Origin of the sequence: Photorhabdus thracensis (assembly GCF_001010285.1) — a bacterium.
GTDB lineage: Bacteria > Pseudomonadota > Gammaproteobacteria > Enterobacterales > Enterobacteriaceae > Photorhabdus > Photorhabdus temperata.
Window position 1 is genome coordinate 2,418,569 of record NZ_CP011104.1, and the last position, 57,671, is coordinate 2,476,239.

Here is a 57,671-nt window from a genome sequence, read left to right on the forward strand (position 1 = left end):
ATGGTGTCAATCGGGTGGTGGGTTAATGTGAAGATCCTGCCCGGCATTAATCGAATACAATTACTGTCCGCCTGCCCTGATTTGCTGTCGGCACGTAAAGCTTCCAGCCGGTATTGGGTAAATGGTACGCCCTCTTTGTCTTTCTGAAAACGCCCGTAACTTTCGAAAATGTGAAATGGCGTGCTGTTCTCTGCTGCAAAATCTGTTGCGTTATGCTGCAAGGCATAATTGGGGTTGTGGTAATTTCGGTCTTTTTGGGTGATAGATTCCGGGCGCATGTGGGAACCCAGAGACCATTTGGAGATAACATTTTCTGCTATTGCGCTGGTGACATCCGGGTTGTAGATCAGCGTATCCGGTGCTCTCATGTGTAAATGGCTGTCGCTCACATGGAGTCCATCATCGGCGAACCAGAAGAAAATCCCCTCTTCCGCCGCCAGGCGGGTAAAGAAATCATAGGAGGATTCCCTTTTCATGGTGATGTATTCCCGCACTGAATGCGGGTCATTAAAACGCATATTGGCCCGGAGTTTCTTCTGTTTCAGTATGCTGCTTAAAATCTCGGGAACGCTGAGTTGGTGATAGATACGGCTGTCCTGATCGAGTGTCAGCAGCCACATTTCTGGTCTGACGGTCAGGTGATACAGAGTTTGATGCCGGTTTGTGGTCCCAACAACCGCACTTTCAACCAGTCCTTTCACTTCACGTTGCGGATTATCGTCACGGGTGACGGTGAACTGTGCGGTTTGGAGCAGAAGGGTATCGGTATCAATATCTGAACGCGGTGCCGCCAATGTCAGAGACAGGGTAAATAATGATGAAAGCGCTTCATCTAACGTAAAATTGACGACCGCAAAAGTCATGGGCACCAGGTTGCCGATAGTGCAGGAAAAGCGGAGTCCGGTTTTCATGATTTTTCCTCAATGACATAATCTTTTGGTGTCCGGGCATTATTGAAAGATGTCCAGTATTCATGACTTTCCAGCCCCGGAGAATATCGGGATCACTCTATTCAGGGATACATGAGGCAAGGTGTGCTTGCCTCTTTTATGATCAAACGTTAATGGGAATTTATATGTTGATTTAATAAATATCAAGATTGATATTTTAAAGATGTGTAAATCTCACTTTATAACAGTCACTGGTTTAAATTTTATCGGTGTTTAAGTAACATAATGATTTAATTTATTTCGAAAAGTTTGGTTTAGGGAAGATTGCTTTAATCAAGTTATGGTACCATGATAGCCCAATGTCATAAGCTGGAATTAATAGTTAATGAATTGTTAAGAAGGTGAAAAATGTGACGTTATGTTGTTTTGGTCGGGGATTTGATGTCGTATGGAAGCAAGGTATTGTTAGGTCAGGATCTCACTTATTTTGTATGGTTAATTTGATTTTAAATAAACCATAAGGAGGCTTGGAAAACACTTTCTCTCTCGATTCGATGTTATTAATCACGAAGTATTGAAAGCACGATTAATCGCATTAAAAATTTTTTAAGTAAAAGATGTTACATGGTTGAAAAAGGTTTTCGAAAAGAGAGATAAATCGTTAAAGAAAGCCAGGAAGCCTTTTGATTAATCGGATTAATAAAGAGAAAAGGATAAAAACGGTTAACGATATTAAAAACGATTAAAGAAATAGGTTTTGATTTTAATATCATTGGTATATCTTTTACTCTCTCTGGTTTTAAACCTAAAAAATCAAATACAGGAAAAGGAAAAAACGTCAGTATCAGTTTAATGGAAATAGGAAAATTTAAATACGAGTCAGAAAATGGAAAAAACGATTGGATTTACAAAAAACGGCACGAAAAATATGAGTTGCTTACCATTAAATATCATCTGGTTCTTTTAAAATCATAACAGAATCAATGATAGCTTTGCGATGTGCCTGTAAGACCGCGGTCAACTTCACTGATATGAGGTACTATCCGTGATACATCAAAGTCATCACTAATAAAACGGATTGTTCTGGTACTTGTAGCTGATTCCTGTATGGAAAACCGAAATCTTTGCTCTATAAATTAATTTATCGTTTGCATAAATTTCACGTATAAGTTAATTTCAACCCAGTTGAAGGAGGTCGAAAGATGTTTGAACTTTTGTATCATCCGGAAGCTGCTGAGGAAGTAGAAGACTTACCGGGTGCGCTTCGGGGTAAGATGGCAAGATTACTGGACCAGTTAGAGCAACGTGGCAACGGGCTACGCTACCCGTTAACAAGACCCGTTCGGGATAGTTTATTTGAATTACGGGCTTCGGGTTCAGACATCGCGAGGACGCTATTTGTGTTCCAAAAGGGGAAGCGGATTTACATCTTACGATGCTTTGTGAAAAAAGGAGATAAAACTCCACCACCTGAAATAGAGTTAGCGCTGAAACGACTGGAGGATATGACACATGGCTAAAGTAACTCCTATCTCACATTCGGAAGTGAGAAAACGTCTTCTTAATACACCGGAAGCTCTGCAAGCCTATGCTGAGGCCACAGAAGAATATGAGTTGCTAGAACAGCTCACTGAATGGCGGGAAAAGGCAGGTCTAAAAAAAGTAGATGTGGCTAAACGGATGGGAATTAACCCGTCCGCAGTTACCCGGATTGAGAAGAATGTAACGAGAGCTAGCTGGCACACACTTAAACGTTATGCTGCTGCATGCGGAGTTGAATTATCTTTGACTACGAAATAATGTTGTAAAATGCGTGTCCTGTTGGTGATAACAGGCAGAGGCACACTTATCTGGTATGCCCTAAAATGGCTTCCAATTAAGGAAGCCATTTTTCTGCGGTATTCCCACCTAGAATCTCGTTTTTTTCAGCGAAAGTAAAAACAACATATTTTTAACGATAAAAGCGCTGATTAAAAACCAGAGGAAAATGAAAAACGCATCAATATAAGTAAGATTAAGGCAAATGAGATAGGCCATTGTAATACCAATAGCAGAATCGAGCTGATCGAATAAAATAAACAGCTGCTTATTTTGCTTCGGATGTTGTCCCGGTGGTGCGCCAAGTCTCCTTTTCAACCAGGAGTTTGGCAATTCGAAAAGAACGTAACCTAAACCCGCCAGGAACCCGGTAAATAAGCAGGATCCAATCGTCCGTGGAATAATGGTGTCCTGTGTTTCGGTACAGAGTATTAACCATAGCGGTGAAAATAGCGCGGTAATAATGGGTACAGCGATAAAACCACGCCAGGTCTTGTTGTAACCAAAATAGCGTTGGTGTACCGGGATAGCCCAGCAGGAAAAATAGTTTTTCGTAACAATCACCATGTGTAAACAACCACCAAGGATAACGGGGATAAGTAAAATCCCCGCGTGATAAAAACTATTGAACATAGAGACTCCAGAAATGAAGACCTGTAAATAAAACAAACCCTGCAAGTGTTGTACTGACGATAGTACTGAGATGTTTGAATTTATAAAATGGGCGATCCCATAACATAGCGATACTGAATGCAAGAAGCGCTAATGTCAGTAAAAGATGGGTCAGCCCCGGCGTTGCCACCAAACCTACCAAAGCGTAACCACTGACAATAAATAAGCTCCAGAATACGGGCATACCAAGATAGGAAAGCCGATCTTCATCCTGAATATTTCCGACTTCATTAAATACCGATAATCGCAGACAACCGCTGATTATCATTAAGATAATAAACAGCGAATACCAGGATTGATAACCGGAAAGGTATAGGATGATGGATGGTGAGATCAGGTAAATAAGTTGATCCATAAATCCATCAAGATAACGGCCAAAAGGGCGGACAATATTTAAGTTCCTGGCCAGAATACCATCGAGCGCGTCGCCAAGCATGGCAAGATACAAGAACGCAATGGCCAGATAATACCAATGCTGTAATGCGGCTGCTACGGAGAGCGCGCTAAATACCGCTCCGCCAATAGTGATATAGTCCGCTCTGTTTAGCTGGATGATGAAATGGTTACTGTTCATAATTTCTCCTTGTATGGAAAGGAGGATAATTGGCCTTTCCTGAGCATATTTATCAGTGCTATGCGGTTTATTTTGCTGTTATGGCGAATGTCGACGGGAATAGGATTGGCATAATAAATCCGGGTGACCAGAGTGAGATCCCGTTCGTCTAAAATGGCGGATAAACCTGTCGGCAGGGTGGTACTTTCCAATATCAGCGCGGCTCCACCCAAAGGATGCAACACGAATGCGCTCCGTGCGACGTTTGACAGTTCATTGATCCTTTTTTCCACCATATAGGGATGGATAATGCGCCCATCATCTAACTGCACTTTGTCTTTTACCCGTCCAAGCAACCAGAGCTGTCCTGTGGTATCCAGGCAGCCAACATCACCAGTACAGTGCCAGATCCCTCCCTGTTTACGCGGGAGTTTGTTTTCTTTCGTTGCTTGAGGATTATCAATATAGTCTTTGAGCACATGAGGCCCGGCAACCAGAATTTCACCGATATCACCGGTAGACAGTGGGGTAATTTGCTGGGGATCAGCGGTTATCTCTCTGATACATATTTCCGCTTGTGAGACGGGTTTCCCAACCAGATAACCATCATGTGTTGCCCAGTGATTTAATTGCGTTGTCATTTCGACCGTACTGATCGGTTCGACCTCGGTAGAGCCATAGACCACCAGACGCAGAGCATGTGGGAAGACTGCCTGGCAGTTTTCAAGCAGTTCCTTATTGGCAGGCGCGCCGCCCACGATGACAGTGCGCACATTAGGGAATGACAAGCTCTTGTTTCTGGCGTAATCAGTGACTTTGCTCATATAGGCGGGTGCACCGCTGAGGCAGGTGATGCCCTTATCTTGCAATTGCCCGACGATTTTTTGCGCATCAACCGTTGCAGGATGGGCAAAGTCAAAATCAGGCAGAATACTGCTGTTGCCGCAGCACAATGAATGCAGCACCATGACGGGGAAACTGTGCAGGTCGATCTCGCTCTTTTCCCCGGGAAAAGTCGCTTTTATGGCATAAAGTTGTGCTAACAGGCTGTCATGTGTACGGTTTGCACCTTTAGGCATACCGGTAGAACCCGAGGTAAAAGTAATTAATCCCGTCGTATCCGGTGGTAAGTCCCGGCAGATAAAGTTATTCATTGATGAATGTTGGCTGGGTGCTTTCAGTACTTTCATGCCCCAGATAGGCTGTTCGATGACAAAACGGCGCAGTCGCCACAGTTCGGGGATCAGAAACCAGAATTTTCCTAACGCAGGTTGGGTGATAACCGCCGATAATTTACTATGCCGTAGCGTCTCTCGGAGTTGTTTTCTGGAAAGTCCCCGCTCAAGCATAACCGGAACCAGCCCCAATCCCAGAATGGCGATAAGCAATGGGTAAAGTACTAAGCCTGGCTGAACGATCACTAACAAGCGATCGCCGGCCACGAACCCGGCTTGGGTTAACAGATGCTGGAAGTGGGATGCATGAGAAAAAAATTCCCGAAAACTTAAACCACTGCCGTGTGGTGCTTGCAGGGCTAAATGCTCAGGGTGTTTTTGGGCCGCATCGACAATTGACTGACAAATATTTGTCATGCGAGCCTCCTGTAATAAAGCGCATATTGGTGTCTGGTGGCAGCGGATGTATTGAAAAGCCGTTCTGCGGTCTTTAATGATTTATTATCTTCACGCATCAGGGCACCCCCCAGGTAGGGATGAATGCGGCTGGCACTTTGCTGATATGAGTGATATAGCGCGTGATATAGCCGACTTCCCCGGTATTGCGGCGCAACTGCTACGGTTTTCAACAAGCCTATAGCGGGCTGACCTTTTTGGCTCACGGATAAGCTAAGAATTAACCCGGCAATCTCACCACTGTCGGTTTTAGCCAGAAATGACGCAGGGTAGTGACAAAAAGGTTTAATAAACTCCTCACCGCAATACTGTTGAAATGTTGTCCATGACGGTGTGGTGTAAGCGAAATTCTCGCCGAAGACCGAATCGATAAAGGAATATAATCTAACCTGTTCCTGTATCCATAATTCCGGTGTTAGAGGCAGTAATGTCGCCTGAGCCTCAGGGAGCTTTTGCCCGCGCTGATAGTCCAGCCGAAAGTTGTTTGCTACTGCCTGAGTATCGTCGAATATTGAGGTGTAACGGTAACGAGTATCGAACCCTAATCCTTCTAATAATAGGGAGTAATAAGGCGGGTTGTAAGGTTCATGCTCAAAGGGGGGGACATCAAAATGATCAAGCCGGACGCGGTAATGCCCGAAGGTCGAAAAGTTAATCGGCCCGTAGAGATTGTGTGCGCCATTTTTCTTGGCCCATTGTTCCAGAGCGCCAAACAGCATGGTGTTGCTTGCCATATCATTATCGGTTTCCCAAAAACCGAAAAACGCGGCGGATTGACCATCAACGGCATGGGGCACTAAAAAACTGGCAAGACGGGTTTTCCCCGGAATACAGCCAATCCAGGCTTTGCTGTGATTAAACCAGGGATTTTCCAGACTGAACTGTTGTTGTACCTTCTCCCGGTCTTCGCCAGGCCAGAGCGGCCAGTCACGGTAGATTGTTGCCGGAAGATCGAGAAAACTTTCAGGCAGTGGGTTGGCCGGGGACCATTCGCCCATGAAGATGTCAGACATGTTCGCTCCTTGCAGGTAATTCTTCTGTAGTGGTGTCGTGCAAGCGGATAACACTCCCGGTTGCACCATCCATACGTACCCGATCGCCATCTTTTAAAATTTGGGTGATCGCTGGAATGCCGACAATGGCGGGGATCCCCAGTTCACGAGCGACAACGGCAGAATGCGAGAGGGTGGAACCGCGTTCGATCAATAACCCACCTGCGGTAGGGAATAGTGGCGCCCAACCGGGATCGGTACGGACGGTACAAAGGATTTGCCCTGCCAATGACATCTCATCCTGTGGGTTTTTAATTAAGCGGATAGTCGTTTCAACTACCCCAGGATAACAGCCTATACCCTGTAGCATCCCGCTATCGGTTGGCGTCTGTTGTTCCTGATAGGGATAGCTGTAATCTTGCTGTTGATACAGTGAGCCTCTGATGAAGAAGTGGTGAGCAGGCTCATCCTCTGTTTCGTAGCTGGCGTATTCTTGTTTGCGTATAGCGACTAAAGGCTTAAGCTGGGTTTGTACTGCTGTTCCTTCGTAACCGCTGTAGATTTCTTCTAATGTCAGATAGAAAATATCGCGGGGTTCTGCGAGGAGTCCTTCTAATGCATATGCCTGGCCGAGCTGTATGAAAATATCCCGGTATAGCCCAAACATACGGGTTCGGGTAAAGCGCATATTTTCCCGGTGGCGTATCGCCTGACGTAATTTACGCAGATTTCTTTTGAAGGCTTCCATACGCCTGGCACCAAGTTGCTCGCGTATTTGCTGAAATGCCGTGTTTTCAGCCTGAGTACGCAACTTTCTTTCCCGGCTGGACAGGGTTTCTGGCGTAAGGGTATCGATCGCAAGGTAGTTTTTTATTATCAGAAATAGAAAACTGGGATCTTGTTTTAGCGTAATGGTTTCCAGCTTGAGCTCACCCATAGTGCGATCGCCATATTTTTCAATATAATCAATGCACTGCTGGTGGAAAGACGCATCAAGTTTGCGTACCTGAGTTAACAGGGTACGTGCATCGCCGTGTGTCAGCAGGGTGCATAATTCTGAATTCTGGCGTGCGTACTGGCATATTTTCAACAACACTTTAGTCGGCTGGGTGCTTTCTATATCTTCATCGCCAGAGAGAAGATCGCCTAATAATGCGGACGAGTTTTCAATACCCGCAGCGGTCAGCCCCCGGTGTACCCGGCCATTGAACATCATCACGTAGAAGTCATTCAGGATAGGCGTTGTCCAGCGTTGTAGCAGATGTTCATCCAGATATTTTAATTTCTCGATCAGTTGGCTGCTGTTGCAGGTGTGCAATTCAGTTCGTCTTATGGCGGCAGCATGTTGTTTAAACTGTTCTAAGAAGAGTTCTACCCGCTGATCCATCGTTCTGAAAGCATATAGCAAGCGCAGGAGTGCCCACCCCATTTTGGGAAGTTTCTTTATTTTATCGCCCAGTGAAGGCGTTTTATCTTCAATAAAATCAACCGGGTCTTCCAGCCCCATCATTCTTTCCATATCTTTTTTATTGGTTTGGAAAGAGGGCAGTAATAATAGCCCTTTGTACCAATTGTTGATGTTGTAATAGATTCTGCCTTTAATTAAACCGAGCATGTTTTCCAACATGGAACGATGCTGATTAACTTGTTTATCCGAACAACCTAAGGCACGTATTGTCTGTTCATAAACGGTGGCATAACCTGCGCGGGCAAAAGAGAAAGTCAGCGGCGTTGTTATTCCACAATAAGATTCCTGAATATTGGAATTATCGAAAATAATATGGCGTTCGCTTTTATCATCCTGACGGGGCAACCGGGTAATTGGCCGGGTCTGTAGAATAAAGATTTGGTGGTTTTGAATTGTCCATTCAATATCTTGTGGACATCCCCGTGCCGCGGCGATTTTTTTGCCAATATCCCGTAATGCATAGATCTCGCTATCGGGTAAAGTCGGTTCCCACTGTTTTTCTTCCTCGACGGGCATCGTTACCGTACCGCCGCCGCGGGTGGTATCGAAAACACTGGTTGTCCCTTTTTGCGTAATATGGCGTTCGATTTCAGGTGTGGTGAGATGAACGGAAAATTCATCGGTATCACATTCGCCGGAAACCACACCTTCTCCTGTGCCCCAGGCGGATGAGATGAGGCAATGTTGTCTGCTGCCGGTCACTGGATGAGCAGTAAACATGACGCCAGAAACCTCACCGGCAACCATGTTCTGAATGATGACAGCGCTACGGATATTGCCCATCGGCAGCTGTTTGTGTAAACGATATTGTAACGCGCGGGTATTAAAGGCTGAGGCCATCACGGCGCGTAAGCTGTGGGCAAGGGCGGATTTGCCACGTTGAAACAGATAGCTGTCCATCTGTCCTGCGAAGGAGGCGTTGGCTGCATCTTCACCAATAGCTGATGAGCGAACAGCAAAAAACGCATCCGGGTAATTCTCTGACAAGAGAGATAATTCTTCTTCTAACTCAGCAGGCAACGGAATCGATTGTAGCCATTGGCGCAGAGGGGCGGCGATAGCGTCGAGTTTTTCCTGGCTAATATCATGTGGCACGGCGGCTAATTGTTCCACAATGTTAATCGCAAACGTATCGTTGATTAATAAATTGTTCAGCACCTCGCTGCTGATGACCCAATAATCAGGTACAGGGAAACCGTTTTGCGTAAGCCATAATAAATTAGCCGCTTTACCGCCTAAGGAATGTTCTGCTAATTCAATAGCGCTATCTTGAGTATAGAGATATTTCATGTTGTTCCACCAATGCAGCAATAGTACACCTTGCCTACATCATGGCCCTATCTGCGCGTAATAATATTGGCGTAGGTCAATCAATAAGACTCGAATGTATTACAAACTATTGCTGCACCCTTTATTTTAGAGGAAGAGTCAGTTAAATAATTTATTTGAGTTACTATTAGTTCCGCGTTAATGAAATAAGCCAGCGGATAGTTTTCATTGTGCGTTCCATAAATGGATAGCCAACGACATTATGCGCCATCATATAAAGCGGTATTCTTCTCATCCATAAATCACGTAATGCGAGCTCATAGCCACGTTGCCAACTGATTGGATCGAGAGAAATTCCCGATTTTTGTTCAAGTTCGACCCGGTGCAGTTCAATATAATAGGCCACACTGTCCGCATCGCTATGCTGGTCTAAACTAAAGGCCAGTAATTCAGCAAGGTCGCGCTGTGGCAGATGCAAAGTAGACAATTCCCAATCCCAGGCGCATAAACGCAATCCTTCTTCCTGTTGCCGGAAGGCAATATTCCGTGGGTTGAAATCACCGTGGATCAACGTCCTGGGCATTTGTTCGATTTCTTGCCACCAAGTGGCGGCGTTATCTACCCAGTGCTGAAAGTCTTGTTGTTCTTCGGCGGTGAACAACTCAGGGAATGCCTGGTGAATAAAATTGCCTAGTTTTTGCCACAGGGGCTTCATTTGTGAAACTGTATCGGCGTCAGGAATTTGCAGTTGTGGGAATTTCCACATAAGCTCTCCTTCCCGCCCTAACCAGATGGAGTGAATATCGGCTACCCCTCTGATGGCGGTTTCAAGATGGTGCTGTTTCCACGGTGTTTCCAGGTTAATATTGTTCATTAGCACCATATCCTGGAGTAATTCTTCAATCAGGGCATAAGTTCCGGTTGACTCATTTTCAATCACACCATAGATAACGGGGATATAGCGCATCAACTGTGGATTTTGCTGATTCATAATAGCCAGCTCACGGCTATGACTTTGGTGAAATTCAAGCTGGTGGGCAAAATCCTGGAAAACAGCAAATAATTCAGGGGAACAGTGCTTGGCAATATCCAGGACCATTTTAACGATCTCACTCCCCAAAGGTTTCAGTTTCAGCATCACTGGCAGAGTACGTTGTGCGGATGTCGTCATCGCAAAGGGAAATAAACCAATTAAACGTTCCGCATAATTCGAACTCAGATGTGTCAGCAGGCTGTGCTCATCATTGCCAGAAAATTCAGGTTTGATCGTGGTCAGGTGAGTTCCCTGTAACACAGGATTAAAGTTTGCTTGCTGGAAAAATGATAGATCAAGCTCCTGTAGGGTGCGCGGAATAATACCGCTAGTGTGCGGTGGGCGGTTGCGGCCAAGTCTTTCATGTGATTGAGCAAACTCATCCGCCGCAATCGCTGACAGTGTTGAAATATCAAGAGCCAGGCAATAACTGGCGATGATTTCAGCCAGGCGGGCAGTGCCGTTTTCATCGGTGCAGCCCAGCATGTTCAGACATTCACGTTGGTGTGGTAAATAGGTTCCGCCACCGACTGTTCCTACGATTAGCGAGGGCAGTGTGACACTGCAATAGACTCGGTTATCGGCAGTTAATGTCATGTGTAAATGTGCGACTGATGATTCATGCACACAGGCGATGTCTTGACCGAGCGCGGTAAACATACCGGCGATAACATTTGCTGCATTAATATTTACGCCGACCATCCCTGAGGCGATAGCCCCCTCGCAGATATGATGATAAGCCGTGACAAGTTGTTGCGGAGTGACTCTCAGGATTTGCTGGCAGGATTCAGCACTAAGATAAACCTCGGCGACGACACGTGTCCCACGTCCTTCAATAAACGTTTTATAAGAGACTTTTTTATCGCCGGAAGTATTACCATCTATCATAAAGTGGCGCAGTGGTATAAACGCCATCTTGGCGAGTTGTTGTTGGATCCATTGGCATGCATACCAGGTGCAGACGGTAGTCATATTTTGGCCTGCTGCTGCTGCTGTATTGTAGATGAACTGCAAATGGACGCTGCGCCCAATGATTTGCGGTTTTATTTCCTGTAATCGTGCATGTTTGGAGTGGAGGCCAATTTCATGTCGTATTTCGCTGAGATGCTCGTTAATCCAATCACTGAACATGACGCTGTGTGCTACGCTATGAAATTCAAAACGGGGGGCTCGTATCATGCGTTGGCCGAGCACACGGGTAGTAGTGCCGCCTGATTGCATAATGGCGAAGGAGCCACGGGATATCGATGCAATTAAAGCACCTTCTGTGGTGGCGAGTGGTGCATAATATACCCCTTGAGCGTATTGTCCCTTTACCAAGAGAGGGCCAGCGATCCCCACAGGGATTTCTATTGAACCAATAAATCCCTCAATGGTTTTTGTTAGTTTCGTCGCATCCAGATGGGTAGCGGCTACGTGTTCCAGTGGATGCCCAGTATGTTTTGCCAGATAATCCAGGCGCTTTTGCCGGGCTTCCTCGGTATATGTATAGAGGTGGCGGCGGGGCAATAATTCTGCTTGGGTTGCTTCTGTGCGGACGGCAGATGCTTCTTGGTGTTTAATGCTGAATATGTCACGTGATAATTCGAGAATAGAATCTCGCGCACAGTTTTTTATGTGAGCAGTGGTATTATCTGAGACATCAAATACGCATGATTGGATTTCTTTTTGCAACATAACTCTATTTCCTTTAATACCTAAGCAAACCCAAGCTTTATTAAGATGCTGGCAGTGCAAACTGAGTAACCCAGTACCATAAATATTCCCACTACAGCCTCATCGCGTTTGCGATTCTGGATAGTGGGGCGATGAAGGAATTTGCCTAATTGCCATAGACATAATGCATAACAAACGACCAAGATAATTAACGCCCATAACGCTATACCATCAGTGGTGATATTGATTAGCCAAATCTGTAACGCCAACATTACGGTGAGTAATGATGCGATAATAGCGACGGCTATTTTTCTGCCGAAAATAGATGAATAAGTCGGTATTTCCAGACGCTCTTCATCCGGACCTTTACATTTGCGTGTAATTTCGAAACTGAATCCAGAGAAAAAGCACAATCCCATTAAAACCCATATTGGGAAAGTGAGTGCGACGTTAGGGCTGGCAATATTGCCCAACCACCAGATAATGAGTGGCATTACCAGCATATGGGAAATGGCGTACCAAGTGAGGTGTTGGTTTAACCATTCACTGATAAAGAACTCTTTCCCCATAAGGCAAGTCCAGATAAAGACTAATAGCCAGGCAAAAGTGACCGAGCCAACGCCTCGATCTAAAAATAGGCTTCCACCCAATTGCAATGCGATACAGCAGATACCGAGTACCCGTAGATTTTTCAGCGTAATAATACCGCGCTGTAAGATCCGCTGTGGGTGGTGTTCACAATCCAGTTGATAATCCTTATGCTCATCGAATATCCGTAATAGTAAAAAATAGGAGAAGGCCATCAGGCAACCGAGCAGGATTTCCCATGACAAAACAGGCTTTTCCCCTATTGAATAAAAAGCTACGGAATAGCTGATGATATAAAAAATAAAGAAAAGCGGTGCATTTTGTAGCGGGAAACGCTCATCCATCCATAGCTTTATCCTCTTACCAATGAATTTTGAATAGATCTCTTGGCCTTCCATACGTCATTCCTATTTATTGTATAAAGATTAAACTAATATACGTTTGTAACAATCCAATCCAAGGATAATAAATCCAAAAGTAAATCTTAATAAAGTCTATACGTGCTTTTTAGCCGGTAGTCGTAAGAAATACGTGTCGACCAGCGCCATACGTTAAGCCAAAAATTTGCAATCCGCTATAATCAGGATGTGTAAATTTAAATATCAGTATGCAACTTATGTTTACATTTTCTTTCATAACTGTATGTTTGTCTGATGTTTTTGATTGAAAGGTAATGGGCCTTGATGTCATGTGTCGGTCCGATATAAATGACATCCACCCCGTTATCTACAGCAACTATGCTCCACATAAATAAGCTTTTTGTGGGGCAAGTCTGTTCTATATGAAATACTGGAATAAAGTAATAATAATTAACAATTGTAATTAACTTAATAGTGAGATGTTTTGATTTAGAGCAGTTTATAGGCGGATATTACCTCAATAGTTGAAAGGTACAATTTACAACTGGTTCTGTATTGGATTCTTGATGTAGGATCGGCGAAATACCGATATATTCTGGTTGAATAGCTATGCTACTTTATCAAGTAAGGAGTTTGAGCTGTGTTAGGAAAAATCCGCGATCTTAATTTGCGCTGGTTTACTACTGTCCGTGATAATCATTTAGCAAAAACCGCCGTAAACCCTTGCCCAGTGCGGGCGGGGATATAAGGCGAAAAGCCCAAAGGGCTTTAAGGCGGGCTACTGCGACGTATCCTGACTGAATTGATATCTGCCGGTAAAACAGGCTAAAATGAATGCACTTTATCAATGAGTGTTGAATATGTTAAGAGCGACCAAAGTCCGCCTCTACCCCACACCCGAACAGGCCGAGTATCTTAACGGCCAGTTCGGTGCGGTCCGTTTTGCGTACAACAAGGCGCTGTACATCAAAAAGCATACTTACAAACGTCACGGCGTAAGTTTAAATCCGCGCAAAGACCTCAAACCGTTACTGGCAGTCGCGAAGAAATCCCGCAAGTATGCCTGGCTCAAGACATATGACGCCATCGCGTTACAGCAGGCGGTGATCAATCTGCATACCGCATTTGATAATTTCTTCAATCCGAAGTTGCGCGCCCAATTTCCCACGTTCAAACGCAAACAGGGCAAGCAATCGAGCTATCACTGTGTTGGGGTGAAAGTGCTGGAGGGTGCGGTGAAGCTCCCGAAATTGTCACCGATAAAAGCGCGCATACACCGAGAAATTGAAGGGGAAGTGAAGAGCATTACGCTGTCCCGAACCGCCACGGGAAAGTATTTCGCCGCTATCCTGTGTGACGATGGAAAAGATGCGCGGGAAAAGCCGGGCGTTATCACCCGCGTGACCGGTTGCGATATGGGTTTGTCCCACTATCTTATTGAGTCGAACGGGGAGAAGGTCAATAACCCGCGTCACCTTATCAATGCCACCCGTAACCTGCGTCGAAAGCAGAAATCGCTGTCCCGCAAACAAAAGGGCAGTGCTAACCGCGGCAAGGCCCGATTACGTCTGGCGGCAGTCCATGAGCGGGTAGCCAATGCCCGCACCGATTTTCAACACAAACTCTCTCGGACAATGGTTGACGAAAACCAAGCGCTCATTGTTGAGACACTAAAATCGGCCAACATGATGAAGAATCACCGCATTGCCCGCGCTATCGGGGATGCGGGCTGGCATGGTTTCATCAAGAAACTGGAATACAAAGCCGCAGCAGCGGGCGTCCATCTGGTCAAACTGGATCAGTGGTTCGCCAGTTCGAAAACCTGTCATTGTTGCGGTTACAAAATGCCGGAAATGCCGCTGCATAAGCGGATCTGGCAATGCCCTTTCTGCCGAGTCAAACATGATCGCGATATCAATGCGGCGCTCAACATCCAGCGCAAGGGCATAACAGCATTACAGGCGGCGGGACTCGTCGTTTCTGCCCACGGAGGCCAGTGTAAATCCGTCATAAAGACGGTTGCGGCCTGAGAAGTGGGAAGCCTCGCCGTTTTTTACGGTGGGGAGCAGTCACTTGTCAGCCAGCATAAGCATAAGCAGAAAGAGGTAAATTTCATCGGCGAAACCAGTGATCTGATTCTAATAGCTACTTGTAAAGAAGAGCTGGATATTTTGTTTTTCCAGTGTCGTTGTCGTTTGTGTATCGTAGGGGATACAGAATCAGGGTTATATGTTAGAAATTGGGTAAATGCGATGGCGTTGAAGTTTATGTCTGCTGTTATTCGTACCGGTTTATTGCGGTTGGTTGAGTTTATTAAAGTCAGTTTACCGGAGGGCGCAGAACATGCGCGATTATCATGTTGATCAGGGTAGAAATTCCAGTAGATGCAGCGGGAATAGATCAGTTGCTGCGGGAATCTTTTGATACCGCGGCAGAAGCGGAATTGGTACAGCAATTACGAGAAGATGGATTACTCACGTTGGGTATGGTTGCTACGGATGAAGAAGGTCAGGTCATTGGTTACGTGGCATTCAGTCCGGTAGATATTAATGGAGAGGATCGCCAATGGGTTGGTTTAGCGCCGTTAGCGGTTGCTGAAGAATATCGTCGGCAGGGGATTGGTGAAAAACTCGTTTATGAAGGTCTGGATAGCCTAAATGAATTTGGTTACGGCGTAGTCGTTGTTTTAGGTGATCCGCACTATTATCGCCGGTTTGGTTTTACGCTTGCCAGTGAGCACCAGTTACATTGTAAGTGGCCAACGTGTGAACCCTATTTTCAGGTATATGAATTAGCTGACAGTTCCTTGGCTGATTATACTGGGCTGGTTACTTATTCTCCTCATTTTGACTGTTTCTGATTGATGTCAAATATTTTGCTATACAGGTGGGCTGGCAAATAACCAGCCTCTCTTTTTGTTGTTTACTTAATTGCTTTACCTGATATTCCAATCGTGAGGCACTGGCTCTGTCTCCGGCATAACTGTTGAAAACCAGTTGTAATGGCCCTTTCCCTCTCAGTGCTTTTGCTCCTTTACCTTTTACATGTTGTGCAAAACGGCGGTTGATGTCTGTCGTTATCCCTGTGTACAGCATTCCCGTTTTTGTTTTCAGCAAGTAAAGAACCCATTGATTTTTAGCCATATAATTTTTTCTTAATTTTTTATTTTTGTATTTTACTAAGACGTTTTTTCTATATTATTTTTCCGAATAACTTAGTTAAGTCATTATAATATAACAGTTTTATTAAAATTTGTTACATATCAAATTCCTATATATTGTGTTTTTATTCAAAAAAATTGAAATAAAATAGCAATAATTGCTAATTTTTATTCTGGCCGTTAGATCATACTATGATCCACATCACAGAGAGTAACTCATTCCATTAAAAATTGATCAAGGATCATGTTATGAAAAACGTAAAATATATCGCTGCTGCTTTGGCTTTAAGTGCTATCTCTTTTGGTAGTATGGCAGCAACAGAAGTTCAAACTACTTCACCTGCCAAGGTTGGCGTGGTTTCTGTAACCGGTGCTGATACCCTGGAAGGCTTGAGTGCCGAATTGTCCAAAAAAGCTGACAAAGCCGGCGCATCTTCTTTCCGTATTATCTCTACTAGCGGTAAGAACCAATTGTCAGGTGTTGCTGAAATCTATAACTAATTTATAGTAGAACACACTGAACCCTGACTTTGTCGGGAGATGTCAGAACACGCCGCAGGATGATGTTTATCCCGGCGTGGTTCTGGGTTTCCAGGCTAATAAAATCCTCCCATTGGAGGGAGTGTGAATACCACTGAAAACTTTCAGATTATCCGCCAATACCTCGCAAGACAGCACGTCTTCACGCTTTGCACAACAACAGAAAATGATATCTGGTGTGCAAGTTGTTTCTATGTTTTCGATGCCGAGAAAATAGCTTTTTGGTTTATGACTGAATCCCATACCCGTCATGGTGAAATGATGCAGATAAACTCACAGGTGGCAGGTACCGTTGCCGGGCAGATTCGTAATATCGTGCAGATAAAAGGTATTCAGTTCAAAGGGGAAGTCATTCGTCTGGAAGGAGAAGAAGATAAAGCTGCCAGAGCACGTTATTGCCGCCGCTTTCCTGTGGCAATTGCGGCTAAAACACCTGTTTGGCAACTGAATCTCAGTGAAATAAAAATGACTGATAACACGCTGGGATTTGGTAAGAAAATCTGCTGGCAGCGATAAAATTATCTCAGTCGATGAATAATCTGGTTGCGGCTGCCGCGCCATAATAAGCCGGGATCATAAAGATTCTGGATAAACTTGCCATCTACCAGCACATTAATATAGCTAACAACTTCTTGTTGGGCTTCGCTGAGCTCACTTAGTAAATAGCCGGTCCACAGCCAGATATCCTTTTCAGGGCACTCTGCTGTGACCTGTTTTACCAGTTTCAGGATCACGGATATGTTGTGTGGATGAAGAGGATCGCCACCAGACAGAGACAGCCCTTGCCGTTTAATGCGGCTATCCTGTAAATCAGCGACAATATGTTCTGCCATTTCCTGGGTAAATAGTTGGCCGGAGTTTGTTCGCCAGGTGTTTTTGTTATAGCAGCCGGGACATTGGTGCTCGCATCCGGCGACAAACAGCGTACAGCGGGTTCCGGGACCGTTAACCACATCAACCGGGTAATATTGGTGGTAATTCATTTTTTAGCCTGCTTGAATGCATCTAATTGCCCATTTGTCAGATGTTTTACTCTGCGTTTTACCTCTTCTTGCTTGCCTGAATTGAAGGGGCGAGCGTCAGGACTTCCCAGATAACCGCAGACACGGCGGGTTACCGATACCCTGGAGGGGGTATGATTGCCGCAACGGGGGCAGGTAAACCCTTTACTGGTGCAGGAGAATTCACCGGTAAATCCGCAGTCATAGCATTCGTCAATCGGGGTATTAGTCCCGTAATAAGGAATGTGTAAGTAGCTGTAATCCCAGACATCTTCCAGTGCTTTCAAATTATGTTGCAGATTAGGATATTCGCCGTAACAGATAAAACCGCCGTTTGTCAGTGGTGGATAAGATGCTTCAAAATCCAGTTTATCGTAAGGATTGGCCTTCTTTTCAACGTCAAGATGGAAACTGTTGGTGTAATAGCCTTTGTCTGTCACCCCTTCGATAACACCAAATTCAGCGGCATCAAGGCGGCAGAAACGATCACACAGGTTTTCACTTGGTGTGCTGTACAGGCTAAAACCATAACCCGTCTCTTTTTTCCATTGATCAGTTGCTTTCCGCAGATGGCTAACAATTGCGAGAGCCTTTACACGTAATTGCTGGTCATCAAATAGATGAATCTGATTGCCATACAATGCGTTAATGGTTTCATGAATGCCAATATAGCCCAGAGAGATAGAAGCCCGGCCATGTTTAAAGATTTCAGCGATATTATCATCGGCTTTCAGGCGAACCCCGCAAGCACCTTCCATATAAAGGATTGGAGCAACCCGTGCTTTGACACCTTCCAGACGGGCAATGCGAGTCATCAATGCTTGTTTTGCCAGTGCCAGACGCTTATCCAGCAATTGCCAGAAATGTTTTTCATCTTGTCTAGCTTCGATAGCAATCCGAGGCAGGTTTAAACTGATAACCCCCAAATTATTGCGGCCTTCATGAATTTGCTCACCATTTTCTTCATAAACACCGAGGAAACTGCGGCAGCCCATTGGGGTTTTAAAGGAGCCAGTGACTTTAACAACCTGATCGTAGTTAAGAATATCAGGATACATCCGCTTGCTGGCACATTTTAGAGCCAATTGTTTGATATCGTAGTTAGGGTTACCAAGCTTATGATTCAGGCCATCACGGATAGCAAATACCAGTTTGGGGAATACTGCCGTTTTGTGGTTCTTGCCCAACCCGGCAATACGGTTACGCAGAATAGATTGTTGGATTAGGCGGCACTCTTTTGAAGTACCCAGACCAAAACCAAAAGTGACAAAAGGTGTCTGTCCGTTGGCGGTATGCAGTGTATTAACTTCATATTCCAGTGACTGGAAAGCGTCGTAACACTCTTTTTCTGTCTGGGCTTCAGCGTAAGATTTTTTATCGGCAATATCCCACTCTCCAGCCACGGCCAAATGTTTGTCATAGCTGGCTTTAACGAATGGCGCCAATACTTCATCTATACGGTTAATCGTGGTACCGCCATAAATATGGCTGGCAACCTGGGCAATAATTTGAGCAGTTACCGCTGTTGCGGTTGCAATGGATTTGGGGGGCTCTATTTCAGCATTACCCATCTTGAACCCGTTGGTTAACATGCCTTTCAGGTCGATCAGCATACAGTTGAACATCGGGAAAAAGGGTGCATAGTCCAAATCGTGATAGTGGATTTCACCTCTTTCATGAGCCAGTACCACATCACGCGGCAGCATGTGCTGTTTGGCATAATGCTTGGCAACAATTCCTGCCAGCAGATCGCGTTGGGTTGGAATAACTTTACTGTCTTTATTCGCGTTTTCATTGAGCAGGGAAATATTGCTCTGTTCGACCAACCCCCTGATTTCCTGATTAAGGCGGCTGCGAGATTCCCGGGCAAGATCCCTGTCATGACGATATTCAATATAGAGACGGGCAAGGTGCTTATAGTTGCCTGCCATCAATTGGTTTTCTACCGCGTGCTGAATATTTCGTATATCAACTTGACTATGGTCAGCCATTAATTGCGTTACTGCGGATGCAACTTGAGCACAGTACTCATCATCTGTGACTCCAGCGGCAGAGGCGGCCTGTTTTACGGCATCTCTGATACGGATTTCATCAAATGGTACCTGACGACCATCTCGTTTTATCACAACAGTTTTCACAATATAACTCCTTGAGAATGTTATCCAAAGGTATAAGCCATTCCCGTTCTGATATTCAGCTTCAATAGAGGTGATGCTATATATGGTTTTTATTTTTATATTTAAGCACAATATGTAGTAAGTTGAAGTGAAATAATAACGACCTGATTTGATCTAACACAAAGAACAGGAAGCTATATCTGGGAGATGGGCAAAAGTAAAAAACCCTTGGTCAATGGGTGAACTGACCAAGGGTTGATAGGAAATGGAATCGGGATTATTTACGAACGGCGATAGCTTCGATTTCGATTTTAACGTCTTTTGGCAGACGGGCTACTTCAACACAGGAACGTGCTGGGAAAGCGGCATTGTGTTCTTTGAAGAATGCTTCATAAGTTGCGTTAACAGTGCCGAAGTCATTCAGATCTTTAACGAAAACAGTTGTTTTAACGATGTCGCCGACAGTCAGACTTGCTTTCTCAACGATAGCTTTAACGTTTTCCAGTGATTGACGAGCCTGGGCAGCGATATCTTCTGCGACATCACCTGTTTCTGGATTGACTGGAATCTGACCGGAAGTGATTACCATACTGCCCAGATCAACACCCTGAACATATGGGCCAATTGCAGCAGGGGCTTTCTCGGTATTAATCTCGTATGACATAGGTTCTCCTGTTAATTGTGATAACTGAATAAATATTTCACCAAAGGGACTATTATAGTGCCCGTACTTGCCTCAGCAACTGTATAGATTGTTTACTTGTTGAGTATCACCACATTGCGATCAAACTCTTTCTCGCAGTATTTGCAGGTCAATACCACATCTTCAAATGTGACTTTGACCCGAAAACTGCTTTCTACCGGCTCATTGTGGCTGATGCAATTGCTATTAGGACAGACTAACACGCTATCAATACGCTCAGGCAGGTTAATTGGCAGTTTCTTCACAACTTCATAGTCTTCAATACAGTTCACCGTTGCATTCGGCGCATACATAGCAAGCTGATTAGCTTGTTGTTCTGTCAGAAATGTGTTTTCGATTTTGATGAGATCTTTTTTACCTAACTGATTGGAAGGCAGGTTCAGGCCGATGGTAATGCGCTGATCGGTTTCAGTCAGCTTAAATAGAGAGAGTAACTTGAAACCTACCTGAGCTGGGATATGGTCAATCACCGTACCGCATTTAATGGCTTCGACTTGTAGTTGATGATCTTGGGTCATAGTGTTCTGTATGAATACATTTTAGTTTAGTGACAACTATTTCTGTATTCATCCTCCAGATATATTGTTAAGAATCGACACGTCTTCCATTTTAGGTGGTGCCATCCTGTTTATCCAGATAAGACGCAAGTAATTCAGTGTCATCCTACGGTGGTTATTCTATACATTGGCTTTAGCTGTCATAGCCATAAGGTGCTATATTTAGTTTAGTAATTTCATAAATTGTCAACCAAGAGGCCACATATGGCTAAACCTTTAAACTGGATATTAAACAATACTGCTCCAGGCCAAATTTTGCTCCAATCATGGCTGTCGGAACACGGTATTGATCGTAGTGTGTCTTGGAAGTATGTTCAAAATGGCTGGTTGGAAAGATTGGCTTTTGGTGTTTACTTCCGGACAGGGCGAACTCCTGATTGGGTGGATGCGGTACAGTGCCTTCAGGCACAATGGAATTCACAGGTTCATGTTGCTGGTTTAACAAGCCTGAATCAACAGGGCTTCTCACATTACCTCGAACTGCGTCGAACCCATGTGGGGCTATGTTTACCTACGAGAACATATCTTCCCGGTTGGCTAAACTATTTTAATAATATTAAGTGGTCAGCAATATCTGACCGTAGCTTGAATATTGAACTGGGGGATTTTCTCACGGATATCATGATTTCTGGGCGTACAATTAAATCGAGTTCAATGGAGCTTGCTGCTTATGAGATAGCGAACAGTGTGCCTAAGCTCATTACCTTCACTTATGCTGATGAGCTATTTCAAGGTTTATCTAGTCTCAGTCCGAGAAAACTACAAAAGATTTTGTCTTCAAGCCAATCGATACGGACTAACCGTGTGTTCCTTTTTCTGGCTCATCATAACCGTCACATTTGGGCTTCACGTCTTAATGAAACCGAAATCAAGCTGGGTACGGGCAATCGACAGGTTGAGGTAGGAGGTAAGTTGGATACCACCTACAAAATAACTGCTCCCAGTAAGTTCATAGATAAAGAGTGTTTTCATGGATAGTCATATTTCGCAATATCGAGAACAAGTTAGATTGTTGATTAATTCATTGCCGCAGGTGGCTAAGGAGAAATGCTTTGCCCTTAAGGGAGGCACGGCTATCAATCTATTCGTAATGGATTTTCCTCGGTTATCGGTAGATATCGACCTCGCTTATGTACCGGTATCAGACCGTACTACTGACCTTAAGGCCATATCAGAAGCGCTGGATCGCATCGTCACAGACTTGAATACAAAAGCTGGTATCCGGGCCGAAAAGTTGCGGGGCCAGGGAGAAGAGATTCGTATCCACGTTTACTCGCGTGAGACGATGATAAAAATAGAGGTGAATCATGTTTGGCGTGGTTTATTGATAAATCCAAGTGAACTTGAAGTGTCAGAAAGAGTTGAGGATGAATTTGGTTTTGCTGCTATTAATGTTGTGTCTCGGCCAGATCTCATGGTGGGAAGGTCTGCGCTGCTTTGGATCGACAACATCCGCGCGACTTTTTTGATATCAAAATGCTTATGGATTCTACTGGTATCGCATCGGATATTTATTACGGATTTTTGGCGTATTTGCTGGGGCATAATCGTCCTATGGCTGATCTGCTCAATCCAAACTGGAAAAACAATACAAAGATCTTCGAAACCGAGTTTCAGGGTATGACAAGGCAGGATTTTTCATTAGATGAGCTGAACACTATTCCACAGCAGATGTTAGCAGAACTGAAAAGGCATTTCACTCAGCAAGATTTTGCTTTCCTGATATCGTATAAGCAGTTAGAACCTGAGTGGAGACTATTCCCCTATAATATTGAGCATCTGCCAGCTATACGTTGGAAACAACGTAACCTCCGACAATTGAAGGAAAAGAACCCGGAGAAATGGGCCGCTTCTGTGGAGAAACTCAAAGTAACATTGCTCTGTAATTGGCTGAATTAGTTTGTATATTCCACTATTTGTGGCTTTAAAGGCCACAAATGTCATATAAATTAAACTGATGGGCAACTGTCAGTGTGCCTTTAACGTTAGATTACTGATCCTGCCGTTGATAAAAGTGTGAAGGTAATACCTGATTCATGAGTTGGTGTATTCTCCTAAAAATCCTAATATCTTGGTACATTCCCTTCTAAGAGCCTATCCCAGTAGGCGTAATTGTTGCAGGCTGCTCTTATGAATGAACAGTGAGCATAGGCAGTGTTCAGAAAATCGTGGCGTATACAGAGTACGTGAGGAGTGATTCGCTCTTTTTGACAAAGTGGTAAATAAAATAGCCCTAATGGGATGGGCTCTTAGTCGGACCTATTATGGTTATTGGCACAGTAGGATATGTGATTGGTAACTATGTTGGAGCTATTGTTTATTTTATTGTTATAGAAATTATGTGAAATTAATTATAATACTTTGAGAATAATATTAATAACTTATCTCATCAGGTTATATTATTTGCCATTCTTTGTACTAAAGAACCGAGCCGGGCAGTACTGAGACAAAAGTAATCGCTTTTGAACACACTTTTTAGTAGTGCCCAAGCATACTGTCGTCTTGCTCACGAATGGGCAAGACGTATTTTGGTATCAGATTAAGTTTGTCTTCGATACCGAAGGTGAGTAAACAGACTTCTTAATCGCTATTTCAAAAGAGAATAATAACGGGTTATATTTACGGATATAAAAAATACTTTCTTTATTTTAATCATTCATTTAAAACTAAAGACAATAGTGCCTGACGGGCATAAATACCATTTTCCGCCTGTTGAAAATAATAGGCATAGGGGGTTTTATCCACATCAACAGAAATTTCATCAATACGTGGCAATGGATGCAAAATTTTGAGGTTCTCTTTCGCGCCTGTCAGATCGGCGGCACGCAGAACAAATTGCGCTTTTACATTGGCGTATTCTGATGGATCAAGGCGCTCTTTTTGCACACGAGTCATATAAAGGATGTCTAGTTCCGGTAACACTTCTTCTATGTTGGTATGCAGGCTGTAAGTTGCCCTTTTTTCATTCAGCATATGAAGAATATGATTTGGCATTGCCAATGCTTCCGGGGCGATAAAATAAAAATGGTTGCCATTAAATTTCGCCAACGCTTGTGACAGTGAATGAACCGTGCGGCCATATTTCAGGTCACCAACCATAGCAATATTTAGACTATCCAGCCGTTGCTGAGTTTCTTGAATAGTGAACAGATCCAGCAAGGTTTGAGTTGGATGTTGGTTAGCCCCGTCACCGGCATTGATAATCGGAGTATGACCGGAAAATTCGGAGGCTAGGCGCGGGGAACCTTCCTGCGGGTGGCGCATCACGATAGCATCAACATATTGGCTGATAACGGAAATAGTATCTGCCAGTGTTTCCCCTTTCTTACCCAGAGAAGTGTTGCTGCTGTCTGAAAAGCCAACCACGGAAGCACCAAGGCGGTGGATTGCGGTTTCAAAAGAGAGGCGGGTACGGGTAGAGGCTTCAAAGAAACAGCTGGCGATAACCTTGTGTTTCAGCAATTCAGGCTGTGGTCTGGTTTTCAGTGTGGCAGCGGTTCGCAACACCAATTCCAGATCTTCGCGGCTCAGATCATTTATTGAGATGATATGTTTGCGATATAACGGATTAGCCATTTTTCACTCTCCTCTAATGCTGACATCCGGGGTGGTGATCATCAATTGATTACCGGGCAAAAAAAAGCCCCTCATCGAGGGGCATTAAATAATTGGTTTAGCAACGGGAAAAACAATGATTGCTGGCTGCCTTCAGGCAGTTGCACCCGTACTTTAGCTTGATGAAAAGAGGTGCTGTTTTTCATAATTTCTCCCGGCAAATTGTGGCGCATTATACTCGTGAAAAATCTCACAGCAAGCGTTTGCCTGAAGAAAAATGATATTGGCAGGAGCACCTCTTTACGGACATATTCCCGCGGATATCATAAGTGACTAGATTTTAAGATCACTTGCCAGTGTCGCTACCATTACCGCTTTAATGGTATGCAGACGATTTTCTGCTTGATCAAACACAATGCTATGCTCTGACTCAAAAACTTCATTGGTGACTTCCAGCCCTCCATACATATTAAATTCAGCGGCGAGTTGCTTGCCTAACGTCGTTTCTTCATCATGGAATGCGGGCAGGCAGTGCAGGAATTTTACCTGTGGGTTGCCTGTCATTTTCACCACATCCATATTCACCTGATAAGGTTTTAATAGGTTAACCCGTTGTTGCCAAACTTCTTTTGGCTCTCCCATAGAAACCCAGACATCGGTATAAAGAAAATCAGCGTCTTTAACCCCCTCAGGGACATTTTCGGTTAGCGTAATTTTCCCGCCTGTTTTTTCGGCCAGTTTCTGACATTCAGCAACCAGTGTTGCATCTGGCCAGTACTGTTCAGGAGCAATTAACCGAACATCCATGCCTGTCAATGCCGCGGCTTCCAACATGGTATTACCCATATTGTTACGAGCATCCCCCAAGTAGGCGAATTTGATTTCTGATAGCGGTTTCTCTGATTGGTGCTCCTGAATAGTCAGCAAATCTGCCAGTAACTGAGTAGGGTGAAATTCATCCGTTAGCCCATTCCATACAGGAATATCTGCATATTCTGCCAGGGCTTCAACCACTTTCTGAGCATAGCCGCGATATTGAATACCGTCATACATGCGGCCAAGTATACGGGCGGTATCCTTAATTGATTCTTTATGACCAATCTGGCTACCACTGGAACCAAGATAGGTGATATTTGCCCCCTGATCGTAAGCGGCTACTTCAAATGAACATCGGGTGCGGGTGGAGTCTTTTTCAAAAATCAGCACAATATTTTTACCTGTTAGCCAGGCTTTTTCTGTGCCGGATTTTTTAGTCGATTTTAATTCAGCCGCCAGTTTTAGGAGGACATGGATTTCTGCTGAGGAAAAATCAAGCAGTCTTAGGAAATTACGTTGATAGAATGGATTCATTGTTGGATATCTCCACATTTATTTCTTGCATTTAAATTCAATTTATATCTATAAAAATTCAATTTCAACTCAGTGTTAGATTTCTTTGATGTAAACAGTGGTTAGCCTGCTTGTGGTGTGGGAGAATGAACGTTGGGACGGCCAACTGATTGAGGGTATTGGGTATGGCAAATCAAAAAGACTTAGAAGAACAACGCGAAGAAACGCGCCTTATTATTGAAGAATTACTGGAAGATGGTAGTGATCCAGATGCGCTTTATGCCATTGAACACCACTTTTCTGCGGAAGATTTTAATCTGTTGGAAAAGGCGGCAGTTGAAGCCTTTAAGCTGGGTTATGAAGTGACTGACGCGGAAGAATTGGAAATCGAAGATGGTTCTATTCTGATGTGTTGTGATGTCATTAGCGAATGTGGGTTGAATGCTGAATTGATCGATGCTCAGGTTGAACAACTGGTAAATCTGGCTCAGAAGATGGGTGTTAATTATGACGGCTGGGGCACTTATTTCGAAGATCCTGATGAGCAAGATGAAGACGGCGAAGATGATTTGCCAGAGCAGGGTGAGACCAGACTTCATTAATAAAATCAGTTCGTTATAAATCTTGTGCTAGCCCTGGTTGTGGCTGATGCATGTAATTCAAAATAAAATAGTCCTTATATGCTTTTGCGAATAAGGACTATTGTATTTTAGTGGATTATCTTATCAAACCATGTTCTCTGACCTTTGAAAGAATCGTCCCTCTTCTGATTTGGTTTGCCTCATTGACTTCCCGCTTTAATTCTTGTCCCAGCTCATTAGAAACCAGATCTTTATGTTTTTCTGCGAGTTCTCCTAACTCTTCTGCGGTATGAACAACGCCGGTCACTTTCCATGCCAGAGACAGGCCTTTTAATGCCACTTTAGCCACTGGATGTGGTGTAATTGCTGCTGCTGTATCTCGCGGCCGGTTGCTGACCAGGTAAGAGACCGCACAATAACTTTTTCGGATTGGCCTTTTAGCGTTAACCAACTCCCTTTCAGTTGGCCTGCCACGTCATAAGCCAGCCGTTGTACATTTCCCTTCGCATCGATCTGGGTTAGCAGAGCACCAATGGCATCGGTTTTATTTTGAGTCGTGAGTATATTGTCATTCAGTTTTGTCCGCCTATTATTTTCATCGTCGCTGCGCCAGTCAGCTTCCTGATCGTCGGCTATCAGCTGACGGGATTGCGATAAAATGGTTCCTGTCAGGGAAAGGCTTTCCAGTTGTACCAGCCCCGCAGTGTCATAATGGCGTACACATTGTCCGGCGAGATTTTGGTTTTTCTCCGCATCTGAATGACTTGCCCAGATAAGGCGTTCTGTGATTTTCTCGCTTTCTTGCACCAACTCGGTGACGGTGAGTCAGCGGCCGGGCAGGGTGTTATCTTCATAGTGATTGGTTTGACGAACACCTATTGCATTGATGTTTAGTACTGGGCGTCCTTCGATATCGTTCAATGTAATGGTCCGGCCAGCATCAATACTTTCTTCACGCAGTGTGTTGCCAACCAGATTAAAGACACGAGTAAAGTTCCAACTAAATGATATTGAATGGGGTTAATTTAAAGTTGTTTTTGGGTATATGTTAAAGATTTGTTTTATCATTGAGTATGTTTTTGATATTACAGATTTATTTCCGGATGTTTAAATAAAGTATATAAGGCACTTTGGTTGTTCTTTATATTAACTCTCTGATGTGAAATAAATTAAGATTAATTATTGCAATTGTCTATAATATAGGTATTGGTAAAGGATGTAAAGAATTCTAATTTATTAACCGAAGAAAATAATTCAGTTTTATAATTGGTTTTCCTAACACATTGATATTGTTTGGCATGATTTTACTCTATATTAGTAAGTTAATAGTAATATCATATATATTAACATTAATTACCTTAGGAAAATAACATTAACTTAAAAAAGGTGTTTCAAATGGCTAGCGTAACTCATATTAGGAAAATTATTAATGATACTCCCAGAAAAATCTATATTGTGGAAGGTCAAAATAATGGCAGGACTCATACTATTAACGCTAATTCTGGATTGATAAGTAACATTAAGGTGCCATGGATTGGGAATCAAGAGGAGAGTAATAAGGCTATCCGTATAACGATAGTGGGTGAACCAAGCACCGCGATTATTTGGGTTTTTCAAGATTATTGGAATCCTCCTCATAAGGATCAAATGAAATATTATAAAGGAGAGAATTTTAGCTATGCAAATGCAAAGAATATAGAAGGGCCAAGTTCAGGAGGCGGGAATAAAACTTTGCGTTTCTATATAGATAATAATCAGGTGTTGAAATTCAAAATAATTTAATGAAGAGAAAACCGCCTCTTGCAAAAAGAGGCGGTTATTTTCTTATTTAGAAACGTCGGTGCCAAAATATTGAGTAGAAATACGCAAATAAGTGCCATCAGCTTTGATATCGGCTAACGCTTTATCGATAGCAGCTTGTAATTCTGGTTCGCCTTTTCGTATTAGAATACCGACTTGATCACCATTGGGTTCAGTTGCGACAATTTTTACCGGTGCATTAGGTTTGTGTTTCTTGAAATCCAGATAGGAGAGATTATCGTTGATAGTAGCATCGGCTCTGCCTGTAGCAACCAAATCAATTGACTGATTAAATCCTTCAGTGGGGACGATTTCTGCGCCGTGACGTTTTGCTAACTGAGCGTAATTGCTGGTCAAGCTGTGGCTTGATGTTTTACCTTTCAGGTCGTTGAACGTTTTAATACTGTCATTATTTTTGCGGGTGATAAGTACGGCTTTAGAGATAATATAAGGCGCGGAAAAGTCATATTTCTTTTTACGCTCTGGCGTAATAGCGACTTGATTAATTACTGCGTCATAGCGTTTGGCATCAAGTCCGGCAATAAGCCCATCCCATTTTCCTTCAGTGAATTCCGCTTTGACATTCAGACGGCGTGCGATTTCGCGACCAATATCAACATCAAAGCCGGTTAAGGTTCCTGAAGCATCGTGATAGGTAAATGGCGGATAGGTTCCTTCGGTAGCGATTTTAAACACGCCGGCTGATTTAATGTTATTAAGACCAGACTCTGCACTGGCAGAATATGCAATGCCAAATTGAATGACGCCAGCCAATAATACGGTAAGGAATGCTTTCATTTTATTTCTCCAAACTGTCAGAAAATTTATTTAATCGTAATTGACTTGATGGATTCAAAGCGCAATTACGGCAAGGTATTTTTAACGGTGGGTTATATCTCCCAATCCGGTAAGGTATTCGTTAAAGTTGAAACAAATTCAACTGTCCGCTGCTTGAGGGCACGGGTAAAGATCGTTTTCGACGTCCCCGATTCAACAATTTCGCCAGATTCTAAAAATATGACGTTGTAGGCAAGATTAGCTGCCAGACGCAGATCGTGTGTTGCCATCAACATCGTCGTTCCTTCTTTAGCCAACTGTTTCAATACAGCAACCACTTCCAGCGATAATTCCGGATCAAGCGCGGAAGTTGGTTCATCACACAATAACACTTTGGGGGAAGGTGCCAGCGCCCTGGCAATTGCTACACGCTGTTGCTGACCACCGGATAGTGTGGCAGGCAAGACATCGGCTTTGTGTGACATACCAACCTTTTCCAGTAGCTCAAGCACCCGCTTTTTAGCCTTTTCAGGCGACCATTTCTGTACCCAAATAAGCCCTTCCATAATGTTTTCAATCACCGTCAGATGAGGGAAAAGCTGAAAATTTTGAAACACCATGCCGGTTTGCTGGCGGATCCGTTGTATATCCTTATGGGCAATGCGCTCTTTACCGATGAAGGTCATGCTTTCACTGCCGATTTGGAGTTTCCCGGCCTGGGGAATTTCTAATAAATTGATGCAGCGTAACAGCGTGCTTTTGCCACTTCCTGATGGGCCAATCAGGGCGGTAAGACTGCCTTCCTCAATGGTAAGATCGATATTTTTCAGGACTTTTTGTCCGTCAAAACTTTTTTCAATGCCGGAGAGCTGAATCATCTTTTAATTCCTTTGTATCACTCTGTTGTGAAAACTTCTTTTCCAGACGAGTTTGCAATGATGACAATACTGAACTGATTATCAGATAAAGTATTGCAGCCTCGGTATAAAGAATGAGGGGTTGATAAGTCACCGCAGCAATACGTTGTGCAGCAAGGAAAAGCTCCGGTACGGTAATGACTGAGGCTAATGAAGTATCTTTCACCAGAGAAATAAATGTGTTTGAGAGTGGCGGAATAGCGATTCTCGCAGCTTGAGGCAGAATGATCCGGCGTAATGATTGTGTCCAGCTCATACCAATAGAATAAGCCGCTTCCCATTGTCCTTTTGGCACAGACAATAAAGTGGCGCGAATCACCTCAGATGTATAGGCGCCAATATTCAGAGTGAAACCAATAACGGCTGAGGTAAATGCGCCCAGCGTAATACCGACGCTGGGTAAGGCATAAAAAATTAGAAACAGTTGTACAAGTAACGGTGTACCACGGATCAGCCATACGTAGAATTTGACGACAGCAATAAGTGGTTTTGGCCCGTAAAGCCGGATTAGTGCAACGATAAACCCAAGTATGATACCAAGAGTAAAGGTAATAAGCGTCAGCGGAATAGTGAAAGTAAAGCCTGCATAAAGCATAGGCCAAAAAGAATCGAGTACTAAATTAAACCAGGATGGCTCCATATACTTTCCCTATTGTGTAATATAAAAATATATTTATTTTTATGAGATTGTTTTAAATATCATATGGCAAGCTGGGAGTTTATATATATAAAATAAAGTTATATCATATTGTCATTTTAGATATATCAAAGAATTTGTATAAATCAATCTATTTCATGTTTGATGAAAATATTTCCTGATTCTTCAATTCAACTGGATTAACGATAAAGTTCCCTGGTCAGAATTTGTATCCAACGTTGAGGGAACTGGTGTATTTGAGTAAGGTATGCTTCACTTATTTGGGAGTATTGTCGCCAAAGTATTGAGCCCAGATGCGCTGATAGGTGCCATCGGCTTTGATATCAACGATTGCTTTATCAATAGCCGTTTTTAGTTCTGATTCGCCTTGGCGGAGTAAAATTGCTGTCTGCCCTGCGTTTGGATCAGACGCAACAATTTTCACCGGTGCATTTGGCTTGTGCTTCTTATAGTCCAGATAAGAGAGGCTATCGTTGATAGTGGCATCGGCTCTACCGGTACTGACCAGTTCGATTTCCTGGCTAAATCCATTCGTGCCGATGATTTCCGCACCATTATTTCTCGCTATCTGAGCGAAGTTGTTGGTCAGAGTATGTGCTGAGGTTTTGCCTTTCAAGTCACTGAATGTTTTTATGCTGTTGTTATTTTTATTGGTGATAAGTACGGCTTGAGATGTGATATATGGAATAGAAAAATCATATTTTTTCTGGCGTTCAGGGGTAATTGCAATTTGATTAATAACAGCGTCGGAACGTCCGGCATCCAGCCCGGCAATAAGACCATCCCATTTTCCTTCAATAAATGTCGGTTTGACATTTAACCGATGGGCAATTTCACGACCGATATCGACATCAAAACCAGTCAAAGAACCTGACGCGTCGCGATAGGTAAAGGGAGGGTAAGCCCCTTCAGTTGCAATTCTGAATATGCCGGTGGATTGAATCTTATCAAGCGTTGATTCTGCATTAGCAGAATGTACAAGACCAAATTGAACAGTACTTGCCAATAACAGGGTAAAAATTATTTTCATTTTATTTCTCCAGATTATTAGAGTTATTAAATTATAATTTGATGTTTTACTGGTAATAATATATTTATTTGTGTGATTTTATTCCAGATATAATATGAGAAATTTAATGATTTATATATAAAATAAAATTATATCATATTGTAATTTCAGATATATAAATGTGAAAAATTAATAAAATAAATATTTATTATATGTGTAATTATTAATGAAATAGATGTTATTATTTTCAATATATTTGATGATGTTTATAAATAAGATTTCATAATTGTGCTACACCCATTTTTTGTCTTCCTGGCTTTTGCTGTGATGAAAACGATGCCAAAAAGGCATCAACATAATTCAGTAACTGCCACATAAATTGACAACAATGATTTCGCGTTATTGTCTCATGGAGCGATTGCCATAACCGTTCTATTTTATTTAGCCCCGGTAAATAGACCGGTAAAAACAACAGGGTAAATTTTGGATGTCGTGCCAGCCAGTCCTTTACCTTCTGACTTTTATGAATACAGTAGTTATCTAAGATTAATGTGAGGGTTTCCGCATGGGGATATTGATGATTCAGTTCATCTAACATTTTGATAAATAAATCAGAATTCTTTTTTATTCCTTTAACATAGGTGATTTGCTCTGTTTGGGCATTAAGGCAGCCCGCAAGGTAATGTTTTTCGTTTTTTCCCGGGGTGATAACCCGTTTTTGTTGTCCTTTGAAGCACCAGTCCGCGCCGATTTTCGGGTTTAAATCAATATCCACCTCATCTTCATAAAAAACGGGATGTTTTTCTGAAATGTTCGCTTTGGCTTCCGCGATCTTTGCCATTTTCTCATCGTATTCGGGATCAGGTTGTTTCACTGTGGGTGCCGCTCTACGCCAGACAATCCCCACCTGAGCAAAGTAACGATAAAGGACATTTTGCGTCAGAGAGAGGTTGAGTAATTCATTGAGGGTATGAGTCATGAGTTCAAGGCTCCAGCGAGAGCGGAGATAGCCTAACTTTTGGGGGGATTGCTGTAATAAGAAAAGTAAGAGGTTATAGAGTGGGGAGAGATCCCAGACAACAGGTCGGCCAACGGGTAAACTTTCGAGTCCTTCCAGCCCATATAATGTAAACCACTGAACCCAACGATTGACGGAAGAGCGTGCGGCATGAAGGGTCTTGGCGACATAAGTCACTGTCAATCCTTCATTGAGCATCAATAACGCCGTTAATCGACGGGAATAGTTCTTATCACGGGTTTTATGGATAAGTTTTCTCATTTTCTGGCATTCATCTTGAGGTATAGGTGCTATGATAGGCATCACTCAGTCCGTGTTGGGGTTTGGGATTTTTCGCAATTGATCAGATCGCAAAAATCGGACTGAGTTCCCTCCAAGTGATCTATTATTTTGAAAAGTTATTTATAGAATGACCTGGATTTACACTTTTTTATAAATTTTATCGTTTACGTTTTGAATTAAAAAGCCACTGACAACGAATTGCAGTGGCTTTGATGAAAATTTACTTGTTGAGAATATTACAGCGCAGCAATGGTTTCCTTCTGAGCTAACAGCTTCTCTTTTGATGCATTACAGGTTGCCAGGCGTTCACGCTCTTTAGTAACAACGGCTTCGGGCGCCCGGCTGACAAAGCCTTCATTCAACAGTTTACCTTCAATGCTGCCAATCTCTTTATCCAGCTTCTCAATCTCTTTATCCAAACGGCTCAACTCGGCTTGTTTATCGACTAAGCCCGCCATTGGGATTAACACCTCTGCGCCATTAATCAGCTTGGTCACAGAAACCGGAGCTTCTTCACCAGCAGACAGAATAGTGACAGAAGAGAGGCGGCCCATTGCCTGAATAAAATTCAGATTTTCTGCTACACGACGTTGCGCGCCAGCATCAGCATTACGCAGCAGAACTTCCAGTGGTTTGCCTGGCGCGATGTTCATTTCAGCACGGATATTACGTACTGCAATAATCGCTTCTTTAATCCATTCCAGATCGGTCAGGGCCAATTCATCCGCTTTCGTCTGATCAAATTCTGGGAACGGTTGCAACATAATGGTATCTGCTTCAATCCCCTTAACCACTTTCACCCGCTGCCAAATGGTTTCGGTGATAAATGGAATAATAGGATGAGCCAGGCGCAATAACCCTTCCAGAACTTCAATCAATGTATGACGGGCACCACGAACTTCTGCTTCTGAACCTTTGTTGATCGCTGGTTTAGACAGCTCCAGATACCAGTCACAGAACTGATTCCAGGTGAATTCATAAAGAATATTGGCAGCCATATCAAAACGATAGGTATCCAGTGCTTCACGATAGGTTTTTACTGTCTGGTTAAATTCAGCCAGGATCCAGCGATCAGCCAGTGACAGCACCATTTTGCCGCCATTTTGGCCGCAATCCTGACCTTCCGTATTCATCAGAACAAAACGGCTGGCGTTCCACAGTTTGTTACAGAAGTTACGATAACCTTGCAGACGTTTCATATCCCAGTTGATATCACGGCCTGTAGAAGCCAATGCCGCCAGTGTAAAGCGCAAGGCATCGGTACCGTGAGATTCAATACCCGTCGGGAATTGCTTCTCTGTGCGCTTACGGATTTTTTCAGCCAGTTGTGGCTGCATCATATTACCGGTACGTTTTTCCAGCAGGTCTTCCAGGGAAATACCGTCAACCATATCCAGCGGGTCAATGACATTTCCTTTGGATTTGGACATCTTCTGGCCTTCGTCATCCCGGATAAGGCCAGTCATGTAGACGGTCTTAAATGGAACCTGAGGTTTGCCATTTTCATCTTTGATGAAATGCATGGTCATCATGATCATACGGGCAATCCAGAAGAAGATGATATCAAAGCCACTCACCAACACGTCCGTTGGATGGAAAGTCTTCAGTGCTTCAGTTTGTTCTGGCCAGCCAAGAGTAGAAAAAGTCCACAGACCGGAAGAGAACCAAGTATCCAGGACATCTTCATCCTGGTTTAGGGCGACATCTGTACCCAGATTATTTTCACGACGTACTTCTTCTTCGTTGCGGCCTACATAGACATTACCTTCAGCGTCATACCACGCCGGGATACGGTGGCCCCACCACAATTGACGGGAGATACACCAGTCTTGAATGTCGCGCATCCAGGAGTAATACATATTTTCATACTGCTTAGGTACGAACTGGATATCGCCATTTTCAACGGCTTCAATAGCCACTTTCGCCAGTGGCGCTGTACGGACATACCACTGATCAGTCAGCATTGGCTCAATAACCACACCGCCACGATCGCCATAAGGAACGGTCAGATCATGAGCTTTGATTTCGACCAACAGACCCAGTTTTTCAAACTCAGCAACCATCGCTTTACGGGCGGCAAAACGCTCCACGCCCTGGTATTCAGCCGGAATATCAGAACGGTAAGCATCAGAAATTTCGCCATTGGTATCGAAAACTTCTGCTTCATTACGGATATTGCCATCAAGTGTCATGATATTGATCATTGGCAGAGCATGGCGTTTACCCACTTCATAGTCATTGAAGTCATGGGCTGGTGTGATTTTCACGCAACCGGTGCCTTTTTCCATATCCGCGTGTTCATCACCGACAATAGGAATGCGGCGGTTAACCAATGGCAGAATGATCTCTTTGCCGATTAAATCCTTATAACGCGGATCTTCCGGGTTAACGGCTACGCCGGTATCGCCCAGCATAGTTTCAGGCCGGGTAGTTGCAACGATCAGATAATTTTTACCTTCTGCGGTTGTTACGCCGTCAGCCAGCGGATAACGCAGATGCCACATAGAACCTTTAACTTCCCGGTTTTCAACTTCCAGATCAGAAATTGCAGTGTGCAGTTTCGGGTCCCAGTTAACCAGACGTTTGCCCCGGTAAATCAGGTTTTCTTTATATAAACGGACAAAAGCTTCTTTTACGGCGTTGGACAGACCTTCATCCATGGTAAAACGTTCACGCTCCCAGTCAACAGAGTTACCCAGACGGCGCATCTGATTGGTAATCGTGCCGCCGGACTCTGCTTTCCACTGCCAGATTTTATCGATAAAAGCATCGCGGCCATAATCGTGACGGGTTTTGCCTTCTTCTGCTGCGATCTTACGTTCAACTACCATTTGAGTAGCAATACCGGCATGGTCAGTACCAGATTGCCACAAGGTGTTTTTACCCTGCATCCGCTGATAACGGATCATCGTATCCATAATGGTTTGCTGGAACGCATGGCCCATATGCAGACTGCCAGTTACATTTGGTGGCGGGATAACAATGCAGAAGCTTTCGCGGCTGGTGTCACCATTAGGTTTGAAATAACCACTTTTCTCCCAATGGGTATAAAGAGGCTGCTCAATTTCTTTAGGATTGTAAGTTTTATCGAGAGATGGCTCGGATTGCGTTTGGTTAGCGGGTGTTTTTTCCATTTTATCTTGATACTTAGTATGTTGGCGGCGTTGCCATGGTCAAATTAAAGCCGACGCTGCGATATGTTTTATATCGTTCACGCGCCAACTGTTTCAAATTTTCATCTATAGGAACGAAGTCTATCACTTCATGGAAAGCGGTGGCAAAGTCTGCAAAGTGCGGCAGCAGATTTATCAGGATATCACGGGGGGCATTTCCCCGTTTTTGTGGCCAACATAACTCAACCGGAGCGCCATATCTTGGCCCTTCACCCGCGAGGTTATGCGGGACGAACTGATGAGGTTCCCGTTGCCATAAAGCTTCATCTAACTTTTCTGCCTGTTGTTGATCTTTACAAGCAATCAGCACCCGCTTTCCTGCTCGCCATTGGTCAGCAGCAAGTTGACATGCCAGCCATTCGTGAGCCTGCAAATCCTCTTGAGGTGATGGCTGTTCCAGTAAATAAAACGTGGCACTTTTCATTAATGTCTCTGTTACGAAAAAAGGGCATTGTAAATGCCCTTTAATAAGCGGGGGAGATCAAATCAATCGTCGTTATTGATACCAGCATTGCCTGCACGATTTAACAGGAATTGCGACAGTAATGCAACCGGGCGGCCTGTTGCGCCTTTCGCTTTACCTGAACGCCATGCAGTACCGGCGATATCTAGATGTGCCCAATGATATTTTGTGGCGAAGCGGGACAGGAAGCAGGCCGCGGTAATTGCACCACCCCCACTGCCACCGGTATTTGCCAGATCGGCGAAATTAGAATCGATTTGCTCAAAAAACTCATCGGTCATTGGCAGGCGCCATGCGCGATCACCTGATTGTTCAGAAGCATTTAGCAGCTCATGAGCCAGTGGATTATGGTTGGATAGTAATCCACTGTAATGATTACCGAGAGCAGTGATGCAAGCACCAGTCAGCGTGGCGATATCAATGACCAGTTCCGGATCAAAACGTTCAACGTAAGTTAATGCATCACACAGAACCAGCCGGCCTTCCGCATCAGTATTGAGCACTTCGACAGTCTGACCAGATAGGGTGGTTAAAATATCTCCTGGGCGGTAAGCACGGCCCCCAGGCATATTCTCACAACCTGCCATGACACCGATAACATTGAGTGGTAGTTGCAACTCAGCAACCACACGCATAACGCCATAAACTGTTGCGGCACCACACATATCGTATTTCATCTCATCCATGCCGCCCGCAGGTTTGATTGAAATACCACCGGAGTCAAAAGTCAGGCCCTTGCCAACCAGGATAATGGGTTTGGCATTTTTATCCCGACTGCCTTTATATTCCATGACTGACATTAGAGATTCATTCTGAGAACCCTGACCAACAGCCAGATAGGCGTTCATTCCCAGCTCTTTCATCTGCTCTTCACCAATGACTTTGGTTGTAATGTGGCTATTGGCAGAATCTGCGAGTTGGCGTGCCTGAGAGGCTAGGTAAGCTGCGTTACAGATATTTGGTGGCATATTGCCAAGATCTTTGGCCGCTTTGATACCGGCAGCAATAGCAAGGCCGTGTTGAATTGCACGTTCACCGCTAGTCAGTTCCCGGCGAGTCGGAACATTGAAGACCATTTTACGCAGTGGGCGACGTAACTCATTTTTATTACTTTTAAGCTGGTCGAAAACGTAGAGAGACTCTTTGGCTGTTTCTACCGCCTGGCGTACTTTCCAGTAATTATTGCGGCCTTTAACATGCAACTCTGTTAAGAAGCAGACCGCTTCCATTGAACCTGTTTCATTAAGGGTGTTGATCGTTTTATGGACAATCTGTTTATACTGACGTTCATCCAGTTCGCGCTCTTTACCGCAGCCGATGAGCAAAATACGTTCAGATAACACATTGGGAACATGATGCAGCAGCAGAGATTGACCAACTTTTCCTTCCAGTTCACCACGGCGCAGCAAAGCGCTGATATAACCATCACTTATTTTATCGAGCTGTTCGGCAATAGGGGAAAGGCGGCGGGGTTCGAAAACGCCGACAATGATACACGCACTGCGTTGTTTCTCCGGGCTACCGCTTTTTACACTAAATTCCATGCGTTCTCCTGAATCTTAAAGACAAAGACGGACGCTATCGTTAAAATATAGCGTTCCGCATTAATCTACCCCATAGAAAGTTCACTCTTTATGTTAAGCTAAACGTACTACTTAATAATTGTTTAGCTAACTATTTAAGTATGTTCTGATTGGGAACCTAAATAAATATGAAATGCTTCGAGAACATTTTAGCAATAGGGAAGCCAAACTGATGCATATAATAAATAGTAGATATACAATGAAGTTAGCCATTTTCCTGCAAAAAGACAAGTTTTCACAGGCGTAATAAGCGTGATCATCATTAGATATCTGGTACGGGAAACCCTGAAAAGCCAAGTTGCGATACTCTTTATCCTTTTACTGATCTTTTTCTGTCAAAAATTAGTAGAAATTCTGGGTGCAGCAGTGGAAGGAAACGTCCCGGCAAATTTGGTTTTATCCTTGTTAGGGCTGGGTGTGCCTGAAATGGCGCAGCTTATTTTACCCCTGAGCCTTTTTCTTGGGGTGTTGATGACGTTCAGCAAACTCTATATTGAAAGTGAAATTACTGTTATGCATGCGTGTGGCTTGGGCAAACGCGTGTTGGTGGTTTCGGCACTTATCTTGGCGTTGTTGACTTCCGCGCTGGCTGCGGTGAATGTTATTTGGGCAATGCCGTGGTCCTCAGTATATCAGGAGCATGTGCTGGCTGACGCCAAGGCTAACCCAAGCTTGGCGGCGATAATGGAAGGAAGATTCAAACCTTCTAATAACGGCAATTTGGTGCTCTATATTGGTAACGTGCACGGCGACAAATTCGAAAATGTATTTCTTGCCCAGCTTCGTCCGGTTGATAACCAGCGCCCTTCAGTTGTGATCTCGGATGGCGGTCATATGGTGGAACGGCCTGATGGTAAACAGATGGTTGTCCTTAACCACGGTACCCGTTACGAAGGTACTGCAATGCTGCGGGATTTCAGAATTACCGAATTCAATGATTATCAGGCAGTTGTTGGGCATCAGGCTTCGACTGTAGATGGTGATAAAATTGAACAAAAGTCCATGACTCAGTTATGGCAAAATGATGATAAAGATTCCCGCGCTGAGTTCCATTGGCGCTTGACCTTGGTGCTCTCGGTATTGATTATGACGATGATGGTTGTGCCGTTAAGTGCGGTGAACCCACGCCAGGGCCGGGTACTCAGCATGTTGCCTGCAATGCTGCTTTACCTGATCTTCTTCTTACTGCAAAGCTCCCTGCGTTCTAACGGTAGCAAGGGCAAATTGGATCCGATGATCTGGATGTGGACGGTTAACGGGGCTTATCTGATGCTGGCGCTGATTCTCAATACTTGGGATACCGTACCGATGCGTAGGATTCGGGCTCGTTTCAAAGGTAGAGGAGTAGCCTGATGTTTGGTGTATTGGATCGTTATATTGGGCGGACTATTCTACAAACCATTCTGATGACACTATTTATGCTGGTATCACTCTCCGGCATTATTAAGTTTGTTGACGAGTTGAGAAGAGTGGGGCGGGGGGAATATACCACTCTTTCCGCTGGTCTTTATGCTTTGCTGAGTGTGCCGAAAGATATTCAAATATTCTTCCCGATGGCAGCTTTACTTGGGGCTTTACTGGGGCTTGGCACGCTGGCAACCCGCAGCGAGCTGGTGGTTATGCAGGCTTCTGGTTTTACCCGTATGCAGGTTGCTGGCTCAGTCATGAAAACGGCAATTCCGCTGGTGATCCTGACTATGGTTATTGGTGAATGGGTTGCGCCACAAGGTGAACAGATGGCACGTAACTACCGGGCTCAGAAGATATTTGGTGGTTCTTTGGTTTCAACAACCAAAGGCATGTGGGCGAAAGACGGGGCTGATTTTATCTACATCCAGCAGTTAACGAGTGATACAGAGATTAAAGGCGTCAATATCTATCATTTTGATGATGATAAAAAACTACTCTCTGTAAGATATGCTGCCAGTGCTGTTTATGATGAAGATAGTGACTTGTGGAAGCTTTCCCAAGTGGAAGAATCTGACCTGACAGACAGCAAAAAAATCACGGGATCACAGAGTATCTCTGGTGACTGGAAAACCCGGCTGACACCACAAAAATTGGGTGTTGTCGCGCTCGATCCTGACGCGCTTTCCATCAGTGGCTTGTATCAGTACATCAAGTATCTCAAACAGAGTGAGCAGGAATCAGGGCGTTATCAATTGAATATGTGGAAAAAGATATTTGCCCCACTTTCAGTTGCGGTAATGATGTTGATGGCGCTCTCTTTCATCTTCGGACCGCTGCGTACCGTACCGATGGGTGTTAAGATAGTAACGGGGATCAGTTTTGGCTTCTTATTTTATGTCCTCAACGAGATCTTTGGCCCGCTGAGTCTGGTTTACAGTATGCCGGCAGTTCTGGCAGCGCTGCTACCAAGTTTTCTGTTCCTTATTGTGAGTGTTTATTTACTGCTTAAGAGACAGTAACTTTTAGCAATCGTGGTGCGGGTGATAGGAACCAGATATTAGAGAAGCCGCAGGGATGGAGAACTAAGCGGGAAACTCCATCCTAGGTATCTCGATTTATAAAACTCGGATTCAAACTTGTTTGTGATTCCTCGACAATGCAGTTACCAGTTGATTAACCCCGGTCGTTACACTGCTGAACTTACTGCGTTGCTTTCGGGTAATCACCACAAATACTCCGATATTTTGCTCGGGGATCATTGCCATATACGTATTGAACCCACCGCCGCCACCGGTTTTCTGATAAATGCCCGGTACATCACCACGGGCGTTCATGTAAACCCAGCCAAGGCCGATGCCATCTGCCTGACCGGCAACATCCATCCCTTTAATTGAAGCCAGAGCGGAACGCTTAAAATAAACTCCCTGCTCGCGGCTGGCGGTCTGCTTACGTAACTGACTGTTTGATGACAAAAACTGCTGCATCCAGCGCTGCATATCTCTTGGCGTTGAATAAATTCCACCACTACCCGCAGCTGCAACAGTATTAAGGCATGGGCTGGATTTATCACTTTCCATCAGACGGGCGCACTGAGAGCGGCTTGGTGTCAGTGTCGTGTCTTTCATGTAATAAGGGCCGGTGATCTTATCGTGCAACAGGCGGGTATATGGCTTACCTGCGGCCTTAGCGAGCGCATCCGCTAATAAATCGTAAGCCAGATTGGAATAGGATACCGTTGTACCTGGAGATACATCTAATTGAGCTGTTTTCAACCAAGTCCAGCGATTGGCTTGTGTAGGCCAGACAAAAACAGGGCGTCCCCATTGACCTCCCGGCTGTTCACGAGGTAAACCACTGGTATGGCTTGCCAGGTGGAACAACCGGATAGGCTGAAGAGGGCTGTATTGAGGCACTCTCACGCCATAATAGCTGTAATCCTGCAATGGGTCGGTGGAACGCAGAACCTTATCCTCTTCCAGCTTGATCATAATCTCACTGGTCATCAGCTTAGTCAGCGAGGCGATGCGGATAACTGAATCAGGCTTAGGACGGATGCCGTTTCCCGGACGGGTTTCACCGAAGCTGCGGTAAACCGCCTGATTATTATCAATCACCACCATTGCCATGCCTTGGGCATTGCTGCCATTGAAAATATCCTGCGCGTACTGATCAACCAATTGCGAAGCTAGCTTTTTAGTTCTCGCGTTTCCTTCAAACACCTCCCATTTCAATGGTTGTTTCTTCGGTTGCAGAAACTTTGGCGAATAGGTTTTATCGGAAGAAGAACAAGCTGCGAGAGCCAACACCATGGCAGAAACAGGGAAGATCTTAAAAAACTGTTTATTCATTTTGAATTAACCAATTGGCATACTTCCAGTGAACTCATGGACAGGATAGAGATATCGAAATACGGTTACTTATTCTTTTTAAACAGCATCATCAACGCGCCAATGATAATGCCCAAAAAGATACCGGCCCCAATCCAGCTAATAATCGTCATAACCATTTACCTCATAGTGAATTATCATCCAGATTATATAAGGTGATTATAAGTTGTCTATCGGCGTCAGGTGTTTCAGCCAACTATGGTGATATAAAACTGTTTTAGGGTGTTTATCCGGTTGTGAACTGGTGCTTAGTTGGAGATTTATTTCAGACTGAAAGGATATTGCTGAGTATGTTTTATACTCATGCGGGCCTTTTGTGTTTAAGAATTGAGCGTTAATTTGTATTGAATAGATGAAAATGATCTTTTTTTCGACACTTAAACTGAATCAGTAGGATAATTATTGCTAACAGATCACTGACAGGTATAATGGCCCCGTTCTCCGCATACTACTTCAGTGCCGAAGTGGCGAAATCGGTAGACGCAGTTGATTCAAAATCAACCGCCTTCGGGTGTGCCGGTTCGAGTCCGGCCTTCGGCACCATGACTATGTTCATAGCAGTTCACCAAAGTCCACTTATCCAAGAAAACTCCTTATAAATCAAATAAAATAGTCTATCAAGGTCTATTATCGTCCGTTGCAATCCACATATCTGTGGGGGCATAATTGGGGGCATCTTCCGATTCGATTAATAATGTGCCCCCAACATGAAACTCAATGCCAGGCAAATAGAGGCAGCAAAGCCAAAAGATAAAGCCTATAAACTCGCTGATGGTGGCGGGTTGTATCTGGAAATTACTCCGAGAGGTTCAAAATACTGGCGTATGAAATACCGCCGACCTACTGATAAAAAAGAAGACAGGTTAGCATTTGGGGTTTACCCGGTAATTTCTCTTGCTGATGCCAGAGCTAAACGTGATGAGGCTAAAAAACTGATAGCTAGTGGTATAGATCCCAAAGCAACACAGAAAAAGACACAAGCTGAGGCATCAGGCGAATTCAATTTTGAAACTATTGCTAGGAAATGGCACTCCAGTAATAAGCGGTGGGGTGACTATAACCGGGCGCGTGTACTGCGCAGCCTTGAACAATACATCTTTCCTCATATTGGTAAAATTGATATCCGTCAGTTAAAGACTAGCCATCTATTAGTACCTATCCGAATGGTGGATGATGCAGGAAAGCATGATGTAGCTCAACGGCTCCAACAGCGGGTAACTGCTATCATGCGCTATGCTGTACAAAATGACATTATCGACAGTAATCCGGCTATAGATATGGCCGGGGCGCTGACCATGCCTAAAACTAAACATTATCCTGCATTGCCATCCAATTGCTTTCCTGAATTATTGGAACGTATAAGTCATTACCGTGGCAGGAAAATTACACGTTTAGCGGTGGTACTGACTTTACTCACTTTTGTGCATTCTAGTGAGTTACGTTTTGCACGATGGGATGAAATTGACTTTAATAGTTCAGTGTGGGAGATACCTGGTCAACGAAATCCAATCGAAGGAGTTCGTTATTCTTACCGTGGCATGAAAATGAAATCAGCCCATATTGTGCCGTTGAGTAATCAGGCAATAGATATCTTACAGCAACTTAAAGAGCTTAGTGGGGACAATGAACGGCTTTTTCCCGGCGACCATGATCCTAATAAAGTTATGAGTGAAAATACGGTAAATAATGCATTACGAGTGATGGGATATGATACAAAAACGGAAGTATGCGGGCATGGTTTCAGAGCGATGGCTTGTAGCGCTTTAGTTGAATCAGGGCTATGGTCAAAAGATGCAGTTGAAAGACAAATGAGCCACACAGAGCGTAATGGTGTCCGAGCTGCTTATATCCATACATCTGAACATTTGGAGGAACGGCGATTAATGATACAATGGTGGGCGGATTATTTGGATCAATGTAAAAAAGAATTTATTGCTCCTTACGTTTTCTCAAAGAAAAATAGTAAATAGTCATATAAAAACACATTAATTCACTGTGTAAGAAAGCCCACTTTGAATAGTGGGCAATAGATGTCTTGAGTTAATAATGTTTTTTTAAGAATTATAAAGTCTCTCTGGTATGGATATTTTAATGCCGTTATTTTCATAACGGGAAGGCCAGATAATTTCAGGCGGAACTCCTAACGCATCAGAAATAATTCTTTCTCCTTTAGGCCAGTGGCGTGTCAGTGCATTTGCTAGTGTGGATGAAGCCAGTCCAACGCTCCTTGATAAAGCGGCTAATGTTATTCCTTTCTTTTTCAGTCCGGCAATAATATCGGCTGGATGCCAATCCTGTTGAATCATATTTTATATTTCCCTGAGTGGTGACATAAAATAATTATCCTTTCATGGACTCTATCTGTAAATAGTTAAAGTTAAATAACTTTTCAAAATAATAGATCACTTGGAGGGAACTCAGTCCGATTTTTGCGATCTGATCAATTGCGAAAAATCCCAAACCCCAACACGGACTGAGTGATGCCTATCATAGCACCTATACCTCAAGATGAATGCCAGAAAATGAGAAAACTTATCCATAAAACCCGTGATAAGAACTATTCCCGTCGATTAACGGCGTTATTGATGCTCAATGAAGGATTGACAGTGACTTATGTCGCCAAGACCCTTCATGCCGCACGCTCTTCCGTCAATCGTTGGGTTCAGTGGTTTACATTATATGGGCTGGAAGGACTCGAAAGTTTACCCGTTGGCCGACCTGTTGTCTGGGATCTCTCCCCACTCTATAACCTCTTACTTTTCTTATTACAGCAATCCCCCCAAAAGTTAGGCTATCTCCGCTCTCGCTGAAGCCTTGAACTCATGACTCATACCCTCAATGAATTACTCAACCTCTCTCTGACGCAAAATGTCCTTTATCGTTACTTTGCTCAGGTGGGGATTGTCTGGCGTAGAGCGGCACCCACAGTGAAACAACCTGATCCCGAATACGATGAGAAAATGGCAAAGATCGCGGAAGCCAAAGCGAACATTTCAGAAAAACATCCCGTTTTTTATGAAGATGAGGTGGATATTGATTTAAACCCGAAAATCGGCGCGGACTGGTGCTTCAAAGGACAACAAAAACGGGTTATCACCCCGGGAAAAAACGAAAAACATTACCTTGCGGGCTGCCTTAATGCCCAAACAGAGCAAATCACCTATGTTAAAGGAATAAAAAAGAATTCTGATTTATTTATCAAAATGTTAGATGAACTGAATCATCAATATCCCCATGCGGAAACCCTCACATTAATCTTAGATAACTACTGTATTCATAAAAGTCAGAAGGTAAAGGACTGGCTGGCACGACATCCAAAATTTACCCTGTTGTTTTTACCGGTCTATTCACCGTGGCTAAATAAAATAGAACGGTTATGGCAATCGCTCCATGAGACAATAACGCGAAATCATTGTTGTCAATTTATGTGGCAGTTACTGAATTATGTTGATGCCTTTTTGGCATCGTTTTCATCACAGCAAAAGCCAGGAAGACAAAAAATGGGTGTAGCACAATTATGAAATCTTATTTAAAAAACACCATTATTTTATTACTTCCCCCATTTAAATAAAACTCCCCCACTGATTACCCATTTTATTTTTCTTTAAATAAAGAGAAGATGATTTTCTAATTATAAAATAATGTGAGTACTCTATTGGACGTTAATAAATGGGATGGTGTTAAGCATACATTATGAATGAATTAAATAGCTCTATACCGACAGAAGGAAAATACCTACTCTTCCCCCATTTTGTCCCCCACGATATATGGATTTTTATTGCCCCCACATTGATATTATTAAAATCGCTTAAAGCCAGACAGAATAAGGGTTTCACGTGCTTCCCCCATTTAGGTGAGCTTAATAAGTGGTAAGTGGGGAGCATTGCTGGATTTTTGACAATATCCCCCACATTTACCATTTATTCCCCCATATTAGAGTGGCGTTGATTAATGCGGATATCTTCACCCAACACGGTCAATAATCCATCATTTTCCAGTTTGTCCAGCCAGCGGCTGAATTTCTTTGATACATCAATGCCTTTCGCTCGTAAGTCATCCCGCACCTGTGATTTTGTGCAGGAATCGCTTTGGGCTGTTCGGTTACGAATAGATTCCCATAGTGCCAGATGATTGCCTGACAGACGCCGGACATGGGCCAGTGCCATATCACCAGCTGCGGCATCCTGCGGTTGTCTGGGCTGATCTGACAACACCAGAGAGGTAATCTCTTCGCCGTCTTCATCAATACAAATGCTGACCGGATACAAGTCATAAGCGACTTGTGGCGGTTCATCAGCATCTTTCATTTTGGTACAGCTTAATATCAGCGCTTCTTTATCATTTTCACGGCGGATATTAAACTCCGCATCCAGTGCTGCCCGAAAGGCGCTGGAGCCTCTTGCGCCTTTATCTTGGTCTTTGCCGGAATGGTGCACAACAAGCACGGTGGCGTTTGTTTTGGCTTTGATATAGTCGCAACCCTGAATAAATGCGCCCATATCTTTAGCGGTGTTTTCGTCCGAGCCGCCAAAACAGTGGGCGAGGGTGTCCAGTACAATCAGACGGACAGGCAATCCGGTTTCCTGTTCGACATCTTTCGCTGCACAAATCACTTGCTCAGCACTTTCCTGACTAGCAGGAAACACCGGGCAGTCTATACGGTAAAGGGCATCTATCGGGCTGTTATCGTTCAGGCTGCTTTCCCATGCCCGGATACGACGCGGAACTCCCAGACCACCTTCACCGACCACATAAACCACCGCTCCCCGATTGACGCGTTTACCTGCCCATGCTTTACCCGTGGCGATATGATATGCCCAGGACACCGCCAAAAAAGATTTATAAGAACCACTGGGGCCGTAAATACTGGCTAAGGCGTTACTGGGCAAATGGCCTTTAATCAGATAATCCTGATGAGTATCAAAGCCCTCAGAACCTCTGCGTAAAGGTAATGATGTGCTGTAGGCCGTGGGGAGACGAGTCACAGAAAGGGAACCGGTGATTTTACCGGTCTGGTGATAAAAGGTTGTTCGGGTTGCTTCATCACCATATTGCTTACGGTAATCATCCCAGTCAGCTTGATAGTCTGTTGGTGGCAGTGCAACCTTTCCCTGTATTGCATTCGCGGCCTGTTCCGCCTTAATTTTTCCTGTGTTCTTTTCATCTGCATCAACATCATTATCCCCTGCGATAATAAAAACACCTTGCGGATGTTGCGCTTTAAGCGCTTTTGCTACATTGAGCAGGTTATTAGCGGAAATGGCGGCATAGATTGCACTGTTTCGGCTAATAACGGCCAGTGATAAGCCAGTGGCATAACCTTCTGTGATGATAATGTCATCATAAGAATCGGGTTCATGGACAACAGCAAAAGCCCCTTTTAACTGACTGCCGGGTAATAATCGCTTGCTGCCGTCAGGGTGAATCAATTGGGCACCGCAATATTCTCCGGCAATATTAACCAGTGGTAACACCAAGGTATTTTCTGGAAAAATCACATTGCCTGTTTTTTGACAGTAAGCCGGTGGGAACAAAAAAACACGTTCAGCTAAACTCTTGCGAATTAAATAAGGGCTGGCGCCCTTAATACACTGACTTAATAACGAATTGACCCGTTCAGCAATCGGCACTTGAATAACAGAGGCTTTTTTTCTGGCTGGCGCCGTTGACGGGAGTTCTGACAACTCAGATATCCACCTTGCCGCCTCAATTAATTGACAGCCTTTAAATTTTGCCAATAAATCCAGTCCATCTCCATGACCGCATTTAGCCCGATTACAAATCCATGTACCATTACCGTTTTTATCATCAAATCGGAACCGGTCTTTCCCACCGCACATGGGACAAGGCCCATGACGATTATTGGCGGGCACAACAATGCCTGCCTGAGACAGGATCGCGGGCCAGCGGTGGCGGGATTGCCGGACAATATCAGAAATGAAGGAGGGCATGGCTTTCCTCCTCTGTGGTTTCTCCAACCAGCATTTTACTGAGCAGTTCAATACGTTCCCATAAAACGAAAGTCAGGATTTCCTTAAATGCGAGATTATTTTGCTCAATAATACTGTTGATAAGTGCCCGGCAATGGTCGAGTACTTCTTCTGAGTTTTCAGGGCGGTAATCATGCATAAAACACCCCTGCCAGAGAAAAAGCCTTAGAAAGAGAGAATAGCTGACGTTGTAGATAAAATAGCCAGTCTTGGGGTGGTAGGTAGAGGTTAAGAGGGGGTATAGCCATAAGGCAGCCTCCATTGTGTGCGAACTATCGCTACCACCAGAGACGCTAACCTCAAGGGTGGCAGCCCAGACAGGGTTAGCGTTACCGGACACAATGGAAACCGGCGCTTCTTTCGAAGCCCCTGCCTGAGCCACCATAGACAACAGGTGTACAAAAGCACCAGCATTGAATAGCCTAAAACAGGCGTGTAATGCTGCCATCATGTTAATCGGAACGCTAACTCCGGCTGCGGATTTTGCCGCAGCGCGTGAACTATACCTCAGTAATTTACTGATTATCAACTTATAATTAAGGTGAAAAGCCTCATTCAGACTCATCCCTGTGTTTCCTCGCGGTTGTTGATTTTATTGATAATCCATTCATCAATTTCTTTTTCTACCCATGCTACTGAGCGTGCTCCCAGACTGACAGATTTAGGGAATTCCCCTTGCTGCATCAAATGGTAAATCCATGATTTCTTTAAACCGACTTTTTTCATGACATCCGCCAGACGTATTAAGGTTGTCTCTGCCATTTCTCAATCCTCCTTTTGACTGTAAACTCGTTCAACATAACGCCCGCGACCATCACCATGACCTAAATCCATTGAGACTAAAGCCCTGGCTTCCTGACGAGTAAAATCGCTTTCTTGGTAAAACCTCAGCGCATCCTGTGCCCATGCGTAGCGCAAACTATGTGGGGCATAACAGCCGGTTAATCCCAGATGAGCGGTATGGGCACGCCAGTAGTTCATCGCTCGTTTGAGATCGGGTTTATCAATCAGCCTGCCGCCGCGCTGCTCTGCAATTTCAATGGCTCTATCAACCGCTTTTTTCACAGCGTCCACATTCAGTACACGAGTTTGTCTGGGGCGGCCGCCTTTAGTACCAAAAACTACATGGAGCTTAGGCTCTGGCTGATTAAGCTGTTTTTGCCAGCTTTTCAGCGAAGCACAACACTGAACGGCTTCCTGAGAACGTAGCCCCATCAAACGGGTAAGCTGGAGGGTGATTGCCAGTCCGGCATCGTATTTTGCTGCTTTCTGATAAATAGCCTGAAAAAGTACATCAGGAATGGCTTGTTTTGTCCCTGCACGACTGGCGCCACTCAGTCCCAATGCCTGATTACTCAATCGGGGAGAGGTACTTAACTTCGTCCGGCCTGCCAGAAGAAAGATATGGCGGAGCGCCGACATTTCATTTTGCAGGGTGCGTTTGGCTATGCCCTGAGACAGTCGGGCATGGATATAACTTTCAATGTGTTTGGTCTTTAAATAGTTGAGGCTTTTCACCTGAATATTCAGTTTCAACAAAAACTCACCTAGCCGCCTCGCTATCCGAATGCGGTCATGACAGGTTTTATGACTGCCTCCAGCCTGCCGGGCAAAGGTCTGCATTTCCCTGACTAATCGACTCATATCACTCCTTATTTTTCACCTGATAACATTAAATCTCTGGCGCGCGACAGTTCTGACAAAACAGGGGTTATCTGCTTTGCCCTTGAACGATACCTGTGCGCCAGAGTGAACGCTGTTGAGGTATTGTGGGGTATCGGTTTGAGTACGCTGTACTACCGCCTGCATAGGCAGGTTATCCCCTCTGGCAAAAGCCAGCCTCGGTATCGTCAAGCTCTCCTTTTTGATGGTGTTTTAATCTTAATTAGCAGTGACAGAAGCACTGATTTGTTGAGCAGGCATACGCCTGTAATGTGGATGTTACCTTTATGTGGCGGCGTCACTTTCAGCGGTAAACCGGCGAAAAGTGACGCCTGAACATCGGAGTCAGTAAACAGAAGCAGGGCAGGTGCTTGCTGATGCCTGATGGCATAGCAAAGTGTTGCCCGTAGTAGTGTAAAACTGTCGCAATATGCTGATATTGAGAAATAGCCTACCTGACCGCCTGATAACTCAGGCAGCAGTTAGTTAAGGTGTGAGCCAGGCAAACCGGATGCTTTAGCTTACGTAAATGAAATGAGGCTAAACTCGTGGCTTAATCTCATTAGAGCGAAAGGCAGGTAAAGCTGTCCTGTCTGACGATTGGATATAAGAAGAACTCGCTTCCTCCAGGATAGAAGACCCGTGAGTGAGTTAAATGTATAAATGCACCTTCATCGCTTTCATTTCGCGATCCCCACTTTCAAAGGATAAGCGGGGTTATCAGCCTCATGCTATCTGACGGCCTTCTCTTTTCAGATCAGGGAGAATTTTAGGTATGGTCGCTCGAAAGCGCTTCTTCACAGACCTTTTAGAAGCATTGAGTGCTGTCAATGGCAGCAATAGCGGATCACTCGAAAGCGTTTCCTCACAGATCCCTCGGAAACATTGGCGGCTGTCGATGACAGCAATTAAGTGTAGCAAGGTTAGCGCAGGATGTAACACGTAGCAATAGGGAACAGATAATTTAATCAGTTAGTTAGACTATTGATTAGATACGCTGACGAAATCAGCTTACTGATGACTATAACATGGGTGTTTTCTAGCTGACGCGCTACGCTTGTCTTCTCTTAGTTGACTTGTTAAAAAATTTAACAAGTCAACTAAGAGAATTGAAAAAACACAGAGTTATCTTGTATCTCAAATGAAATAAAATCACACCATATCTGTTGTATTAATTTTTCATTTAAATTTAATTAGTTACATGAAGTAGTAGTAAATAATTTTTTGTTTGGGGGCATAAAAAGGGGCATCATAATAATGTTTTTTAATAAATTTTTTTAAAAACAATATGTTACTTTATTATTCGAGTCCGGCCTTCGCACCAGCGGAACATCAATGGACGTCAACTGACGTCTTTTTTTGTGCCTGAAATCCAGTATCTGCAAGGCTTTCCTCGCTTTTTCACTCAACCTAAGTCAACCTGATTCAATCTACATCAACTTACTGATGCGGGTACAACTGCGGGTATATTCCGGTTCGATAATGTTTGTACCCACACAGAACCCTTGAAAGGATACTCATCATGGCTCTGTGTGATGTGAAGGTTCGTACCGCCAAGCCTGAAGCAAAAGCCTATAAGCTTACTGACGGCGAAGGCATGGTATTGCTGGTTCACCCTGAACGGCTCCAAATACTGGCGATTACGTTATCGCTTCGGCGGTAAAGAAAAGATGCTGGCGCTGGGGAAATACCCTGAGGTTTCGCTGGCGGATGCCAGAGCTCGGCGTGATGAAGCGCGTAAGCTGTTAGCTAACGGCGTTGATCCCAGTGAGAACAAGAAAGCCGTTAAGGTAGAGCAAGAGCAGGAAGCGATAACTTTTGAAGTAGTCGCCAGAGAATGGCACGCCAGTAATCAAAAATGGTCTGTATCGCATAGTGCTCGTGTACTGAAGAGCCTGGAGGATAATCTGCTATCGGTAAGCGGAACATTGCGGAACTGAAGACGCGAGATCTACTTGTACCTATCAAAGCGGTGGAGTCATCCGGTCGTCTTGAAGTCGCCGCCCGTTTACAGCAACGAACTACAGCAATCATGCGTTTTGCCGTGCAGAGCGGCTTAATCGACTATAACCCCGCGCAAGAGATTGCCGGTGCGGTTGCAACTGCGAAAAGACAGCACCGTGCTGCTCTGGAACTTAACCGCATACCTGAATTACTTCATCGCATCGATCACTATTCTGGAAGACCATTAACCCGATTGGCTGTCGAACTCACCTTGTTAGTTTTTATTCGCTCAAGCGAGTTGCGTTTTGCCCGCTGGTCAGAAGTAGATTTTGAAACAGCTATGTGGACGATTCCGGGCGAATGCGAGCCTCTGGAAGGTGTTAAACACTCTCAACGTGGGTCGAAGATGCGGACTCCGCATCTTGTACCTTTGTCGAAGCAAGCTCTCGCCATTCTCCAGCAGATTAAAAGCCTGAATGGGAATCGTGAGCTGATCTTCGTGGGAGATCACGATCCGCGTAAGCCGATGAGTGAAAATACGGTGAACAAGGCTCTGCGGGTTATGGGCTATGACACGAAAACGGAAGTTTGTGGGCATGGTTTCAGGACAATGGCCTGTAGCTCACTGATTGAGTCGGGATTGTGGTCGAGGGATGCGGTAGAGCGGCAGATGAGCCATCAGGAACGTAGCTCTGTGCGTGCGGCTTACATCCATAAGGCGGAGCATTTGGGGGAACGCAGGCTAATGCTGCAGTGGTGGGCGGATTATCTGGATGTGAACCGGGGGAAGGGGATTAGTCCTTTTGATTTTAGGAAGCTAAACAGTGACTGATGGTTCTCCAATGCTATTGGTGGTGTTAAGACAAAACTGAAAGCCGGCCTATAAAAACAGCACGCACCCTATACAATTGTTGAGGAGCCCTGTCCTCAGGGCGCGGGTTGTTAGAAAGGCTCTGATACTGACACCGGCAAAGTGACTCTTGGATATCTCCATCAATCCAGATATGTGTTTGCTGTGTGTCTTTGGCTTGATAAACTACACTCAGTAGTAACATGAGGTAAGAAATGGCCAGAGCCGACTTAGTGCTAAGTTTAGTTGAAACTGGAATGAAGGGTGACCTTCCGCGTTTCAAAATAACTGCAGAAGCAATCGCTGCGGAAGCTACAGCACGCCATCAATATCAGCTTGCCGATAAGCTGAAAAATATACTTACCAGTACAGGCTCTGGTGAGGTGCGCCGTTATACCTACGATAATGATCTTCAGAATGCTTTTTATGAAATTCAGCCGCGTAAGATTCTGAGTGATTTGATCATTCCTGAAACTATTACAACGCAGTTTATGGAGCTCATAGAAGAGCATGCGCGTCGCGATCTACTACGCTCGTATAACCTCGAACCACGTCATAAACTGTTGCTATCTGGACCACCAGGGAACGGCAAAACTTCAATCGCTGAAGCGCTTGCTAATCATCTCTCACTACCTTTCTTCACGGTTAAATATGAAGGAATAATTAACCGTTATCTTGGAGAGACGGCGCAGCAAATAGACAAGCTATTTGAATTTGTTAAAACGCAGCGCTGCGTTCTTTTCTTTGATGAATTTGACGCCATAGGTAAAGAGCGCGAAGATGCAAATGACAATGGTGAAATGAAGCGAGTAGTGAACTCTCTGCTTAAACAGATTGATCTGTTACCCAGTCATGTTGTGGTTGTAGGAGCTACTAATCATGAATCCATGCTCGATAAGGCCATCTGGCGTAGGTTCCAGTTACAAATAAATGTACCTGCTCCAACACAGAGTATGGCGACGAAATGGTTTGAGGAGTTTGAGAAGCGCGTAGGCCATTCTCTCGGTTTCGCTCCTTCTACACTTGCAAAAAAGCTGTCTGGCCTTAGCTTTGCCGAACTTGAAGAATTTGCTCTCGATGTGCAACGTAAATATATTCTTGGCCTTCCTGCAAGCGAAAAAAAACTGAAAGATATTTCCGCTCGATGCCTTAAGTACTGGTCGGAAAGATATCGGCAAGAAAACTAATTCACAAATAAGGAACGTGAAATGGCGCAGAACCCTCTCCTAATATTCACCCCGCCGAAACAAATCAAAGAGAGGGACGGTTTACCGCCCAATCGTTCATCGATTCACTTCCCAAATATAGATATCCAGGCTACACGCGTATTTCCAAAGGTCGAAAGGCTTCAACGTAATTTCGCAGAGTACATCGAGCTTGCTGAGACTGCTGACGGTTTTCTTCCTGAAAAAGTGCTTGTGCTAGAGGTCGTCGGTGAAATAGAAGGACTCGCCACCGCACTTGCCCGAGTTAAAGGTTTTGAATATCTTTCGTCCGCATTACTCGAAAAATCCTTTGATAGTGAAGATTATTACACCTTAAGCAATGGAACCCGTAGATCGGCCACTAGAAATGCTTATTTAACAATGAGCAATCAAGCTGGACTTAGCCGCCTATTAACACTATGGCGTGAATATCAGAAAAACAAGAAAGTAGATTGGGGATATGGTGCGCTGAAAGATGTATTCGATCGGCTTACTGATATTCGTTTCTGGGATACCAGAGACAGGCTGGCTGCTACCTTCATCTTGGAGGATTGGCAGGGACGTGTTGAGGATGCAGCAGCGGGTTATGATGATTCCGTACCGTTCGAAATTGAGCTCTGGTATCGATCATCTCCTGAGGCGCAATCTAAAGCGGAATCTCGCATAAGAGGATTAATATCCCGCGCAGGTGGCAGCATTACAGGGGGATGTAATTATAAGGCTATCAGCTATCATGCACTTATAGGTAACCTTCCTGTCAGTAAAGTTAAAGAGGTCCTTGCACTGGGTGGTGACATTCTGGAGCTGATGCGTTGTGATGATGTAATGTTTTTTAGACCACTGGGCCAGTGTGCTTTTCCTGTCATCGAAGAAAATTATGACGCTGGAGCTGAGCTATTGGCACTGGATGAGCAGAACCTTCCAGACTCCTATGTTAGTCCTATTGTCGCTTTACTAGATGGCCTACCACTTGAGAATCATGCGGCTCTTAGAGGCAGGCTTGAAATTGATGATCCGGATGATTTCGAATCCCTTTACACTTCCCCGTCCCATCAGAATCATGGTACGTCAATGGCATCACTGATCGTGCATGGCGATCTTTCGAATCCGGTTGAGCCACCTCTATCCAAGCGCGTATACGTTAGACCAATTATGATTCCCGGTAGCATCAGCTTTGATGGTAGCGTTAGAGAGCAAATTCCTACCCAATTTATTCCTGCAGACCTAATCCATCGTGCCGTTGTCAGAATGAAAAAAGGCGAAAATGGTCTACCGCCCACTGCTCCTGATGTCTCAATTATTAATCTATCTATAGGTGATCCTTGCCGTATGTACGACGCCCAGATGAGTCCATGGGCACGAATGCTGGACTGGTTATCTATTGAGTATCAAGTGCTGTTTGTTGTTAGCGCAGGAAACTCATGTATGCCTTTGATTCTGGATAATGTTGTTGGTGATGATTTTGCCGCTCTTACTTCCCAAGAGTTAGAGGAAAATGCCCTGAAAGCTATTGCTGCACAACGTCCGCTGCGCCGTCTACTTTCACCTGCTGAATCAATTAACGCACTGACAGTAGGTGCAGCCCATCAGGATGGTTTTACCGGTAATATTCCACCAAGACATGTTGATGTGTTCTCAACCCAGGGAATGTTTTCACCGATTAATACTATCGCATTAGGAAGACGAAAGTCGGTTAAGCCAGAGATTCATATGCCTGGAGGACGTCAAACCTACGTGAACAAGACGACCACAGCACGCGATCTGGTCAGACTTGATATCTCAAAAGCAGTACGTTTTGGACCGGGGTTGAAATCGGCTATGCCAGGAGGTGAGGGTGGACTCAATCAGTATGGCTTCACTGCTGGCACGAGTAACGCAGCAGCACTCGCGACCCGAAGACTCGCGATATTGCATGACATGCTTCAGGAAATGAAAGCATTTGGCTATCAGCAGGCGCTTTCAAAAGCATCAGATGCCCTCATTTTGAAAGCAATGTTGATCCACGGCGCTGAACACAATATCCTTTCAAGGAAACTAATTAGCCGCCATCTGGATGTTAACGGTAGTAGAACGTTCAAATCCGATCTCAATCAGTATCTAGGGTTTGGCCAGGTAAACGAAAGCCGAATTCACTTCTGTGCAGACAATCAGGCAACACTGATTTATTCCAATGTCATTGAAGCCGAGACTGCCCAAGATTATTTTTTCCCGCTTCCACCAAGTCTTGCTGCAAAGACCGTTAATCGTCGTTTGATAGTTACTGTAGCGTGGTTCTCGCCAGTCAATCACGGGCATAAGGATTATCGTGGTGCTCAACTCTGGGCGAGCCCGGCATATGGTGATATTAATCTTGAAGAATTTGATTATTACCCTTCGCATTTGAAAAATGGCACTGTGTTTCACGATGTTCGTAAAGGAAATCGTGCTTCAGCATTTACCAAGGGAGACCATCTGGCTATCAGAATTAATTGTAACGGACGAGCGGGCATAAAAAAGCTTAAGGTTCCCTATGTGGTCATTGCCACATTAGATACTCCAGGAACAGCGTTACCAGTTTATGAAGAAGTGCGAGAGGAGCTACGTATTATGGCGAAACAGAATGCTTGATGATCTTTAATGCCATATATAAGCACTCCTTCGCAAGTTCGAGAAGGAGTGCTTATTATCTTGCCAATATTTTATCAATAAAAAACATTCTTGTGGAATTGGGTTAAATCGAGCCTCTGGCTCTACCAGGTTCCCCCACAGACCAACTAGATGACAGAGCTTCGGCCTGCTGCAAAACTGTTTGCACCGCTATGTCCTGAAGGTCAGGTGGATATCCATACTTACGTAGGATACGCTTTACCAGTACTCTCATGCGCGCACGAGCTGAGTCACGACGAGCCCAGTCAACCGATATATTTTCTCGTAGGCTCATAAGCAGTTCGTGAACGATGATTCTAAGTTTTTCATCGCCCATTACTTGTACAGCATTATCATTTTCAGCCAGTGCGTCGTAGAAGGCGATTTCTTCATCAGACAATCCAGATTTTTCGCCTCTTTGACGGGCGGCACGGATATCTTTTGCGAGTCGGATCAGTTCTTGCAGTACTTCAGCCGTAGTGATGGCATTAGCATGATAGCGAGCAACAGCTTCTTCTAAGCGTTCAGAGAAGGCCTTGGTTTGTACCACATTCGCTTTGCTACGTGAGCGAATCCCATCATTAAGCAGCTTGCGCAAAGCTTCCAGGGCAAGATTTTTTTTCTCCATCTGCTGAACTTCAGCCAGGAACTCATCTGAGAGGATAGAGATATCTGGGCTTTTAATGCCCACGGCCCCCAAAATATCTACAATCTCAGTCGAAATTACTGCGCGGCTAACAATCTGCTGAATAGCCAATTCTCGTTCTTGTTGCGTTACACCGGAACCGGTACTGCTTTTGACCAATGCGGTGTGAATCGCCTGGAAAAAACCAACTTCTTCTCGAATTTCACGAGCTTCGTCGGAGGCTGAGGCCAAAGCGAAGGCTTTGGATAGCGCCAACACCGCATCCTGATAACGGCGGTGAGCGTTCCTTTTACCTTCTTTGGAATTCTCTTTTGCTGCTAGATTCTGCTGTAAATTGAGAATCCACTCGATAGCTCCAGCCATCATTGCTAATCGTTGCTGCGGTGTTCCGGACATGGCAGATTCGTAGTCGAAACCATGGTACATGTCACGTACGATTTCGTACTTCTCTACCATTACAGCTATTGCCTGTGCTTCGTCAACGCCGGTATTTTCTTGGTCGTGCTGTGAATATTGTTGCAGGGCTGATTTTAGATTTTGCGCAATACCAATGTAATCCACGATAAGCCCAGCAGGCTTATCACGAAATACTCGGTTTACGCGTGCTATGGCCTGCATCAGACCGTGCCCTTTCATCGGCTTATCCACATACATCGTATGCATACAGGGGGCGTCGAAACCTGTGAGCCACATATCACGAACGATAACTAGCTTTAGTGGGTCTTGTGGATCGCGGGCACGCTTAGCAAGTAAATCTCGGCGTGTTTTATTGCCGATGTGTTGCTGCCAATCATGTGGGT

Annotated in this window: 48 protein-coding genes, 1 tRNA gene and 4 pseudogenes (2 of these 53 running past the window's edge); 19 read left to right on the forward strand and 34 right to left on the reverse strand. The window is 44.3% G+C overall.

From position 1 onward, the window contains the following. Nucleotides 1-911: the 5' portion of a type VI secretion system tip protein TssI/VgrG gene (gene tssI, locus VY86_RS10455; RefSeq protein ID WP_238591657.1), read on the reverse strand. 799 nt of this gene lie to the left of the window's left edge; only the first 911 of its 1,710 coding nucleotides appear in the window; the start codon lies at nucleotides 909-911; its stop codon lies beyond the left edge, outside the window. Between the two features lie 1,181 nt (nucleotides 912-2,092). Here tssI and VY86_RS10460 point away from each other — a divergent pair. Together VY86_RS10460 and VY86_RS10465 are read left to right on the forward strand one after the other, a co-directional pair. Continuing rightward, a complete protein-coding gene (locus VY86_RS10460; protein WP_021323323.1) occupies nucleotides 2,093-2,410 on the forward strand; it encodes a type II toxin-antitoxin system RelE/ParE family toxin in 318 nt (105 codons plus the stop codon). Further along, nucleotides 2,403-2,690, forward strand: a complete 288-nt coding sequence (locus tag VY86_RS10465; RefSeq protein ID WP_021323324.1) for a helix-turn-helix domain-containing protein — start codon at nucleotides 2,403-2,405, stop codon at nucleotides 2,688-2,690. Before VY86_RS10460 ends, VY86_RS10465 begins: the two co-directional genes overlap by 8 nt. A gap of 108 nt (nucleotides 2,691-2,798) precedes the next feature. Here VY86_RS10465 and VY86_RS10470 read toward each other — a convergent pair whose 3' ends face one another. From VY86_RS10470 to VY86_RS10500, 7 genes are all read right to left on the reverse strand, one after another. Beyond that, nucleotides 2,799-3,341, reverse strand: a complete 543-nt coding sequence (locus tag VY86_RS10470) for a CDP-archaeol synthase (RefSeq protein ID WP_046974893.1) — start codon at nucleotides 3,339-3,341, stop codon at nucleotides 2,799-2,801. After that, nucleotides 3,331-3,954 carry a CDP-alcohol phosphatidyltransferase family protein gene (locus VY86_RS10475; RefSeq protein WP_046974894.1) on the reverse strand — a complete coding sequence of 208 codons (624 nt, stop codon included), beginning with the start codon at nucleotides 3,952-3,954 and terminating at the stop codon, nucleotides 3,331-3,333. Before VY86_RS10475 ends, VY86_RS10470 begins: the two co-directional genes overlap by 11 nt. Beyond that, on the reverse strand, nucleotides 3,951-5,525 hold the full coding sequence (locus tag VY86_RS10480) for a fatty acid CoA ligase family protein (protein ID WP_046974895.1): 1,575 nt from the start codon (nucleotides 5,523-5,525) through the stop codon (nucleotides 3,951-3,953). Before VY86_RS10480 ends, VY86_RS10475 begins: the two co-directional genes overlap by 4 nt. Then, entirely contained in the window at nucleotides 5,522-6,577 is a 1,056-nt protein-coding gene (locus VY86_RS10485; RefSeq protein WP_046974896.1) for a hypothetical protein, read from the reverse strand. Before VY86_RS10485 ends, VY86_RS10480 begins: the two co-directional genes overlap by 4 nt. Further along, the gene (locus tag VY86_RS10490) at nucleotides 6,570-9,314 is read right to left on the reverse strand and encodes a phosphoenolpyruvate synthase (protein ID WP_046974897.1); all 2,745 of its coding nucleotides are present in this window, start codon (nucleotides 9,312-9,314) and stop codon (nucleotides 6,570-6,572) included. Before VY86_RS10490 ends, VY86_RS10485 begins: the two co-directional genes overlap by 8 nt. Before the next feature lie 166 nt (nucleotides 9,315-9,480). Then, nucleotides 9,481-12,003, reverse strand: a complete 2,523-nt coding sequence (locus VY86_RS10495) for a phosphotransferase (RefSeq protein WP_052760812.1) — start codon at nucleotides 12,001-12,003, stop codon at nucleotides 9,481-9,483. Nucleotides 12,004-12,023: 20 nt separating this feature from the next. Beyond that, nucleotides 12,024-12,968 carry a prenyltransferase gene (locus tag VY86_RS10500; RefSeq protein ID WP_046974898.1) on the reverse strand — a complete coding sequence of 315 codons (945 nt, stop codon included), beginning with the start codon at nucleotides 12,966-12,968 and terminating at the stop codon, nucleotides 12,024-12,026. Between the two features lie 821 nt (nucleotides 12,969-13,789). On the opposite strand from VY86_RS10500, the gene VY86_RS10505 reads away from it, so the two are divergent. The 3 genes from VY86_RS10505 to VY86_RS10515 are packed head-to-tail and all read left to right on the forward strand — an operon-like array spanning nucleotide 13,790 to nucleotide 15,789. Beyond that, nucleotides 13,790-14,959 (forward strand): RNA-guided endonuclease InsQ/TnpB family protein, encoded by a 1,170-nt coding sequence (locus tag VY86_RS10505; protein WP_046974899.1) that lies wholly within the window; start codon nucleotides 13,790-13,792, stop codon nucleotides 14,957-14,959. A 3-nt stretch (nucleotides 14,960-14,962) separates the two neighbouring features. Beyond that, the gene (gene ubiT, locus VY86_RS10510; protein WP_052760813.1) at nucleotides 14,963-15,292 is read left to right on the forward strand and encodes a ubiquinone anaerobic biosynthesis accessory factor UbiT; all 330 of its coding nucleotides are present in this window, start codon (nucleotides 14,963-14,965) and stop codon (nucleotides 15,290-15,292) included. After that, nucleotides 15,286-15,789, forward strand: coding sequence for a GNAT family N-acetyltransferase (locus VY86_RS10515; RefSeq protein WP_046974900.1), 504 nt, complete (start codon nucleotides 15,286-15,288; stop codon nucleotides 15,787-15,789). Before ubiT ends, VY86_RS10515 begins: the two co-directional genes overlap by 7 nt. Here VY86_RS10515 and VY86_RS10520 read toward each other — a convergent pair. Further along, nucleotides 15,758-16,072, reverse strand: a complete 315-nt coding sequence (locus VY86_RS10520; protein WP_046974901.1) for a GIY-YIG nuclease family protein — start codon at nucleotides 16,070-16,072, stop codon at nucleotides 15,758-15,760. The genes VY86_RS10515 and VY86_RS10520 overlap by 32 nt on opposite strands. 266 nt (nucleotides 16,073-16,338) lie before the next feature. Between VY86_RS10520 and bhsA the strand changes: the two genes are divergently transcribed. Both bhsA and VY86_RS10530 read left to right on the forward strand, forming a co-directional pair. Then, a complete protein-coding gene (gene bhsA / locus VY86_RS10525) occupies nucleotides 16,339-16,590 on the forward strand; it encodes a multiple stress resistance protein BhsA (protein WP_046974902.1) in 252 nt (83 codons plus the stop codon). A 123-nt stretch (nucleotides 16,591-16,713) separates the two neighbouring features. Then, nucleotides 16,714-17,145 carry a YhbP family protein gene (locus tag VY86_RS10530; RefSeq protein WP_023044253.1) on the forward strand — a complete coding sequence of 144 codons (432 nt, stop codon included), beginning with the start codon at nucleotides 16,714-16,716 and terminating at the stop codon, nucleotides 17,143-17,145. Between the two features lie 2 nt (nucleotides 17,146-17,147). Here the strand turns inward: VY86_RS10530 and nrdG are convergent, their stop codons facing one another. The 4 genes from nrdG to pyrI form a co-directional block, all read right to left on the reverse strand. Then, a complete protein-coding gene (gene nrdG / locus VY86_RS10535) occupies nucleotides 17,148-17,612 on the reverse strand; it encodes an anaerobic ribonucleoside-triphosphate reductase-activating protein (RefSeq protein WP_046974903.1) in 465 nt (154 codons plus the stop codon). Further along, the gene (gene nrdD / locus VY86_RS10540; protein WP_046974904.1) at nucleotides 17,609-19,768 is read right to left on the reverse strand and encodes an anaerobic ribonucleoside-triphosphate reductase; all 2,160 of its coding nucleotides are present in this window, start codon (nucleotides 19,766-19,768) and stop codon (nucleotides 17,609-17,611) included. The genes nrdG and nrdD overlap by 4 nt, the downstream gene beginning before the upstream one ends. Before the next feature lie 256 nt (nucleotides 19,769-20,024). Beyond that, the gene (gene ridA / locus VY86_RS10545) at nucleotides 20,025-20,411 is read right to left on the reverse strand and encodes a 2-iminobutanoate/2-iminopropanoate deaminase (protein WP_046974905.1); all 387 of its coding nucleotides are present in this window, start codon (nucleotides 20,409-20,411) and stop codon (nucleotides 20,025-20,027) included. Nucleotides 20,412-20,503: 92 nt separating this feature from the next. Next, the gene (pyrI, locus tag VY86_RS10550; protein ID WP_046974906.1) at nucleotides 20,504-20,968 is read right to left on the reverse strand and encodes an aspartate carbamoyltransferase regulatory subunit; all 465 of its coding nucleotides are present in this window, start codon (nucleotides 20,966-20,968) and stop codon (nucleotides 20,504-20,506) included. Nucleotides 20,969-21,211: 243 nt separating this feature from the next. On the opposite strand from pyrI, the gene VY86_RS10555 reads away from it, so the two are divergent. Then, nucleotides 21,212-21,985 (forward strand): type IV toxin-antitoxin system AbiEi family antitoxin domain-containing protein, encoded by a 774-nt coding sequence (locus VY86_RS10555; RefSeq protein WP_046974907.1) that lies wholly within the window; start codon nucleotides 21,212-21,214, stop codon nucleotides 21,983-21,985. Further along, nucleotides 21,978-22,906: pseudogene (locus VY86_RS10560) on the forward strand (nucleotidyl transferase AbiEii/AbiGii toxin family protein). The gene VY86_RS10555 and the pseudogene VY86_RS10560 overlap by 8 nt, the downstream one beginning before the upstream one ends. Nucleotides 22,907-23,659: 753 nt before the next feature. Here the strand turns inward: VY86_RS10560 and pyrB are convergent. Continuing rightward, entirely contained in the window at nucleotides 23,660-24,583 is a 924-nt protein-coding gene (pyrB, locus tag VY86_RS10565) for an aspartate carbamoyltransferase (RefSeq protein ID WP_046974908.1), read from the reverse strand. A 312-nt stretch (nucleotides 24,584-24,895) separates the two neighbouring features. Next, a complete protein-coding gene (gene argF / locus VY86_RS10570; RefSeq protein ID WP_046974909.1) occupies nucleotides 24,896-25,912 on the reverse strand; it encodes an ornithine carbamoyltransferase in 1,017 nt (338 codons plus the stop codon). A gap of 164 nt (nucleotides 25,913-26,076) precedes the next feature. Between argF and rraB the strand changes: the two genes are divergently transcribed. After that, nucleotides 26,077-26,493: a ribonuclease E inhibitor RraB gene (gene rraB, locus VY86_RS10575; RefSeq protein WP_023045479.1), complete on the forward strand. Its 417-nt coding sequence runs from the start codon at nucleotides 26,077-26,079 to the stop codon at nucleotides 26,491-26,493. A gap of 115 nt (nucleotides 26,494-26,608) precedes the next feature. On the opposite strand, the gene VY86_RS10580 is transcribed toward rraB, so the two are convergent. Together VY86_RS10580 and VY86_RS10585 are read right to left on the reverse strand one after the other, a co-directional pair. Beyond that, entirely contained in the window at nucleotides 26,609-26,812 is a 204-nt protein-coding gene (locus VY86_RS10580) for a hypothetical protein (RefSeq protein WP_046974910.1), read from the reverse strand. Further along, on the reverse strand, nucleotides 26,803-27,279 hold the full coding sequence (locus VY86_RS10585) for an RHS repeat protein (protein WP_046974911.1): 477 nt from the start codon (nucleotides 27,277-27,279) through the stop codon (nucleotides 26,803-26,805). Before VY86_RS10585 ends, VY86_RS10580 begins: the two co-directional genes overlap by 10 nt. Nucleotides 27,280-27,867: 588 nt before the next feature. Between VY86_RS10585 and VY86_RS10590 the strand changes: the two genes are divergently transcribed. Next, nucleotides 27,868-28,254 (forward strand): hypothetical protein, encoded by a 387-nt coding sequence (locus tag VY86_RS10590; RefSeq protein WP_046974912.1) that lies wholly within the window; start codon nucleotides 27,868-27,870, stop codon nucleotides 28,252-28,254. Nucleotides 28,255-28,296: 42 nt separating this feature from the next. Here VY86_RS10590 and VY86_RS10595 read toward each other — a convergent pair whose 3' ends face one another. From VY86_RS10595 to pepA, 8 genes are all read right to left on the reverse strand, one after another. Next, the gene (locus VY86_RS10595) at nucleotides 28,297-29,070 is read right to left on the reverse strand and encodes an amino acid ABC transporter substrate-binding protein (protein WP_046974913.1); all 774 of its coding nucleotides are present in this window, start codon (nucleotides 29,068-29,070) and stop codon (nucleotides 28,297-28,299) included. Nucleotides 29,071-29,162: 92 nt separating this feature from the next. Next, nucleotides 29,163-29,927: an amino acid ABC transporter ATP-binding protein gene (locus VY86_RS10600; protein WP_046974914.1), complete on the reverse strand. Its 765-nt coding sequence runs from the start codon at nucleotides 29,925-29,927 to the stop codon at nucleotides 29,163-29,165. After that, the gene (locus tag VY86_RS10605; protein ID WP_046974915.1) at nucleotides 29,905-30,606 is read right to left on the reverse strand and encodes an amino acid ABC transporter permease; all 702 of its coding nucleotides are present in this window, start codon (nucleotides 30,604-30,606) and stop codon (nucleotides 29,905-29,907) included. Before VY86_RS10605 ends, VY86_RS10600 begins: the two co-directional genes overlap by 23 nt. 274 nt (nucleotides 30,607-30,880) lie before the next feature. Further along, a complete protein-coding gene (locus VY86_RS10610) occupies nucleotides 30,881-31,654 on the reverse strand; it encodes an amino acid ABC transporter substrate-binding protein (protein ID WP_046974916.1) in 774 nt (257 codons plus the stop codon). 259 nt (nucleotides 31,655-31,913) lie between these two features. Further along, a complete protein-coding gene (locus tag VY86_RS10615) occupies nucleotides 31,914-32,954 on the reverse strand; it encodes an IS630-like element ISPlu16 family transposase (RefSeq protein ID WP_046974917.1) in 1,041 nt (346 codons plus the stop codon). 215 nt (nucleotides 32,955-33,169) lie between these two features. Then, nucleotides 33,170-36,067, reverse strand: coding sequence for a valine--tRNA ligase (locus tag VY86_RS10620; RefSeq protein WP_046974918.1), 2,898 nt, complete (start codon nucleotides 36,065-36,067; stop codon nucleotides 33,170-33,172). 13 nt (nucleotides 36,068-36,080) lie between these two features. After that, nucleotides 36,081-36,530, reverse strand: coding sequence for a DNA polymerase III subunit chi (locus VY86_RS10625; RefSeq protein WP_046974919.1), 450 nt, complete (start codon nucleotides 36,528-36,530; stop codon nucleotides 36,081-36,083). A 62-nt stretch (nucleotides 36,531-36,592) separates the two neighbouring features. Beyond that, nucleotides 36,593-38,113 (reverse strand): leucyl aminopeptidase, encoded by a 1,521-nt coding sequence (pepA, locus tag VY86_RS10630; protein ID WP_046974920.1) that lies wholly within the window; start codon nucleotides 38,111-38,113, stop codon nucleotides 36,593-36,595. A gap of 291 nt (nucleotides 38,114-38,404) precedes the next feature. Here pepA and lptF point away from each other — a divergent pair, with 291 nt between their 5' ends. After that, the gene (gene lptF / locus VY86_RS10635; RefSeq protein ID WP_046974921.1) at nucleotides 38,405-39,505 is read left to right on the forward strand and encodes an LPS export ABC transporter permease LptF; all 1,101 of its coding nucleotides are present in this window, start codon (nucleotides 38,405-38,407) and stop codon (nucleotides 39,503-39,505) included. Continuing rightward, the gene (gene lptG / locus VY86_RS10640) at nucleotides 39,505-40,581 is read left to right on the forward strand and encodes an LPS export ABC transporter permease LptG (protein WP_046974922.1); all 1,077 of its coding nucleotides are present in this window, start codon (nucleotides 39,505-39,507) and stop codon (nucleotides 40,579-40,581) included. The genes lptF and lptG overlap by 1 nt, the downstream gene beginning before the upstream one ends. A 111-nt stretch (nucleotides 40,582-40,692) precedes the next feature. Here lptG and ampH read toward each other — a convergent pair whose 3' ends face one another. After that, entirely contained in the window at nucleotides 40,693-41,910 is a 1,218-nt protein-coding gene (gene ampH / locus VY86_RS10645) for a D-alanyl-D-alanine-carboxypeptidase/endopeptidase AmpH (RefSeq protein ID WP_046974923.1), read from the reverse strand. A gap of 497 nt (nucleotides 41,911-42,407) precedes the next feature. Between ampH and VY86_RS10650 the strand changes: the two genes are divergently transcribed. After that, nucleotides 42,408-42,492, forward strand: a tRNA-Leu gene (locus VY86_RS10650). 164 nt (nucleotides 42,493-42,656) lie between these two features. Beyond that, nucleotides 42,657-43,919 (forward strand): tyrosine-type recombinase/integrase, encoded by a 1,263-nt coding sequence (locus tag VY86_RS10655; RefSeq protein WP_046974924.1) that lies wholly within the window; start codon nucleotides 42,657-42,659, stop codon nucleotides 43,917-43,919. Between the two features lie 84 nt (nucleotides 43,920-44,003). On the opposite strand, the gene VY86_RS10660 is transcribed toward VY86_RS10655, so the two are convergent. Beyond that, nucleotides 44,004-44,255, reverse strand: coding sequence for a helix-turn-helix domain-containing protein (locus tag VY86_RS10660; RefSeq protein WP_046974925.1), 252 nt, complete (start codon nucleotides 44,253-44,255; stop codon nucleotides 44,004-44,006). A 174-nt stretch (nucleotides 44,256-44,429) separates the two neighbouring features. Between VY86_RS10660 and VY86_RS10665 the strand changes: the two are divergent. Next, nucleotides 44,430-45,470 (forward strand): annotated as a pseudogene (locus VY86_RS10665) (IS630-like element ISPlu16 family transposase). Nucleotides 45,471-45,869: 399 nt separating this feature from the next. On the opposite strand, the gene VY86_RS25830 reads toward VY86_RS10665, so the two are convergent. The 6 genes and pseudogenes from VY86_RS25830 to VY86_RS24720 form a co-directional block, all read right to left on the reverse strand. Continuing rightward, nucleotides 45,870-46,952, reverse strand: coding sequence for a helicase RepA family protein (locus VY86_RS25830; protein WP_238591669.1), 1,083 nt, complete (start codon nucleotides 46,950-46,952; stop codon nucleotides 45,870-45,872). 99 nt (nucleotides 46,953-47,051) lie between these two features. Next, nucleotides 47,052-47,900: pseudogene (locus VY86_RS25835) on the reverse strand (primase-helicase zinc-binding domain-containing protein); the annotation flags it as partial. Next, nucleotides 47,881-48,504 carry an ash family protein gene (locus VY86_RS10680; RefSeq protein ID WP_046974928.1) on the reverse strand — a complete coding sequence of 208 codons (624 nt, stop codon included), beginning with the start codon at nucleotides 48,502-48,504 and terminating at the stop codon, nucleotides 47,881-47,883. The gene VY86_RS10680 and the pseudogene VY86_RS25835, both read right to left, overlap by 20 nt. Beyond that, nucleotides 48,501-48,701: a helix-turn-helix transcriptional regulator gene (locus VY86_RS10685; RefSeq protein ID WP_036773792.1), complete on the reverse strand. Its 201-nt coding sequence runs from the start codon at nucleotides 48,699-48,701 to the stop codon at nucleotides 48,501-48,503. Before VY86_RS10685 ends, VY86_RS10680 begins: the two co-directional genes overlap by 4 nt. Before the next feature lie 3 nt (nucleotides 48,702-48,704). Then, nucleotides 48,705-49,583, reverse strand: coding sequence for an integrase domain-containing protein (locus tag VY86_RS10690; RefSeq protein WP_046974929.1), 879 nt, complete (start codon nucleotides 49,581-49,583; stop codon nucleotides 48,705-48,707). Nucleotides 49,584-49,598: 15 nt separating this feature from the next. After that, nucleotides 49,599-49,793, reverse strand: a complete 195-nt coding sequence (locus VY86_RS24720; RefSeq protein WP_133148729.1) for a hypothetical protein — start codon at nucleotides 49,791-49,793, stop codon at nucleotides 49,599-49,601. 1,330 nt (nucleotides 49,794-51,123) lie between these two features. On the opposite strand from VY86_RS24720, the pseudogene VY86_RS10695 reads away from it, so the two are divergent. The 3 genes and pseudogenes from VY86_RS10695 (at nucleotide 51,124) to VY86_RS10705 (ending at nucleotide 56,207) form a co-directional block, all read left to right on the forward strand. Next, a pseudogene (locus VY86_RS10695) lies at nucleotides 51,124-52,377 on the forward strand (tyrosine-type recombinase/integrase). 233 nt (nucleotides 52,378-52,610) lie between these two features. After that, nucleotides 52,611-53,582, forward strand: coding sequence for an AAA family ATPase (locus tag VY86_RS10700; RefSeq protein ID WP_046974930.1), 972 nt, complete (start codon nucleotides 52,611-52,613; stop codon nucleotides 53,580-53,582). A 21-nt stretch (nucleotides 53,583-53,603) separates the two neighbouring features. Continuing rightward, nucleotides 53,604-56,207 carry a S8 family peptidase gene (locus tag VY86_RS10705; RefSeq protein WP_046974931.1) on the forward strand — a complete coding sequence of 868 codons (2,604 nt, stop codon included), beginning with the start codon at nucleotides 53,604-53,606 and terminating at the stop codon, nucleotides 56,205-56,207. A 103-nt stretch (nucleotides 56,208-56,310) separates the two neighbouring features. On the opposite strand, the gene VY86_RS10710 is transcribed toward VY86_RS10705, so the two are convergent. Then, nucleotides 56,311-57,671, reverse strand: the end of a protein-coding gene (locus tag VY86_RS10710; protein ID WP_202967594.1) for a type I restriction endonuclease subunit R. Its footprint extends 1,573 nt past the window's final position; the window shows 1,361 of its 2,934 coding nt (coding positions 1,574-2,934); its start codon lies beyond the right edge, outside the window — the gene reads right to left on this strand; it ends in the stop codon at nucleotides 56,311-56,313.

What these genes read in the sequence shown, in the direction of transcription:
- VY86_RS10460 (WP_021323323.1), top strand. Translation starts at nt 2,093, where the DNA reads ATGTTTGAACTTTTGTATCATCCGGAAGCTGCTGAGGAAGTAGAAGAC.
- VY86_RS10465 (WP_021323324.1), top strand. Translation starts at nt 2,403, where the DNA reads ATGGCTAAAGTAACTCCTATCTCACATTCGGAAGTGAGAAAACGTCTT.
- VY86_RS10470 (WP_046974893.1), bottom strand. Translation starts at nt 3,341, where the DNA reads ATGTTCAATAGTTTTTATCACGCGGGGATTTTACTTATCCCCGTTATC.
- VY86_RS10475 (WP_046974894.1), bottom strand. Translation starts at nt 3,954, where the DNA reads ATGAACAGTAACCATTTCATCATCCAGCTAAACAGAGCGGACTATATC.
- VY86_RS10480 (WP_046974895.1), bottom strand. Translation starts at nt 5,525, where the DNA reads ATGACAAATATTTGTCAGTCAATTGTCGATGCGGCCCAAAAACACCCT.
- VY86_RS10485 (WP_046974896.1), bottom strand. Translation starts at nt 6,577, where the DNA reads ATGTCTGACATCTTCATGGGCGAATGGTCCCCGGCCAACCCACTGCCT.
- VY86_RS10490 (WP_046974897.1), bottom strand. Translation starts at nt 9,314, where the DNA reads ATGAAATATCTCTATACTCAAGATAGCGCTATTGAATTAGCAGAACAT.
- VY86_RS10495 (WP_052760812.1), bottom strand. Translation starts at nt 12,003, where the DNA reads ATGTTGCAAAAAGAAATCCAATCATGCGTATTTGATGTCTCAGATAAT.
- VY86_RS10500 (WP_046974898.1), bottom strand. Translation starts at nt 12,968, where the DNA reads ATGGAAGGCCAAGAGATCTATTCAAAATTCATTGGTAAGAGGATAAAG.
- VY86_RS10505 (WP_046974899.1), top strand. Translation starts at nt 13,790, where the DNA reads ATGTTAAGAGCGACCAAAGTCCGCCTCTACCCCACACCCGAACAGGCC.
- VY86_RS10515 (WP_046974900.1), top strand. Translation starts at nt 15,286, where the DNA reads ATGTTGATCAGGGTAGAAATTCCAGTAGATGCAGCGGGAATAGATCAG.
- VY86_RS10520 (WP_046974901.1), bottom strand. Translation starts at nt 16,072, where the DNA reads ATGGCTAAAAATCAATGGGTTCTTTACTTGCTGAAAACAAAAACGGGA.
- bhsA (WP_046974902.1), top strand. Translation starts at nt 16,339, where the DNA reads ATGAAAAACGTAAAATATATCGCTGCTGCTTTGGCTTTAAGTGCTATC.
- nrdG (WP_046974903.1), bottom strand. Translation starts at nt 17,612, where the DNA reads ATGAATTACCACCAATATTACCCGGTTGATGTGGTTAACGGTCCCGGA.
- ridA (WP_046974905.1), bottom strand. Translation starts at nt 20,411, where the DNA reads ATGTCATACGAGATTAATACCGAGAAAGCCCCTGCTGCAATTGGCCCA.
- pyrI (WP_046974906.1), bottom strand. Translation starts at nt 20,968, where the DNA reads ATGACCCAAGATCATCAACTACAAGTCGAAGCCATTAAATGCGGTACG.
- VY86_RS10555 (WP_046974907.1), top strand. Translation starts at nt 21,212, where the DNA reads ATGGCTAAACCTTTAAACTGGATATTAAACAATACTGCTCCAGGCCAA.
- pyrB (WP_046974908.1), bottom strand. Translation starts at nt 24,583, where the DNA reads ATGGCTAATCCGTTATATCGCAAACATATCATCTCAATAAATGATCTG.
- argF (WP_046974909.1), bottom strand. Translation starts at nt 25,912, where the DNA reads ATGAATCCATTCTATCAACGTAATTTCCTAAGACTGCTTGATTTTTCC.
- rraB (WP_023045479.1), top strand. Translation starts at nt 26,077, where the DNA reads ATGGCAAATCAAAAAGACTTAGAAGAACAACGCGAAGAAACGCGCCTT.
- VY86_RS10590 (WP_046974912.1), top strand. Translation starts at nt 27,868, where the DNA reads ATGGCTAGCGTAACTCATATTAGGAAAATTATTAATGATACTCCCAGA.
- VY86_RS10595 (WP_046974913.1), bottom strand. Translation starts at nt 29,070, where the DNA reads ATGAAAGCATTCCTTACCGTATTATTGGCTGGCGTCATTCAATTTGGC.
- VY86_RS10600 (WP_046974914.1), bottom strand. Translation starts at nt 29,927, where the DNA reads ATGATTCAGCTCTCCGGCATTGAAAAAAGTTTTGACGGACAAAAAGTC.
- VY86_RS10605 (WP_046974915.1), bottom strand. Translation starts at nt 30,606, where the DNA reads ATGGAGCCATCCTGGTTTAATTTAGTACTCGATTCTTTTTGGCCTATG.
- VY86_RS10610 (WP_046974916.1), bottom strand. Translation starts at nt 31,654, where the DNA reads ATGAAAATAATTTTTACCCTGTTATTGGCAAGTACTGTTCAATTTGGT.
- VY86_RS10615 (WP_046974917.1), bottom strand. Translation starts at nt 32,954, where the DNA reads ATGCCTATCATAGCACCTATACCTCAAGATGAATGCCAGAAAATGAGA.
- VY86_RS10620 (WP_046974918.1), bottom strand. Translation starts at nt 36,067, where the DNA reads ATGGAAAAAACACCCGCTAACCAAACGCAATCCGAGCCATCTCTCGAT.
- VY86_RS10625 (WP_046974919.1), bottom strand. Translation starts at nt 36,530, where the DNA reads ATGAAAAGTGCCACGTTTTATTTACTGGAACAGCCATCACCTCAAGAG.
- pepA (WP_046974920.1), bottom strand. Translation starts at nt 38,113, where the DNA reads ATGGAATTTAGTGTAAAAAGCGGTAGCCCGGAGAAACAACGCAGTGCG.
- lptG (WP_046974922.1), top strand. Translation starts at nt 39,505, where the DNA reads ATGTTTGGTGTATTGGATCGTTATATTGGGCGGACTATTCTACAAACC.
- ampH (WP_046974923.1), bottom strand. Translation starts at nt 41,910, where the DNA reads ATGAATAAACAGTTTTTTAAGATCTTCCCTGTTTCTGCCATGGTGTTG.
- VY86_RS10655 (WP_046974924.1), top strand. Translation starts at nt 42,657, where the DNA reads ATGAAACTCAATGCCAGGCAAATAGAGGCAGCAAAGCCAAAAGATAAA.
- VY86_RS10660 (WP_046974925.1), bottom strand. Translation starts at nt 44,255, where the DNA reads ATGATTCAACAGGATTGGCATCCAGCCGATATTATTGCCGGACTGAAA.
- VY86_RS10680 (WP_046974928.1), bottom strand. Translation starts at nt 48,504, where the DNA reads ATGAGTCTGAATGAGGCTTTTCACCTTAATTATAAGTTGATAATCAGT.
- VY86_RS10685 (WP_036773792.1), bottom strand. Translation starts at nt 48,701, where the DNA reads ATGGCAGAGACAACCTTAATACGTCTGGCGGATGTCATGAAAAAAGTC.
- VY86_RS10690 (WP_046974929.1), bottom strand. Translation starts at nt 49,583, where the DNA reads ATGAGTCGATTAGTCAGGGAAATGCAGACCTTTGCCCGGCAGGCTGGA.
- VY86_RS10700 (WP_046974930.1), top strand. Translation starts at nt 52,611, where the DNA reads ATGGCCAGAGCCGACTTAGTGCTAAGTTTAGTTGAAACTGGAATGAAG.
- VY86_RS10705 (WP_046974931.1), top strand. Translation starts at nt 53,604, where the DNA reads ATGGCGCAGAACCCTCTCCTAATATTCACCCCGCCGAAACAAATCAAA.